Source organism: Aliiroseovarius conchicola (assembly GCF_041403445.1).
GTDB lineage: Bacteria > Pseudomonadota > Alphaproteobacteria > Rhodobacterales > Rhodobacteraceae > Aliiroseovarius > Aliiroseovarius conchicola.
Window position 1 is genome coordinate 56864 of the sequence record NZ_JBGEHL010000010.1, and the last position, 53206, is coordinate 110069.

Sequence of the window (53206 nt, forward strand, 5' to 3'; positions counted from 1 at the left end):
GCGTCTTCCTTGGAGCTTTTGTGGTCATCAAACGCATAGGCCCGCAAGACCGCGCCCAAAGCCAGTTCATCGGCATATTTGACCGGACCCGCCAGCACCAGAACATCCGTATCTGTCAGCGACTTCCCGATCGCGCCCCCAGCCTTGCGTGCGACTGTGACATCCGCACGCGGAGCCAACCGAACAACCTGAACTGCCTTGGCGTTCATGCCCGTTGGGTATGCCAGATCATGTGCATCGCCATCTTTCATTGCATCGAACGCGTCGCTTTCCGCGAAACGCAACAGCGCGCCCCGCATCAGCTTGTTCACCCGCCGGGCGGCGGGGTGAAGCTTGCCGGGCTCGGACAAAACGACGGCCACGCGGCCCTCATGTTCACCGATATCATCCAGAGTTACTTCGCTAAATTCAGGCATGGTCGGGGTCGTCATCGGACATTCCTTTCAGGCAATCTTTTGCCATTCCTAGCCAGACCTGCCACGAAAGGCCAGATAGCAGTTTTCCCCGGCGTTGGGATCGGCTAGAAATTGACCCACAATATGTGGGGTTCACCGAGGGAATAATGGCCAGATTCGACCGCTATATGCTGTCACAGCTTATTTTGCTATTTGGCTTTTACGGGCTGGTGCTTGTTTTGCTGTTCTGGGTGAACCGCGCCGTGCGGCTGTTTGATCAGCTGATCGCCAACGGGCAAACCGCATTGGTGTTTTTGGAATTCTCGGCGATGATCGTTCCCGGCGTCATCGTGTTCATCATACCGATTGCATCGTTTGCAGCATCAGTTTCCGTGACCAACCGGCTAAATTCGGAAAGCGAGCTTGTCGTCGCGCAGGCCGCTGGGTTCGGTCCTTTCCGTCTGGCCCGCCCCGTGCTTGTCTTTGGCATTTTCGCCGCGGTCTTCATGTTGATACAAACTCATGTTTTGGTTCCCATGAGCCAGCTGCGTTTCGCCGAACGGCAAGCAGAAGTGGCCGAGAACATCACGGCGCGCTTTTTGACCGAAGGAAGCTTCGTACACCCTGTGGATGGAATCACGCTCTATATTCGGGAAATCAGCCCAGCGGGTGAGCTGCAGGACGTCTTTCTTTCAGACGAACGCGCCCCGGACCAGCAATTTACCTATACCGCCCGCAAAGCGCTGATCCTGCGCACCGATGCGGGGCCACGGTTGATCATGTTCGATGGATTGGCGCAGGTGCTGGATACGGATAGCCAACGTCTGTCGACCACCGGGTTCAAGAACTTCACATATGACATCTCGGCCCTGCTGTCGGGGCCGGTGATTGGCAAACGCACCGTGTCACAGATTTACACGCCCGAGCTTTTGGATCCGCCCGATGCCACCTTGGCCGAAACAGGCGAAACCCGCTCTGCATTGCGCGCTGAAGGGCATTTCCGGAATGCGCAGGCGCTCTACGCTGTGGTGACGGCGATGGCCGGATTTTCGATGCTGATCGTTGCGGGCTTCAGCCGCTTCGGGCTGTGGCGTCAGATCGTATTTGCATTGGGTGCCGTGGCCCTGTTGCAGACCTTGGACAACACGATGCTAGATCTCGCGCGCCGATCCGAAAGCAATCTATGGCTTGTGTACGTTGCCACCCTCGTTGGGGCAGTCTTCAATATTGTGGTCCTGGTGATGGCCAGTCGCCCCTCGCCGCGTGATATGCGCCGGCGCAGACGAACCTTGCGCGAGATGCGTCAATTGCCGGTCGGAGGCGCCACATGAAGCTTCATTTCTACATCGCGCGCCGGTTCCTATTCGCGTTTCTGACGATGCTCTTTGTGCTTGGCATGATTTTTGTGCTGCTTGATATGGTCGAGAGCATGCGCAAATTCGATACTGCGGCGGTCGGGTTTCAGAATATCCTCGGATTGACTTTGTTGAATGCCCCAGTCTGGATGTATCGCATTCTTCCGCTGATCGTCATCCTCTCAACGCTTTGGATGTTCCTCAGCCTATCGCGCAGCTCCGAGATGGTGGTCACGCGCGCCGCAGGTCGGTCGGCGCTATCAACATTGGTATCCCCCGCGCTTACTGTTTTCATCTTTGGTATCATCGCTGTTGCAGTCGGAAATCCAATCGCCGCGGCGACATCCAAGAAATACGAACGCATTGCCGCGCAATATGAAGGAACCGGTGGGTCGGTTTTGTCGATCTCGACCAACGGGGTGTGGCTGCGTCAGGGCAACGAGGACGGCCAGACCGTGATCCGCGCCACACGCTCGGATCTTGAGGGTACCGAGTTGACCGGTGTTACCTTTTATTCCTTCGCGCCTGATGGTCCTCCGACCGAACGTATTGATGCGACCAGCGCCCGTCTGGTGCCCGGTCAGTGGGAATTAACGAACGCCAAAGTCTGGGACCTTGATAACAGCGACAACCCAGAGACCGAGGCTCAGGCTTTTCCCATCTATGTCGTGCCGTCTAATCTGACACAGGATCAGATCCGCGACAGCTTTGGTAAACCAAGCTCGATCTCGATCTGGGATATGCCTAGTTTTATCAGACAATTGGAAGCCGCAGGGTTTTCCGCACGCTCTCACCGCGTCTGGTTCCAGATGGAGCTGGCCATGCCGGTCTTTCTGGTCGCCATGGTGCTGATCGGCGCTGGGTTCACCATGCGGCACACCCGATTTGGCCGCACTGGCGTCATGGTCTTGATGGCGTTGATGATGGGGTTTGGCGCCTATTTCATTCGGAATTTTGCACAGATTCTGGGCGAGAATGGCCAGATCCCCATTATTCTGGCAGCTTGGGTGCCCCCCCTTGCGGCGATCATGATGCCCATGGGCATACTTTTACATCTTGAGGACGGTTAATGAGTTTTTCGCGCCATCTGCGATCCGGTGTCTCGGCCCTTTGGCTGGCTCTTGCTGTTGGGTCCGGGGTCACTATTGTGGGCAGCGCTCCGGCAATGGCCCAGCAGGCCAGCTTAATTGCAGATTCCGTTCGCGTAGAAGGTGGCGGCACGCTCGTTGCGCAAGGCAATGTCGTCGTGTTCTATCAGGGCACCCGCCTGACCGCCTCGCAGGTGCGGTTTGACAGATCAAGCGATCAACTCTTCATTGAGGGGCCGATTACCATCACCCAACCGGATGGCACTGTGCTGGTCGCTCAGGCTGCCGAGTTATCCGCAGACCTGCGCAACGGTATCCTGAAAAGCGCGCGCGTGGTTCTGGACGATCAGTTGCAGATCGCAGCAGCGCAAATCAATCGCATCGACGATCGCTATACACAGATGACCCGCGTGGCGGCCTCTTCCTGCCATGTATGTAAAACCAACCCAGTGCCCCTTTGGCAAATCCGGGCAAGCCGCGTCGTGCATGATGAAAAGGCACGCCAGCTATATTTCCACGATGCCCAGTTCCGGGTCGCGGACGTGCCCGTATTTTATTTGCCGAGGTTGCGCCTGCCCGACCCAACGCTCAAACGTGCCACCGGCTTTTTGACACCCAAGATCCGTACCAGCACGACGCTTGGCTTCGGCATATCGGCCCCGTTCTTCCTGCGTCTGGGTGATCACGCTGACCTTACCCTTGCACCGTTTATCGCTTCGCAAACCACAACATTGGAACTGCGTTATCGCCAGGCCTTCAAAAGCGGAGATATCGCGTTTGAAGGCGCGATCAGCCGCGACAGTATCGAACCCGGCAAAACCCGGTTCTATGTGTTCGGCGAAGGCCAATTCGCCCTGCCCCGCGACTATACGCTCAGCTTCGAACTGCAAGAGACTTCTGACGCCACCTATCTATTGGACTACGTCTATTCCGATCAGGACAGATTGCGAAACGCGGTGAACGTCATGCGCGCACGCCGGGACGAATTCGTGTTCGGCGGAATCACCCGTTATGATACGCTGCGCGAAAGCGAGCTTCCGATTTCGGACACGCTGCCGTTCGCCCAAATCGACACGTTCTACGAACGCAGATTTTTTCCAAGCTGGACCGATGGTGAGATTCGAACCCAACTTTCATGGCAAGCGTATTTTCGTGAAAGCGACGACAGCACATTAGGCCGCGGACGCGATGTGGCGCGGCTTGGAGCTGGGGCCAGCTGGCAGCAGGACTGGGTGGGGCCCTACGGTCTGATTTTGGAGGCCGAAGCCGGCGTCGAAGCTAACATTTATTGGATTCAGCAAGACGACCAATATGACGCGCTCCAGACCTTTTCCAGCCCATCAGCCAGCGTAACGCTGCGCTGGCCCCTCTCGCGTGTCAGCGGCGCAGGCACGGTCGACATATTGGAGCCCGTGGTACAATTGGCGTGGTCCCGGCAAGTTGGCGCAGACATTCCAAATGAAGACAGTTTTTTTGTCGAATTCGATGAAGCTAACCTTTTTGACCTTTCGCGGTTTCCCGGCAATGACCGACGCGAAGATGGGTTTCGGGCAGCCGCGGGTCTAAGTTGGACCCGCTATTCACCCGCAGGCTGGGCTTTTACCCTCGGCGCTGGCCGGGTATTTCGCGAGGACGGTTTTGACCAATTCACCAATGCATCCGGTCTTTCTGGCACCTCGTCTGACTGGCTCTTGGGCGCGCATGTAAACTTCGGCGGGCGCTTTGCCTTACAAGGGCGCGCACTGGTTGATGACGGGCTTGGGGTCACAAAATCCGAAACCCGCGCTGCGTATATGACCGAAGATTTCCAAATCAGCGCCGCCCATATTTGGGTGATCGAGGACGCGGCCGAAGACCGTCCGACCCCCACCCACGAACTGCGCCTGGACGGGGCCTATTCGTTCAGCGACTATTGGCGGCTTGAACTTGACGGTAGCTTCGATCTGGAAGCCGAACAGGCCACCCGCGCCGGATTGGGGCTTCGCTATCAAAATGAATGCGTTTTTGTCGATCTTTCCCTCTCGCGTCGTTTCACTTCCTCGACTAATGTGACGCCAACGACGGATTTCGGCTTTAAGGTCGAACTGACCGGGTTCGGTGGCGCACGCAGCAGAACCTCGCACCAATGCAACGGTTAGAAACAGTTGAACGACGGGGCTTGCTAGTCCCAATTGGCCAAAATTGAGTTTGAGATGACGAAGAGCAGAACGGACAATAAAATGGTGACACCCATGGCGGATATTCAAACCGGCACCGGCCCCAGATCGCACGGGTCTTTTCGGACATTGATGGCGGTCGTTGGCGCGCTCTTGATCACATTGTCTATGCTTGGATCACCAGCCACCGCGCAAAACCTTTTTGCTCCTGTGAAGAAGATCAATGACCGGGTGATTACAGCCTATGAACTGTCGCAGCGGATCGCATTTCTGACCATCCTGAAAGCCCCCGGCAACATTCAAGAGTTGGCTCTGGAGCAGCTGACAAACGAGGCGCTGCAGCGTCAGGCCGCCGAAATCGCCGAGATTGAATTGACCGCCGAAGACGTTCAAACGGGGATGGAAGAGTTTGCGGGGCGTTTTAATCTGGATGTGGCGCGGTTCAACCAGATCATCGCTCAAGCGGGTGTCGCGCCCGAAACTTTCCGGGATTTCGTCTCTGGCGGCTTGGCGTGGCGTCAGGTCGTGCGGACCCGCTGGGCGGGCCGCGTCAATGTGACAGAAGATGAAGTTCAACGCCAATTGTCACTAACGCGCCCAGGCGCAGGCGTGCGTGTTCTTCTGTCCGAGATCATCTTACCGGCCCGCAATCCGGCAGAGGCTCAAACAGCGAATGTCCGCGCCTCGGAGTTTAGCCAGATCAATACGATCGGGGCGTTTGCCAACGCCGCGCGTCAGTATTCCGTTGCGCCATCGCGTGGCCGTTCTGGTCGGATGAACTGGATCGACCTGTCCGACCTGCCACCAGCGGTCGCAGCGAATGTTCTGCCGCTAGAGCCCGGCAGCGTGACGCAACCAATACCGGTGCGGAACGGCGTTGCTGTCTTCCAGCTGCGCGCAATCGAAGAGGTCGACACACCCCAGGCCAAAGACGTCACCATTGACTATGCGACCCTGCTATTGCCAGGTGGTCGCAGCGGTGCTGCTTTGGCCGAGGCCGCAAAAATCCGCGCCAAGGCTGACACATGTGACGACCTTTACGGCATCTTGCCCGGCCTGCCGGAAGATCAACTGAAGCGCGTGTCTCAGCCGATATCGGACGTGCCAGCCGCCTATGCCGTCGAACTGGCCAAACTGGATGTGGGCGAGGTTTCGACCGCACTCACCACGCCGCAAGGCGGCAATCTGGTATTTTTGATGCTGTGCTCGCGCAATCGCGACCTGCCCGAAGAAGTCAGTCTCGAGGATCTCAAATTGCGGATGCAAAACCAACGTCTGCAAAGCTTCGCAAATGCCTATCTGGAAGAACTTCGCGCCGCTGCTTACATCGAGGATTACACCAACCAATGACCGGCCCGGATACGCGCAAAGCGGCCATTCCGCCCATTGCGCTGACCATCGGGGAACCAGCAGGTATCGGCCCCGACCTTGTCGGGCTTGCCTATGATGCCCTGCGTGGTGACGTACCATTCTTTGTGATTGGCGATCCTTCGCACATTCCAGCGAATGTCGCGTTCACCGAGATTTCCGCGCCGTCGCAGGCACATTCTGTCCCTGCGCTCCCGATCCTGCCTCATGATTTCGGGGCCGCCCGCCTACCCGGCAATGCGGTCTCGTCCCATGCCGCCCATGTGGTGGATGTGATCGAACGCGCCGTGTCGCTGACCCGGTCTGGCGATGCGCTGGCGGTTTGCACCAACCCGATCCATAAGAAAGCCCTAAAAGACGGTGCGGGCTTTGCCTTTCCGGGCCACACGGAGTTTCTGGCCCATCTCGCGGGAGGCGCCGATGTTGTTATGATGCTTGCTTGCGACGGGCTTCGTGTGGTCCCGGCAACCATCCATATTCCGCTCTCCGCCGTCGCAGGCGCCCTGACGCCTGAGTTGCTTGAACAAGTCATTCGGACAACACACACCGCCTTGATCAACGATTTCGCCATCCCCGCGCCACGCATCGCCGTCGCGGGTCTCAACCCACATGCAGGCGAAGGCGGCGCGATGGGAATGGACGAGATTGATATGATCTCTCCGCTGCTGGACAAGCTGCGCGCGGACAGCATCGACCTGTCCGGGCCACTCTCAGCCGATACGATGTTTCACGCCAAGGCCCGTACAAGCTACGATGCGGCCGTTTGCATGTATCACGATCAGGCGCTCATCCCGATCAAGACCATCGACTTCTCGGGTGGGGTCAACATCACGCTTGGCCTTCCCTTCATCCGCACCTCGCCCGATCATGGCACCGCGTTCGACATTGCAGGCACTGGACAGGCAGACCCCAGCTCGCTGATCGCCGCTCTTAGGGCCGCCCACCAAATGGGTCTGAGCAGATGGGAGAAAACCAAATGAGCCAAATCGACGGCCTGCCCCCCCTGCGTGACGTCATCACGACCCATGGCCTGACCGCCAAGAAATCTCTTGGCCAGAACTTCCTGCTCGACCTAAACCTGACCGCCAAAATCGCCCGTCAGGCCGGTGACCTTACCCAATGCGACGTGCTGGAAATCGGTCCCGGTCCGGGTGGACTGACCCGCGGATTGCTGGTCGAAGGCGCGCGCAAAGTGCTGGCGGTCGAAAAAGACAGCCGCGCCATGGCCCCGCTGGCCGATATCCAGAAGGCCTACCCGGATCGCCTGCAGGTGATCAATGCGGACGCGCTTGAGCTTGACCCGCTCGATCACCTTACACAGCCCATCCGGATTGTCGCCAACCTACCCTACAACGTGGGCACCGAACTTTTGGTGCGCTGGCTCACCCCGCCGACATGGCCACCGGTCTGGGAGAGCCTGACATTGATGTTCCAAAAGGAAGTCGTCGAGCGCATCGTGGCCAAGCCCGGCTCAAAGAAATATGGCCGCCTTGCGGTGCTGGCACAATGGCGCAGCACCCCGCGCGTTGTGATGGAATTGCCGCCAGAGGCGTTCACGCCACCGCCCAAAATTCACTCGGCTGTGGTTCATCTGGATGCGCTGCCGACCCCACGTTACGACGCGGACCCTGCCAAACTGCAGGCGCTCGTCGCCAAAGCTTTCGGCCAGCGCCGGAAGATGTTGCGCGCTTCGCTAAAAGGTCTGCATCCGAACATCGAAGACGTCCTGACCTCGGTCGGCATCAAGCCAACAGAACGCGCCGAACAGGTCGAGATCGAGGCTTTCTGCGCCCTCTCTCGCGCACTCTCTTCGTGACCCCAACCCTCATTTTCTTTCCATAAATATCCTGGGGTGAATGCGCGACAGCGCAGAAGGGCAACGCCCCTAAAAAGCTATCTCGGACCTAGCTATGCTCTTCCGCAGCGGTTTCGGCCAACGCCCGATTAAACGCCTTCAATGCATCCACCTGAAACGCAGCGCCCCAAAGCTCCGGCGGATCACCCTCGCCGCCCAAGGTCACCACCGGAATAAACCGCGCGCCGGATGTTTCAAACATCGGCATCAAGGCCTCCAAAGTGGCGTTGCCATCCACGTAAAGCCCCTGCTCGATCAGCTCCCAACACGCTTCCTCGGTGGCCGCACGCGGGTGGTCATCATCCCTCATGATCGAGGCAACACGCACCGTCGATAGCAGATAGGCCTGTGGGCCGGCGGCCAAATGAATGTTGCGACGCTCCAACTGCGTCAGGAAGAAACTGCGATCAACCCAGCGGCTCGCCAAGGCGGTCGACATGGATACCGCAGCCATCACGGCGATCCCGGTCTGCCAGTCACCGGTCAATTCAAACACGATCAACGTGGTGGATATGGGCGCGCCCAATACGGCCGCCGCCACGGCCCCCATACCCGCAAAGGCATAAAGCGTCTCGGATCCAGACACGTTCGGAAAAATCGCCGTGGCAATGATGCCAAAGGCCAAGCCGGTCAGGGCCCCAACCATCAACGACGGCGAGAACACGCCACCGCCCATGCGTCCAGCCATGGTGATCGCCACAGCAGCCACCTTTACGCCCACATAGACCATGGCCAGTTGCAACCCAAGCTGACCGGTCAGCGCCGCCGAGGTCGTCTCGTACCCCACCCCGATGATATGCGGATACCAGATTGCAATCGCGCCCAGCATAAGCCCCGCCAAAGCCGGGCGTAATATCCTTGGCAAGCGCAGCTTCGATTGCACGGAGTTGCCGAAGTCGTCCGCCCAGAAAATCGAACGCATCAGCACCACGGCGACAATCCCGCAGACCACCCCAAGGATCAGAAATGCGGGAAGCTCTACGTAGAACGCTAATGTGCCCTCGGCGGGCAGAACGAATTCGGTCACGCCGCCATATTCCAAACGGTTGATCACCGTTCCAGCAACCGACGCAATGGCAATCGGCGCAAAAGCATGGACCGCAAAATGGCGCAGCACCACCTCAAGCGCAAAAAGCGCCCCTGCGATGGGCGCATTGAAGCTTGCCGATACCGCAGCCGCCACCGCGCATCCCAACAGATCGCGCCCGGTCACGCCATTGGCGTTGATCCGCACCGATACCCAGCTTGAGATCACCGCCGCCATGTGAACCACCGGCCCTTCACGCCCCGACGATCCGCCGGTCGACAAGGTGATCAAAGACGCGAGCGCCGAACCAACCCCCGCGCGTTTCTCGACGCGGCCCTCCCACAAGGCGGCCCCCTCGATCACGTCAGCAACTGACCGCACCCGACCATCCGGGGTGAACCAGTTCAGGATAATCCCAACCACAAGCCCACCAAAGGCCGGCAACAGCAAAATCCAGTACCACGGCAGCATGCTGGCAAAGCTTTGCAAATGCGCAAGATCGTCGGTGCCGTAAAAACTGGCCTGCAACCCCTCAATCGCCTTACGAAACCCCAGTGCCGCAGTACCGGACGCCGTTCCGATCAACAGAGCAAGGATCCAGAACTGCAATTGACTGGGGCCATTGCGAACCAAAATTTCCCAACCGGATGAGCACCGGGCGCCAAAATCCCGCCAAGCGCGATCTATTAACAATTTTAGCCGATTAGGCATCTAACCCCGCCCGCGCAGCCCTTCCCAAGATCACGCATTTACCATAAGTTGTTCCGGCTTTGCTGGGGAGGATGGGATGACCATCAACACCGTTTTCACCGAGCTTTCGTCTTTTCTAGGCGATCGCATCAGTTGCTCCAAGTCCGATTTGCGACAGCATGGCGCATCTGAAAGCCATTTTGCGCCCGCGCCACCGGATGCCGTCGCATGGCCCGAAACCACGGACGAGGTCAGCCGCATCATGCAAATCTGCCACCGGGACCGTATTCCCGTGGTGCCCTTTGGCGCGGGTACGTCGCTTGAGGGTCATACCAGCGCGGTATCGGGCGGGCTGTCGCTGGACATGTCACGGATGAATGCCGTTGTGTCCGCCGACCCCGGCGACATGATCGCTGTGGTGGAATCGGGCCTTAGGCGCGAGGAACTTAACCATGAATTGCGTACATTAGGCGTGTTCTTTCCCGTTGATCCGGGGGCCAATGCCTCGATTGGTGGGATGGCGGCGACACGCGCGTCCGGCACCACCACGGTGCGGTATGGATCGATGCGGCAGAACGTCTTGGGACTGACGGTGGTTTTGGCCGACGGGCGGGTCATCAAGACCGGGTCGAAAGCTGCAAAATCCGCATCAGGCTATGACATGACGGCACTGTTTTTGGGATCCGAGGGGACGTTGGGTATCATCACCGAACTCACGCTTCGACTGCATGGCATCCCCGAAAACATCAGCGCTGGCATTTGTGCCTTTCCCGACATGCAGTCTGCTGTCGGGGCTGTGCAACAAGTGATCCAGATGGGCGTTCCGATGGCCCGAATCGAGTTCGTAGATGCCGCATCGGCGCGCGCGTTCAATGGGTATGCGGGGACGGATATGCCTGACTGCCCACATCTGTTGGTCGAATTCCACGGCAGCCCGACCGCCGTGACCGAAGCCAGCCAAAGCTTTGGCGAGATTGCCGAGGAGTTTGGCGCAACAGGATACGAGCACGCCACCCGCACCGAAGACCGGAACGCGTTGTGGAAGCTCCGTCACCACGCCTATTATGCCGTTCTGGCCTTGCGCCCGGGCGCACGCGCCGTGGTGACAGATATCTGCGTACCGATCTCAAAGCTTGCTCAAGCGGTCGAAGAGACACGCGCTGACATCGCGGCTTCGGGCCTGTTGGGACCAATCCTTGGCCATGTCGGGGACGGAAATTTCCACGCCACCTTGTTGATCGAACAGGGCAACGCATCGGAATTGGCCACGGCAAAAGAGTTGGCGCGACGCATGAGCGACCGGGCGCTGTCCATGGGCGGCACCATCACCGGAGAGCACGGGGTCGGCATGGGCAAGTTGAACTTGATGGAAGCCGAACATGGGGCCGCGTGGCAACTGATGGGGGATATCAAATCTGTGCTTGATCCGACTGGCATCCTGAACCCCGGCAAACTGGTGCCGCAGGACTGATCAGCAGGATAAGTCTAGCTGACCAACAGCTCTTTCGCCGCAGCCCGCCCGGCATCTGTGATCGTATCGCCCGATATCATACGCGCCACTTCGTCGACCCGGGCGTCTGGCCCCAATGGCACCACGGTCGATAAAGTCACGCCGTCTGCGACGTCTTTCTGAACGCGCCAGTGGTGATCGCCAAGGGCTGCGACCTGCGGGCTGTGGGTGACAACCAACACCTGCCCGCCAGACGACAAAGCGGCCAGCCTGCGCCCCACCGCATCCGCTGTTGCGCCGCCAACGCCCCGGTCGATCTCGTCAAAGATCATGGTCAGGCCCTCGGCCTCGCGTGTCAGGCAGACTTTCAGGGCCAAAAGGAACCGGCTCAGTTCGCCGCCCGAGGCGATTTTGTTCAACGGCCCCGATGGTGCACCGGGGTTTGTGGCCACTGTGAATGTCACCAGATCGCCGCCCTCAGGTCCAGCCTCGGTGGACGCAATAGCGGTTGTGAATACCGCACGTTCCATCTTTAGCGGGGCAAGCTCGTCCGACATGGCCGCGTCCAAAGCTTTTGCCGCTGCCTGTCGTGCTTGGCTCAACTTCTTTGCGGCATTGTCATAGGCCGATTGCGCGGCGGCGACATCCTGTTCCAAGCCTGCAATCGCTCCGACACCGGCATCAAGCGCTTCAAGGCGCCCGCGTAAATCCTTCGCGAAGCCGCCCAAATCGTCCGGGGCCACCTGATGCTTCCGCGCCAAGGCCCGAATCGCAAAAAGCCGCTCTTCAACAACCTCAAGGTCGTGTGGGTTGAAAGTCAGGCTGTCCAAAGCGGCCTCGACCCCCTGCACCGCATCGCCAAGTTCCGCCAAAGCGCGCCCAAGGGCTGCGATCGGAGGGTCCAACGTATCGCCCGCCTGATCAGCCACATCCTCCAGCCACCGCAGCGCATCACCGGTTCGGGCTTCCGCCCCCTCACCCGCGCTGAGCGCTTGATGCGCTTTGGTGATGTCCTCTCCGATCCGCTCGGCCGCCTGCATGAGCCGGCGCTGGCTGTCGAGCGTCGCATCCTCGCCTGTCTCGGGGGACAGATCATCAAGCTCGGCGACCGCGTGGCGCAGGAATTCTTCCTCTGCCTGAGCCGCTTCCAACGCCGAACGCGCATCGGCGAGCGCCGCACGGGCGCGGGCCAGATTACGCCACGCCGTGCGGGTTGATTTCACGCGGTCTTCCAACCCACCGAATTCATCCAACAATTGCCGATGCACGCGCGGGTTCAAAAGGCCCCGGTCATCCTGTTGACCGTGAAGTTCGACCAAGCTGTCCGACAGCGCCCGCAACACCTCGCCCGAGGTGCGGCGGTCATTAACCCACGCGGTCTTGCGCCCGTCCGCACGATTCACCCGCCGCAGCACCAGTTCATCTTCGGCTGGGATCCCGGCCTCTTCCAACACGGCACGAGCAGGGTGCGTTTTGGGCAGATCAAATACAGCGGTTACTTCGCCCTGTTCAGCCCCCGCACGCACCAAATCAGCACGCCCGCGCCATCCCAGCACAAAGCCCAAACTGTCCAGAAGGATCGACTTTCCAGCCCCGGTTTCACCGGTCAGCACGTTCAAACCAGGCTGGAACTCAAGTTCCAGCCTGTCGATGATCAAAAGGTCGCGTATATCAAGACCACGCAGCATGACGCCCCCGGTCGTGCGATGCTCTGCCCCACATCAGGGTCAGAGCCATTCGCCCTTCACCAACTGACGATACACACGGTTCAGCCAGTTATTGCCCTTAGCCTCGGGCTTCAACCCGGACTTGGTCAGCAACGCATAGCTTGAGGCGTACCACTCTGTCGACCGGAAGTTATAGCCCAGAATTGCACCGGCGGTCTGAGCTTCATCTGTCAGACCAAGCGATAGGTAGCTTTCCACAAGGCGGTGCAATGCCTCGGCCACATGGGTCGTTGTCTGGAACTGTTCGACCACCACACGGAAACGATTGATCGCAGCCGTATAGTGTTTGCGTTTCAGGTAATACCGCCCGATCTCCATTTCCTTGGCCGCAAGGTGATCAAAGGCGAGGTCAAATTTCAGGATCGCGGATTTCGCGTATTCGGTGTCCGGATAGCGTTCAATCACAGTGCGCAGGGATTGCAACGCCTGGAACGTCAGGCCCTGATCGCGCCCGATCTCGTCAATCTGGTCGTAGTAGCTGAGCGCCAGAAGATATTGCGCATAAGCGGCATCCTCATCTGCTGGGAAAAACTCGACATAGCGTTGCGCGGTGGCGCGCGACTGTTCGTAGTCGCGGTCCTGATGGAACGCAAACGCCTGCATGATCAGGCCGCGCTTGGCCCATTCGGAATAGGGATACAGGCGTTCAACCTCACCAAACCACTTGGCCGCTTCCGAGGGATCGCCCCGTTCAAGCTCATACTCGCCACGTTTGAAGATTTCCTCGGCGGTCCATTGATCAATCGGCTTCTTCTCGACCGACGAAGCCAGTGGCCCAAATATACCGCGCCCATTGCCGCCGCCAAGGCTTCCGATACCGCCGCTGCACGATGTCAGGACCATGCCCGAAACCAGCGTTATGCCAATTGCTTTGCCCAAATTCACGCGGATCATCACCGGTGCCACCCCAAAATATGTTATCCGACTAAAAGTCCGAACTGTTCACGCCTGTCCTAGCACAGAATTTTTCGAGGCAAAATGGTTTGCACAGCAATTTTCGCAGCTTCGGTCCACTTGCGGTGCGTTCCTGCCCAATAACAGCGCTAAGAATAAGAAAATGCCGCGAAATTCAAGCGCGGCATTTGCAAGGTTATTATCAGTTTCAAACGCTCTTAGGCCGTCATCGGCAGGTCAGAGCGACGCACGCCAACACCTGGCAAACGACGAGCAGTTTCCTTGTCGCATTCCACCAAACGCCAGCTGTCAGGCGCATCAAACAAAGCGCGCAAAAGCTTGTTGGTCATCGCATGCCCGGCGCGGTGTCCCACATAACGTGCCTTAAGCGGCGCCCCCGCCAATGCCAGATCACCAACGGCGTCGAGCATTTTGTGGCGCACAGCCTCGTTATCGCGACGCAAACCGCCCGGGGACAGAACGTCATCGCCATCCACCACGACAGCATTGTCGTAGGTGCCGCCAAGCGCCAGCCCTGCATCATGCATCGCGTCGACATCCGCGCGACGGCAGAATGTACGACAATCACTCAGTTCGCGCACAAAATTGCCGTTCGACATGTCCATATGCAGGTTCTGAGTGCCGATCGCAGCATCTGGGAACGAGATATGGAAGTCGATCTCAAACCCGTCTGACGGCTCAAGGCGCGCCCAGACGGCGTGCTCACCATCGTCTTCGCGGTACTCGACCGGCTCCAACACCTCGATCACACGTACGGGCGCGGACAATTCACGGATGCCGGTTTTTACCAAACCGTCGACAAAGCGCGACGCACTGCCATCCATGATCGGCACTTCGGGACCATCAAGTTCCACCAAAGCGTTGTGAATACCACAGCCAGCAAGGGCAGCCATGATGTGTTCGATGGTTTTAACCTCGACGCCTGCATCGTTCCGGATAAGCGTGCAAAGCGGCGATGGAACACCCGACGCCCAATGCGCAGGAACCAGATTGTCACGGTCCGACACATCCATGCGTTTGAACCAAATACCGTATTCCGCGGAAGCGGGGCGGACATACATGCGCGCCGGCCGACCGGAATGAAGTCCGGTGCCGGTAAATGTCACGGTGCTTGCAACAGTCGTTTGCACGTATCGCCTCTTAACTACTAACCAGCTTGGTCTGTCATAACCGTTTGTCACGGGACGTTGTCTGGTGTCATTCGATGAGCAAGAGGTAAATCCAGCACCGGTGAATAACAATTCAAACATCTGTAACGCTCTGTAACATCAACACACGCACAAGCGGCGTCCCGCCGACTCGTCGAGCTTTGCCCCGTAAGACATTCAAATAAATGGAAATATCCGAATTCACTGAACCGCAGAAACGACGCGCGCAGCATGCCATTTCGTCAAACAGGTGGTAAGAAATGTCACAGTGTGACAGGCCTGAAACAAAAAGGGCTGCGCGGGGTCACCGCACAGCCCGATTTCTTATGATTTGAACCGCTTTAGTTTGCCTGGCGACGCAGGAAAGCAGGGATTTCTACTTTGTCCTGTTCGGGATCTGCTGCCGGTGTTTGCGGTTGGGCAGGTTCTGCCGAATGTACCGGAGGTTGGCTGCGCGCATGCTCTTCCGCACCTGCGACACCCGATCCTGTCATCCGGTTGATCAAGGAATTGATCCCAAAGCGAGGCTTGTCATGACCAGCTTCGGTGGTCGGAGCACCATGATCGACAGGCGCTTGTTGCGCACGCGGCTGGTTGTGAACGGCTGCCTGCAAACGGGCCATCGCCTCGGGCGATGGTGTGCCTGGCGCGGGTGCTTTCGGTGCAACAAAGGTTGCCACTTCGGGCTCGGCCTGAACGGCTTCGCGCGGCTGATAGGCTGGGGGTGGAACATCACCACCAGCGGTGTCTGCCGGGAACACATTCTCGGCGACCTCTGGTGCGCGTTCTTCTGCGACGGCAGGCGTCTCCATCTCTTCAAACAGCGATGGCTCAGTCGGCGTATCTGCGACAGGTGCCTGAGGTGCCGTGCCAGCATCAATCGCAGCTGCTGCGGCAACAGCTTCTGGTGCTTCAGCTTCCATCTTGTGTTCAACATCAAGCGGCGCTTGCAAAGGCGTGGCCAGACTGCGACGCGGTACAGGGATATCGGTGTTCACATCCACAGCGTCGATACCAGTGGCGACAACGGAGACGCGCATTGCGCCTTCCATATCGGTGTCCAAGGTCGAACCAACAATGATGTTTGCGTCCTGATCGACTTCCTCGCGAATGCGGTTGGCTGCCTCGTCCAGTTCGAACAGTGTCAGGTCGTAGCCGCCAGTGATGTTGATCAACACACCTTTTGCGCCACGCAGGCTGATTTCGTCCAGAAGCGGGTTGGCAATCGCCTTCTCGGCGGCCTGAACTGCGCGATCTTCACCATCGCTTTCGCCGGTGCCCATCATCGCTTTGCCCATCTCGTCCATCACGGCGCGAACATCAGCAAAGTCGAGGTTGATAAGACCTGGGCGAACCATCAGGTCCGTCACACCCTTAACACCTTGATAAAGAACGTCATCTGCCATCGAGAACGCCTCGGTGAAGGTCGTTTTTTCGTTGGCAAGGCGGAACAGGTTTTGGTTCGGGATGATGATCAGCGTATCGACCATCTTTTGCAGTGCTTCAACGCCGTCTTCGGCCTGACGCATCCGCTTGGCGCCCTCGAACTGGAACGGTTTTGTAACAACACCGACGGTCAGAACACCAAGCTCGCGCGCGGCTTGTGCGATGATCGGCGCGGCTCCGGTTCCGGTGCCCCCGCCCATACCCGCTGTGATGAAGCACATGTGTGCGCCAGCAAGGTGATCAACGATCTGTTCGATCGATTCCTCAGCCGCTGCAGCCCCGACCGAGGCCCGCGCACCAGCGCCCAGCCCTTCGGTGACTTTCACGCCCATCTGGATGCGGTCTTTCGCGTTAGAATGCTGCAAAGCCTGCGCATCCGTGTTCGCCACTACAAATTCAACGCCCTCGAGCTCTTTCTCGATCATGTTGTTGACCGCGTTGCCACCGGCACCGCCCACGCCAAATACCGTGATACGAGGTTTCAACTCTTCCTGACCGGGCATGGTAAGGTTCAATGTCATGATATGTCCGCCTGTCTATATCCGCGCCGCACCGATGTCCCCCGGTTGCGACAAATACCGTCTATTAATTCCGACTGAATCGCCGGTTACTGCCTCGATTTTGACCATATTAACCCAATATACGGCCTTTCGTCACGCCCTAATGGTGTGAAAAGCCGCAAAATATTGAGGAATCTTGCCGGTGGTCAGCAGGATTTCGCCGAAGGCACCGTATCTTGGGGCAAATGCCGCGAATTCACCAATTGTCTTTGAACCACTTCATAGCACGGCGAAGGCTGCGCGCAGGATAGCTTGCGGCGGGGATGTCGAAATCCCACCACTCGTCCTGCGGATGGGCCGCGAACAGGCACAGCCCCACGGACGAGGCAAACCCTGCCCCGGTAGCCGCTTGCGGCAGCCCTTGCACCCGCAGCGGACGGCCGATCCGAACCTGTTGGCCGAGAATTTTCGGGGCCAGCCCGTCCAAACCGGGAATTTGGCTCCCCCCACCCGTCAGCACGATTTGCTGACTTGGCAGATGTTCAAAGCCAGAGGCATCGAGACAAGCACGAACCTCTTCCAGTATTTCCTCGACCCGCGGGCGCATAATGCCGATCAACTCGGCGCGGCTGACCGTGCGGCGATCATGTTCCCAGTCACCGGTGTCGCCGCCGATCTCGATCATCTCGCGGTCGTCCATGCCCGTGGCGACCACGCCGCCATAGAATGTCTTGATCCGCTCAGCGGTCGACAAAGGCACCTGCAGACCTTTTGAGATGTCTGACGTCACATGATCCCCGCCCAGCCGAACACTGTCCGAGTAAATCATGTGCTTTTTCATGAAGATAGACAGCCCAGTTGAACCACCACCTAAATCTATACAGGCCGCACCAAGTTCTTGCTCATCCTCGACCAATGCCGAAATGCCCGACACATAGGCCGAGCTTGCAAGCCCCGCGAGCTCCAGATCGCAGCGTTTGATGCAGTAGAGCAGGTTCTGGATTACCGCACTGTCGACGGTCATCACATGCATATCCACCGCCAATCGATTGCCGATCTGCCCGCGCGGGTCATTCAGACCCGACCGATGATCCAGTGCGAAATTGACAGGTTGCGCGTGCAAAACCTCGCGGCCCTCGCCGATCTCGGGCATATCGCAAGACGCAAGCACGCGGGCGACATCCTCTTCTGATACTGCATTTCCTGCCACATCTACCGCGCCGTCCAGACCATAGGACCGCGGATTGGCGCCCGAGAAACAGGCGATGACGTGATCTACCCGGATGTTGGCCATTTTCTGAGCGGCCTGGATGGCGGTGCGAATGGCGCGTTCAGTTTCCTGCATCGCGTCAATTTCGCCAAAGCGGACCCCGCGCGACCGGGTGGTGGCTGCGCCAATAACACGAAACGCACTCTGCCCGGCCATCGTGCCAACGCCGTCGCTGGCGCGAAATTCTTCAGGCCCGTCAAAGCGCAAGATCAGGCAGGCGATCTTTGAGCTGCCGATGTCCAGAATGGCAATAACACCCCTCTGCATCGCGGCTTCGCGCATCGACCGCATGGCGCGCTGCTGGCTATAGAGGTCAGTCATTCTCGGATACTCCAACTTCAATCCCCTGCATGCGACGCAGCTCATCAACGGCGTTTTCGGCCAGTCGAAGCGTCGGGCGCTGGGGGTTTCTCATGTCTACGACGATCAGGTCACGGGCCATGACCTCTTGCGCCTGATCAAGGGCAATCACTTGTTCCAGTGCGTCAACCGGGTTGTCGGTGGGCAGTAAAATGCGCTGTTTCGAAGCAAGGACGACATCCCAACGACGCTCGCCCACGCGGACCAGGCCACGGAATTCTTCGCCAAAAGGACGGGCCGTATCGATCAGATCGAGCGCCTCGCGCACCGCCTTGTCGGCCCCCGGACCTGCAATAAGTGGCAGGTCGGCGCGCCCGCTGCGTCCAAGCAGGCTGGCCACGCGGTGTCCTGTGCGGTCCAACAGGTCAAGAATGCCATCGTGACGCCAAATGATCGCCGGTTGACGTTCGGTGATCGCAACTTCCAGTACGCCACCGGGACGGATGCGTAGCGCGGCCTTTTCGACAACATCCAGCTTTGCAATCTCTTCGCGCATCGCTTCCAGATCTAGATCGAAGCTTGAGATCGGGAAATCGATCGGAAGCATCTGACGCACAGCTTCGTCGACAACTGGTGATGCACCCTCGACGGCCATCAGCTTCACCATGAATTCAGGCCGCTCCTGAACCGAGCGCTGTATCTGCGTGATCTTTTCGCCAATGGCGTTGCGGTTCGCTGGGTTGGAGAAGTACCACCCCACCAGCAACAGAACCAAAAACACTGGCAGGCCCACCCGCAGGAACCCACGAAACGAGGGCGTCAACCAAAGGCGATGAACTTTGTAAGCCAACCGCGATGGCGCGGGATCTCGACGTGGTTCGCCCTGCCCTTTGCCACCACTGGCACCCCCGCGGCGCGGTGCGGCGACCGAATGATACGGGCCGTTTGAAGGTGGCTTCACCGATCGCATGACGCGTCCTCCACCATCCAAGCACAGAACTGACCAAACTTGATCCCGTGATGCGCGGCTTGTTCGGGTGCAAGCGAGGTTGGGGTCATGCCGGGCTGTGTGTTGGTTTCCAGCAGGATCAATCCATCCAAGCCGCGCGCCTCGTCCCAACGGAAATCCGTGCGGCTGACACCGCGACAACCCAGCACTTTGTGGGCGCGCATAGCGTAATCCAGACAGGCGGCTTCAATGTCGGCCGAAATGTCGGCGGGCATCTCGTGGCGCGATCCACCTTCGGCGTATTTCGCGTCGTAATCGTACCACCCCTCGGTGATGATATCGGTGACGCCAAGCACGCGGTCGCCCATCACGGTGGTGGTCAGCTCGCGCCCCGGCGCATAGGTTTCGACCATCACGGTCTTGGGCATGGTTGCCGCGAGTTTGGGCGGAGAGTTCGCGCCCTCTTGCACGATATAAATCCCGACCGAGCTGCCTTCGTTATAGGGTTTCACCACGTAAGGCGGTTCCATCATATGGCGCGTGCGAACCTCGTCGGCGGACGCCAGAACACTGTCCACCACTGGAAGACCTGCGGATCGGAACACATCCTTCGTGCGCTCTTTGTCCATCGCCAAAGACGAGGCCAGAACGCCGGAGTGAGTATAGGGAATTTGCAGCCATTCAAGCAGGCCTTGCACGCAGCCATCTTCGCCCCAGCGACCGTGAAGCGCATTGAACACAACATCCGGGGCTTCAGCGCGCAAGCGCTCGGACAGATCGGCACCGGCGTCAATTTCGACCACGTCATAGCCTTCGCCGCGCAATGCCTGAGAGCATTCGCGTCCAGAACTGAGTGACACTTCCCGTTCTGCCGACGGACCACCCAGTAAAACCACAACTTTCGAGACTGCCTTGCCCGACATGCCTGCTTTGCCTTGTACCAGACCGCGTAAGCGATCAACTGCCCTGCCGTTTCCGGCCTTTTCCGCGCTGCCGCGGTTGTTTTTGAAGGCTGTACCGCCCCCGAAGCCGAATTTATTGCGCCTTTTGGCGTCTTGTTTCGGCTCTCTTAGGGCCTGCCCGACCCCTCAAATCTCCGGCCTATTTGGCCGATTACATCCGCGTTTTCGCCGGCTTATTTATCTGCCGGTTCGCCTACGCGCATGATTTCCCACTGTAGCTCTATGCCACTGTGTTCGTAAACCTTTTTTCTGACCTCTTCGCCAAGTCCTTCAAGGTCTTCGGCACTCGCTCCGCCGGTGTTGGTCAGGAAATTCGCGTGCATCGGGTTCATCTGCGCGCCACCGCGTGTTGCCCCGCGCATGCCCGCGTCTTCTATGACCTTCCACGCTTTCAGCTCGTGGCTGTCATCTGCCTTGCCTGTCGAGCTGAACCCCGCTGGGTTGCGGAATGTCGAACCAGCGGTGCGGTCCTTGGTCGGTTGAGTCTCGTCACGTTTGGCCAGTTGGGCGTCCATGCGGGCCGTTAAGTCCGCCGGATCACCAGTCGGACCTTCAAGAGTCGCGTTGATGATGATCCACCCGTCGGGCAGATCGGTTTGGCGATATTGGAAGTTCAATTCATCCGCTGTGAGGGTCACGCGCTCGCCCTCTCGCGTGATCGCTTCGGCCTCCACGAACACGTCCGCCACATATAATCCGTAGCAGCCAGCATTCATGCGAACAGCGCCCCCGATGGCTCCGGGAATAGTGCGCAGGAAGGTCAAATCCACACCCGCATCCGCCGCTTTACGTGCCACATGGGCGTCAAGGGCGGCGACGCCTGCGGTCACCTTCTGGTCTTCAATTTCAATACCATTAAACCCGCGACCCAGACGGATCACGACACCGCGAATGCCACCGTCACGCACGATCAGGTTGGAGCCGACACCCATCGGAAACACCGGAACATCTGGGTCAAGCGCGGCCAGAAACTGTGCCAGATCATCCGCATCGGCGGGCATAAAGAACCAGTCCGCGGGGCCGCCGACACGCAGCCAAGTGAAGCCCGCAAGCTCTTTTTGAGGAACCAGTGTTCCACGCACTTCGATCTGATCTGGTTGTGCCACGTTAACCCCTTGCCTGATTAAGCCAGCGAACCAGATAGATCACAGGCCAGCGCAGGATCGACATGCCCGCGAACATCACCAGCATCCCGATCAGCGGCCCGTTCTGCAACACGACATACCCCAACAAGGGAATTCCGATGGCAATCAAGCAATAAGCCACGCGCCAGTGATGGTCACGCGATGGAAACAGCGCGATCACCTGCGCAATCACGGCCCAAAAGCATGCGAGGATCAGAGAAAGCGTCATACTTTGCCCATTGCCTTTCGTGCGAAATACCAAAGCGGCCTGCGAAACATCGACAGAAACCCAGCCAACCCAAGGATGGCCCAAAGCCACCCATGCGTGGCACCGATCCAGATGATGATCACCGGGGCCGCAATCAACAGCGCCAGCCCCGGTGGGAACTGGCGGCGCATGGGCAGAAGTGCCACGATGGTCGCAGCAACGACCCAAAGGGCGGCGGTGATCAGGGCTGGGCTCATGTAACGTGCGCTCCTTAACCCAGTTTCGCCGGCAGGTTATTTGCCCAGGCCGAAATCGTACCCGCACCAAGACAGACAACCATATCACCGGGTTCTGCGTGTGTGCGAACCAGCTCTGTCAGGGCCTGCTCGTCGTCAACCGCCATTGCGTGGCGGTGCCCGTGGCGCACAAGACCCGCGACCAGATCGTCGCGGCTGGCGCCTTCGATCGGGTCTTCGCCCGCAGAATAAACATCCGCGATACCCACCACATCGGCTTCGTTAAAACAGGCGCAGAACTCTTCGAACAGATCATGCAGACGCGTAAATCGGTGCGGCTGGTGAACGGCGATAACCTTACCTTCGGTCGCTTGGCGCGCGGCTTTCAGAACCGCTGCAATCTCAACCGGGTGGTGGCCGTAGTCGTCGATGATGGTGACACCATTCACCTCGCCCACTTTCGTAAAGCGACGGTTCACGCCGCCGAAACTGGCAAGGGCGTCGCGGATTTCATCGCGTTTCATCCCAAGGTGACGCGACACTGCCACCGCCGACAACGCGTTTGAGACATTGTGGTCGCCCGGCATCGGCAGCGTGCAGCCTTCGATCCGAGTGTCTTCGCCATGAAGCTCGATATCGAAATGTGCGACGCCACCTTTGTAGGTCAGGTTCACAGCCCGCACATCCGCTTGCGCGTTGAAGCCATAAGTGACAACGCGACGGTCGGTGATTTTACCCACAAGCGCCTGCACTTCTGGATGATCGGTACAGCACACGGCAAGCCCGTAAAACGGGATGTTGGACACGAAATCAAGGAAGCCCTGACGCAGGGTGTCAAAGTCGCCCCAATGCTCCATATGCTCGGGGTCGATATTGGTCACGATGGCGATGGTCGCGGGCAAACGGTTGAAGGTGCCGTCGCTTTCGTCCGCCTCGACCACCATCCATTCGCCCTGCCCCATACGCGCGTTGGAGCCGTAGGCATGGATGATGCCGCCGTTGATCACAGTCGGGTCGATGCCGCCATGGACCAGAAGTTCCGCCACCATCGTGGTGGTTGTGGTTTTGCCGTGGGTGCCCGCCACCGCAATGTTGGACTTAAGGCGCATCAGCTCGGCCAACATCTCGGCCCGGCGCACCACGGGAAGACCTTGCGCACGGGCAGCGTCCAGCTCCGGATTACCCGGTTTGATGGCAGAGGAGATCACAACGACTTCAGCGTTTTCCAGATTCTCAGCGCGTTGGCCCACAAAAATCTCGACCCCAAGCTTGTTTAGCCGGTCGGTAATTTTTGAAGCCTTTAGGTCAGACCCCTGAACGCGGTAGCCATGGTTCAGCAGCACTTCGGCAATGCCGGACATCCCAATACCGCCGATGCCGACGAAATGGATCATCCCCATTTCAATGGGAAGCTTGGTGGCTGCTGCGTTCATACTTTAACCTTTCACTCGTCGTGACAACGGATCGCCCTAGGCGGTGTCGTCATTTAATCCTGTCAACCGCTCGACCATCTCGACCAAATTGTTGGTCGCATCCGGTTTTGCCTGTGCCAGCGCCGCATGCGCCATTTTCATCGCCCCCGCCGGGCTGTCCAATACGGTGCGGATTTGGTCGGACAATGTGTCCACATCCAGCAGGCTTTCTGGGATCAAGATCGACGCGCCTACGTCAACAAGACCGCGTGCATTTGCGGTTTGGTGATCATCTGTGGCGTAAGGGTACGGCACCAAGATCGAGGGGCGGCCAATGACCGAGATATCGGCAACGGACGACGCCCCGGCCCGGCTGATCACCAGCTGCGCCTCGGAAATGCGGCGCGGAATATCATTGAAGAACGGCTGCACATCGGCGCGAATGCCGTGTTCCGCGTAGTATGCGCTGACGCGCTCCATATCTTCGTCGCGCGCCTGATGGCTGACCGAGATATGATCCAGCAGTGGTTTGGGAAGTTTGGCAATGGCGGCCGGTACATTGTCGGACAAAGCGCGCGCGCCTTGGCTACCGCCCATCACAAGGATCGACATGGGGTAGTCACCGGGCTCAATATAACCCGCAGCTTCACGGGCCATCACTTCGCCACGCACCGGATTGCCGGTGTAGACGCCGTTGGCGCCCTCGGGCAAAGCTGTCGGCCATGTCCCACAAGCCACCATGTTGACGCGGGTGGCGAAAATCTTGTTCACGCGACCAAGCACGCCATTTTGTTCGTGGATCATGCGGGGCAGCGTTAGGACGCGAGCAGCGGACAGAGCCGGAATGGTTGGGTAGCCACCGAAACCGACGACGACCGCCGGGCGGTCGCGGTACATCTTCCAGATGGCACCTATTACGCCCAAACCCACACGAAACGGAACGAGGGCTTTAGACAGCAACCCACCACGCGCGAACGTGGCCGACGAGACCTCTTCGATTTCCACCGCATGTGAAAACCCGCTGGTGTATCTTGCTCCGCGCGCATCGGTGGACAGCTTGACGCGCCAGCCTTTGCGCAACATCGCCTCGGACAAAGCTTGGGCGGGGAACATATGACCGCCGGTGCCCCCGGCTGCGATAACAAGTAGAGGTGGTTTTGGGTTCATCGACCTTGCCTGTTTGCGAATACGTCTTGCATGCGGCCCTGCGGCCGGGTGCGGGTAAATGCCAAAAGCATACCGAGTGCAATACCCCCCGCGATCAAAGACGACCCACCATAGCTGACAAAGGGCAATGTCATCCCTTTTGCCGGCAAAAGACGCACGGCAACCCCCATATTGATCAGCGCTTGTATGCCGAACATGGCCGCCAGACCTGATCCGGCCAGACGAATGAACGTGTCACGTTCGCGGATCAAGCGCAGGAAACTGCGAACAACAATCGTCGCATAAAGCGCGATGATCACAAGGACTAAAACCAGCCCGTATTCTTCGGCGGCAACGGCGATGATGAAATCCGTATGTGCGTCTGGTAGCGACCACTTCACTTGGCCTTCGCCCACGCCCACACCAAAGAACCCGCCCTCGCGGATCGCGTTGGTCGCGTAGCCCATCTGAGTTGTTGGATCGACATCAGGATTTAGGAACCCATCGATCCGGCGCGCAAAGTGTTCCGAGTTGTTATAAGCAAACATGCCACCCAGCACGACGACACCTGCGGCTGCCGCAAGCAACAATATGGGTGCGCCTGCCAGAAAATACATGACACCCCAACCAAACAGGATCAGTGCTGCTTGGCCAAAGTCAGGCTGCATCGCCAGAAAGCCAACGATTACAAGCACCAGCGCCAATGACATCGAGCGTCCGGGCGGGCCGTTAATTTCTTGACTGGCGGCCAAAAGCCAGGCCGAGACAACCACGAAACCGGGTTTCAGAAATTCAGATGGCTGGATCGAGGCAAAGCCAAGCGAATACCAGCGCGTCGCCCCTTTGCCGAAATCCGTGCCCAGAACGGGTAGAAGGAATACGGCCACAAGCGCCACAAGGAAGCCCAGCACGCCAAGGCGGCGCACCATTTTCGGGCTCATCATGGTCATGGTGAAAAGCGTGATCAATGCGGTTACACCAAAGATCAACTGACGCTCGACATAATGGAAATGCCCAAGCCCGTTGCGCTCTGCCAAAGGGGGTGAGGCTGCGAGCCCAAGCAAAATGCCGACCCCAAACAGAATCAGGATGCAAGAGACCGACCACTTGTCGATCGTACGCCACCATCTGGGAAGAATAGGATCGCCATCGCGTGCGGGATGAACGCCGTATACCATCTCGGTCATGGGAAAATGCCTGCCACTTATCTGTACCGCTCGTATCATCGAGTGACAGGTCCCGTTTTCGGGTTATGGCTGCCGCTCGTCCTCATTCGCCCGTCTGATGCGGGTCGTTGGCGACAGGATAGCCATGTTTTCATCGCTTTTCCAGAGAATTCGCGCGTGAAATCAACGAGTGTGTTCTATCCGGTGGTCGGACCGGCGGCGCGTGATTTCGAATGATCTTTGCCCAAGCGCGCCTCGCGCCAGATGATGATCAATCCGGCGATCACGACAATCGAGGCACCAACCACAGTTTGGATGGTCGGAAGCTCGGAGAAAAAGAAGTATCCGAACGCCAGTGCGAAGATCATCGAGGAGTAATCGAAGGGCGCAATTGTTGAGGCTTCGGCGTGGGTATAGGCGGTTGTGAGCATGAGCTGCCCGACGCCCCCTGCCAGCCCTGCCCCCAATAAAAGCGCGAACTCCCATCCGGTGGGCCAAACCCAGCCGAACGGCGCGGACATCAGAGAAAGGCAAATCGCGGTGAGGGACGCATAGATCACCACGGTCGAGGGTGGGTCGATCCCAACCAGCTTTCGGACAAGGATCTTGGCCACCGCGATGCAGCATGCCGCGATGAAAGCGAGCATCGCCCCGAAGGCGCGCAAATCATTGGCGGCGCTTTCATGCTGCCCATCCAGCAGTTGCAGTTGGGGCCACATGATGATGAGCACGCCCACCAACCCTGACAGAACCGCGCCGATGCGGATCAGACGCACTTGTTCGCCCAAAAAGATCGCCGCAAGGGCGACAGTGATGATCGGGGCGGCATAGAAGATGGCGGTGACTTCCGGCAGCGGAAGATAACCGACGGCGGTGAAGCTGAGCCCCATAGCCGTGACACCTACGACGCCTCGGCTGATATGCGCAAAAGGCTGTGTGGTGCGCAGCGCAGAATGCAAACGGCCTTCATAGGCGAGCCAACCAAGGATGACAGGCAATGCGAAAAAGGATCGGAAGAAGACGATTTCGCCGGGCGGTACGTGGCCCGACGCGGCCTTCACCATGGCTTGCAAAGACATGAAGAAGGCGACCGAGCCGAGTTTGAGTAGGATACCGCGCGATGGGTTCATAGCTTCGTGTAGTCGCAATCGCACGCAAGGTGAACTGATTATCTAGACAAGCGGGGGCCAGCCCGCAGGATATAACCGGGCCCCCCGGGATATTTGTAGAAAGAAAATGCAGGCGGTCAGAAGTGGAGGAACCATCCGCGGAGAGTGTAGAGCTCCATGAAGAGCAGAATCGCGAAAGTGATGCGCCAGCCCCAATTGCGCAGACAGCGCCACAGGATGACGGTCAGGACAACGCAGAAGCCAGCGATCACAGGTCCGATCCAACCTGCGTGGTGGCTGCTGTCCCAGTAGCTGAAGGGACTTTCGAAAACCCAATCGGTGATGGGCCAGAAGTGGCGGCGACCATCGTCGTGGTGAAGCAGGAAATCAGCAGCGATGTGTAGAAGCCCCGAGCCGAAGAAGGCCGTCCAAACACGCGCTTTGAGCCAAAGCGCAATGCCAAGCCCTGCCCCCCAAAGAAGAAGTGAATTGTCGATGGCAAAGATGTTTTGCCAGAGGTCCGAGTAATAGAGCTCTCCGAACACCACTCGCTCTGGGATTTGCGCGATGAACAGTGCGTAGCTGGCCATCAGATACAGCGACAGGTCGGGTAGAAGCGCGCCAATCAAAGCGGCCCATGTGGTTTTGCGGTCGCGGCCGAAAACGGCGGCGCCGACGATAAGGTGGGCGGGTGTGTTCATGGGTCCCTCATTCGCGTGTCAGGCCAGCATGACAGAGACCAGCACCTTTCAAAAGCAAAACGCCCCCCGGCCGGGAGGCGTTTCACGAGATTTTGAGCGGGTCGACTTAGCTGATCATCGTCAGCAGAGTGTCCAGCGACTGTTTGGCGTCGCCATAGAACATGCGTGTGTTCTCTTTGAAGAACAGCGGGTTCTCGATGCCCGAGTAACCAGTGCCCTGACCACGTTTCGACACGAAGACCTGCTTGGCTTTCCAGCATTCCAGTACCGGCATACCGGCGATGGGGCTGTTGGGATCTTCTTGTGCGGCCGGGTTCACGATGTCGTTCGAGCCGATAACGATGGCGACATCCGTGTCTGGGAAGTCGTCATTGATCTCGTCCATCTCAAGCACGATGTCGTATGGCACTTTGGCCTCGGCCAGTAGCACGTTCATGTGACCGGGCAGACGCCCTGCGACCGGGTGGATCGCGAAGCGCACGTTTTTGCCTTTGGCCCGCAGACGGCGTGTCAGCTCGGCCACGTTTTGCTGGGCTTGCGCCACAGCCATGCCGTAACCGGGGATGATGACAACGCTGTCGGCATCTTCCAAAGCGGCAGCTACACCATCGGCGTCGATGGCGACCTGTTCGCCTTCGATTTCCATGGCAGGGCCGGTGGTGCCGCCAAAGCCACCCAGAATAACGCTGATGAACGAGCGGTTCATCGCCTTACACATAATGTAGCTAAGGATCGCACCGGACGAGCCAACCAGCGCACCAACAACGATCAAAAGGTCATTGCCAAGCGAGAAGCCGATGGCCGCCGCAGCCCAGCCTGAATAGCTGTTCAGCATCGACACAACGACGGGCATATCCGCCCCGCCAATGCCCATGATCAGGTGATAGCCAATGAAGAAAGCCGCCAGCGTCATCAGGAACAGCGGGAAGAACCCACCGGAATTGAAGTACCAGATCAGGCAGATCACTGACAGGATCGCAGCACCGGCATTCAGCATATGACCGCCCGGCAGCTTTTCAGCCGAAGACGTCACTTTGCCCGCCAGTTTGCCATAGGCCACAACCGAACCGGTAAAGGTCACCGCACCGATGAAGACACCCAAGAACAGCTCGACGCGCAGGATGTTCTGCTCGACCGGTGTTTTATGCGCCAGAAGGGCGGCAAATCCATCAAGGTGATGACGTGCTTCTTCGCCCATCGAAAGGACATTGTTCAGCTCGATATGGGCGTTGTAGCCCACGAACACAGCAGCCAGACCAACAAGCGAGTGCATGGCAGCGACAAGCTGCGGCATCTCGGTCATTTGAACTTTCTGCGCAACGTATGTGCCGATCAAACCGCCACCAGCGATCAAAAGCAGCGACAAAAGCCACAAGCCCGAACCGGGACCGACCAGTGTTGCAAACACCGCCAGCGCCATGCCAACAATGCCGTACCACACCGCACGTTTCGCGCTTTCCTGCCCAGACAGACCGCCAAGGGAGAGGATGAAAAGAACTGCCGCAACAACATATGCGGCTGTGGTGAAACCAAATTCCATGATCCCTACCCCCTTAAGATTTCTGGAACATGGCGAGCATGCGCCGTGTCACGAGGAAGCCACCGAAGATGTTGATCCCCGCCATGAAGATCGACAGAGCTGCCAGCAAGATCACGAGGAAAGACCCCGACCCGATCTGCATCAGCGCGCCCAGAATGATGATCGACGAAATGGCGTTGGTCACAGCCATCAAAGGCGTGTGCAGCGAATGCGATACGTTCCAGATCACCTGGAAGCCAACAAACACGGCCAGAACAAACACGATGAAGTGCTGCATGAAGCTGGCAGGCGCATAAAGCCCCAACAGCAACATCAGCGCACCACCGACACCCAGCATGGTAAACTGCTGTTTGGTTTGCGCTTTGAACGCGGCCGCCTCGGCGGCGCGTTTTTCTTCCGGGGTCAATTCCGGCACCACTTCTTTGGGTTTGGCGGCAATCGCCTGAACCTTTGGGGGCGGCGGCGGGAAGGTGATCTCGCCCTGATGGGTCACGGTCGCGCCGCGGATTACATCATCTTCCATGTCGTGGTTGACCTTGCCGTCCTTCTCGGGCGTCAGGTCTGACATCATGTGACGGATGTTATTGGCGTAAAGCGACGACGCCTGCGAGGCCATGCGCGACGGGAAATCGGTGTAGCCGATGATGGTCACACCATTGTCGGTCACGATCTTCTCATCCGCGACGGTGCCTTCGGCGTTGCCGCCACGCTCGGCGGCCAAGTCAACGATGACCGAGCCCGGCTTCATCGCCTTGATCATATCCTCAAGCCACAGCTTAGGGGCTGGGCGGTTGGGGATCAGGGCCGTTGTGATGACGATGTCAACCTCTGGTGCCAGTTCGCGGAACTTGGCCAGTTGGGCTTCGCGAAACTCTGGGCTGGACACGGAAGCGTAGCCACCTGTCGCCGCCCCGTCTTGCTGCTCTTCCTCAAAGTCGAGGTAAACGAACTCGGCGCCCATCGATTCAACTTGCTCTGCCACTTCAGGGCGTACGTCGAACGCATAGGTCACCGCGCCCAAGGATGTTGACGTCCCGATGGCGGCCAGACCAGCCACACCAGCACCAACGACCAGAACTTTCGCCGGGGGCACTTTGCCCGCTGCGGTGATCTGACCGGTGAAGAAACGACCGAAGTTGTTACCAGCCTCGATCACGGCGCGATAGCCCGCGATGTTCGCCATCGACGACAAAGCGTCCATCTTCTGCGCGCGCGAAATACGCGGCACCATTTCCATGGCGATGACATTCGCGCCAGAGGCTTTCGCCTTCTCCAGCCCGTCTTCGTTGCCGCCCGGATTAAAGAAGCTGATCAGCGTTTTGTCTGCCGACAACCGTTTCAGCTCTGTTGCATTGGGCTCGCGCACTTTGGCGATGATGTCAGCTGCCTTCCAAAGCGCGGCGGCGGTCTTTACGACCTCAACACCTGCGTCTTTGTATGATGCGTCCGAAAAACCCGCAGCCGCACCGGCCTTGGTTTCGATCACGCAATCATAGCCCAGCTTTTGCAGCATCTTGGCGCTTTCCGGGGTCATTGCGACCCGGTTCTCGCCCTCAAAACTTTCCTTGGGTACACCGATCTTCACAGTCTCTTCCTTCTCCCGTCGTGTGCCGAACGAGGGGGTACCCCTCAGCCCCGGCGGTTTCATGAGCAGCTATACGCGGGCCTCGCGCAAGATGCTATCGTTACGGAGCGTATTGCGACAATTTTATTTCAATACGCGAGTCCAAGTTGAAGGGCAATGCCGCCATGCAGCATACCCGCTAAATCCAACGCCTCACCTTCCCTGACCAATCGTCAAATGCTTGGCCAAACTGCGCGCGCAACCCTGCCTCCTCGGGCAGAATAAATCGGCTGGTGATGATCCAGACAAATACCGGGACCAGCACCAGTGCGGGCAACACGTCCCATCGCAGGACAAATCCAGTCAGCACCATAGCGTCCCCCAGATAAATCGGGTTGCGAGACAGCCGGTAGATACCCCGCGACAGAAACGCTGTGGGAACTTGGCGGGGAATGACCGAAGTGCGGGCCTTGGTAAACTCCCAGACGGCCAAACCCATAGCGCCAAGCCCGACGACAATAAGGACGTTACCCAGCCAGCGGGACCAACCCCACCCAAACCCAAGTCCGGGAAAAATGTGATCCAGCCCATAGGCGCCCACAATCATTCCAGCAAGCCAAACCGGAGGCAGATCAAGCCAACGTGTAAGCTGTGACATTGGGGCTCCGATTGAGGTTTTAGATAAGTCAGGCGATTTGTACCAATTCCGCAAGGATGCGCAATCGGTTTGCGCCAACATCCCACTTGCGACATGGATTGAAATCCCTAGTCTTTCGATTGACTGCGGCAGGAGGAACAATTGACCAATTTCAGCGCAACAAAGAAGCTTTTTTCCCTGCCTGACGGGATGACCTATTTGGACGGCAACTCGCTTGGTCCCCTGCCCATCGCGGCGCAAGACCGTATTGCAGCCTGTGTTCGCGACGAATGGGGCGAAATGCTGATCACCGGGTGGAACAAGGCAGGCTGGATGGTACAGCCGCGTGCCCTTGGTGATCGCATCGGGCGATTGATCGGGGCCGAACCGGGCCACGTGGTGATCGGCGACACGCTCTCGATCAAGGTCTATCAGGCGCTGGCGTCAGCGTTGGAATTGCGGCCCGGGCGCAAAGTTATCCTGTCTGATAACGGCAACTTTCCGACCGACCTTTATATGGCGGACGGACTGGCCCGGTCGCTTGGGCAAGACCACCGCGTCGTCACTCCCGCCCCCGAAGACGTCGCCGACCAAATTGCGGCCATAGGCGAGGATCTTGCGGTTCTGATGCTGACCGAAGTGGATTACCGCACCGGTCGTCGCCACGACATGCCCGCCCTGATCCGCGCAGCGCACGATGTTGGAGCATTGGTTGTCTGGGACTTGGCGCACTCGGCCGGGGCTTTGCCAGTTGACCTGTCCGGTGCAAACGCAGATTTCGCAGTCGGGTGCACCTATAAATACCTGAACGCAGGCCCCGGCGCGCCCGCCTTTATCTATGTCGCCCCCCGCCATTCCGCGGCCGTCCGCCCCGCCCTATCAGGTTGGCTGGGTCACGACGCGCCCTTTGCTTTCGATCTTGACTACCGTCCCGGCGATGGGATCGACCGCATGAGGGTTGGCACGCCGCCTGTGTTGCAAATGGCTGCCTTGGACGCAGCTTTGGACATCTGGGATCAGATCGACATGAAGGACATCCGCACCCGGTCCATCGAGTTGTGTGAACGCTTCATCGCTGGGGTCGAGGCCGCCTGCCCTGACCTGCGCTTGGCCTCCCCGCGCAATCCAGAGACGCGCGGCAGTCAGGTCAGTTTTCATTTTGAAAACGGCTATCCCGCCATGCAGGCTCTGATCGCGCGCGGCGTGATCGGAGATTTTCGCGCGCCCGATATCATGCGCTTTGGGTTCACCCCGCTTTACATTGACGAGGGCGATGTCAACAGGGCCATCGAGACCGTGACCGACATTATGACGAACCGCCTGTGGGACCGGCCCGAGTATCATACCCGGGCCGCCGTGACGTGATCGGATTTAGTGTGCGGGCTGGATGAAGGTCCCGTTGCGCAGGTCGGCCATCGCCTGACGCAACTCGTCCTTGGTGTTCATCACAATTGGCCCGTGCCACGCAACGGGTTCGCGGATCGGTGCGCCTGCCACCAACAGAAAGCGCACGCCCTCAGTCCCGGCCTGCACCCGGACATCATCGCCTGCCCCGAACCGAACAACCGTGCGATTGCCGGACAGGTCGCGGATGTTGACCTCCTGCCCCATCACCTCTTTTTCAAGCAGGATACCTTCGGGCGCGGCGGCGTCGGTGAAGGCGCCTGCCCCTTCGAAAACATAGGCAAAGGCCTGACGACGAGTGTCCACTGGAAACGTCTTTGTGACACCAGCAGGCACGCTGATATCCAGATACAGCGGATCAGCGGCGATCCCATCGACTGGGCCGGACTGCCCCCAGAAGTCACCGACAACGACGCGCACCTTGGTTCCATCGTCTTCCTCGATCACCGGGATTTCGACCGATGGCACGTCCTGATAATTCGGCGCGGTCATCTTCAGATCACGCGGTAGGTTGGCCCAAAGTTGGAACCCGTGCATCTGTCCGCGCGCATTCGCGTGCGGCATTTCTTGGTGCATGATACCTGATCCGGCGGTCATCCACTGGATGTCACCCGTCCCGAGCCGGCCCTGATTGCCAAGACTGTCCTCATGCTCGACCTCTCCGGCCAGCACATAGGTGATCGTCTCGATCCCGCGATGCGGATGCCAAGGGAAGCCTTTCTCGGACAAGCGCGGATCGTCGTTGCGAAAATCGTCAAACAACAGAAACGGGTCATAGGCCTCGGGTTCGTGGAACCCGAAGGCCCGATGCAGATGGACGCCTGCGCCCTCCATTGTGGGTTTGGCTTGCGAGGCAGATAAAACAGGGCGAATGGACATGTGATACCCCTTTCCAAAGGTAAGTTCGCGTTGCCTTCAAGTTAGGGAACCCATCAACCTTCTGCAATTGCGCACAACCCAACAGCTCGCCTGCAAATTCGCACACTATCTTGATGTTCCCGCAATCTCTTCGATTTCGTGCTATGTTTGCATAATAGATTTACCAATTTGAGGCATAAATGGCCCAGCAATTTACCGAAACAGAATGGCGCCAGATCGAGGCGCATCTGGACGCGGCCTTGGCGCAAGACCCCGAGGCCTATGGCCTTCCCGCGCGGCGCGACGGATCGGTTGTCTTGATGTCCTGGAACATCCGTAAATTCGGAGCTTTGATCGACGCAGATGGCCCAAAGAAAAGTCCGGGTGCAACGCGGATGATTGAACGGATCGCGGCGCAAGCTGATCTTCTGTCCATTCAAGAACAGCAAGACGACACTGGCGCGCTTGATGCTTTGGTTGCATCCCTGCGCGGAGCGGGGCAACCCGTTGACGTGATCTTTAGCGACGTAACGGGTCGCAGCCCCGGCCACAAAGGCATGTCGGAGCGGTTCGTATTTATTTATCGTTCTGACCGTGTGCGGCTCGGCCGCTTGGCATCGGACCTGTCCTATGATCGCACCGCGATTGCCGCGAACATGAACGCGGCGCTGCAGGCCTCTTTTGACACGTCAGTTCCGGGTCAAGACGACCCCGGCTTTATGGATCGCCTGATAAGCTGGGCGCAGGACAGCATGCGCATGGTTGGTGCGCAGTTCACAAGTTTTGTGCAATTCATTCGCAGCCCATATTTGGTTGAATTCATCATCGACGGACCAGACGGACGATACGAGATCTATGCCGTCAACGCGCATCTGGTCTCGGGCAAGAAAAACGAGCGGGAGCGGGAGTTCTTTGCCCTTCTGGAATGGCTTTTGCTCGACAGTCGCAAGACTGTGAGCGAACGCGGAAAGATCATCATGATCATGGGCGATCTCAACCTTGATTTTGAAAGCAGCAACGACCGGCGGCGCATCGGGATCGAGAATTATGTCACAGGCATCAACGCGCAGCGCCGTGTGAAGGCGAAGGTTAACTTTCCGTTCTTGGACAGCGACCTGCGCACCAATGCGCGTCGTACCCAGACCTATGACCACATCGCTTGGCTGGCGGAAGATACCCGCCTGCCACGTGGACGCCATAACGGGCTAGCCGGAACGCTCGGACCAGATCAGTTTGATTTTGGTATGTTCGACTTTACGCAACTTTTCGTCGACGCAGGCCCCGGCCGTCTTCCCGATGGCACCCCGGACTACGCCCGGTTCGCACATGACTTTTCAGATCACATGCCGATTTGGGTAAGGCTGCCGGTGCCGTCGGATGGACAGGAGAGGTTTGAAATCTAGCGACGTATCACACACCGGCTGGTGCAGGGCAATCACCAGTGCTTTCCTCATAACAGAGGTCGTCGTATTCACGCGTTCCTGTTACAACAATGTGCTCAAAATCACGCGAATATATCCCGGTCCAACGCCCGGGGAACAAAGGTTTGTACTTCGCGACTGATTCAACAATAAACAACTTTTCCCCGACATACATCTTTGGAATGTGCGGTCCAAGAAATTCGCGCATTGTTGTTACAGAGTGTTCAACAATTCCTGTGGCGGTCCCTGATGTTTGGTTGCCCCATAACTCCAGTTGACGCGGCTCTGCATCATTACATTGCGCCAATGTTTTGTCAGTAGGACATTCGACGATTGTCACCCTCACCCAGCTCGAGTCACCTGTCTTGGACATATACTGAAAAAGATCATCCAAGCCCGCCAGCGTGGTCGGCGTAAACTTATAGTTACGCGACAAAAAATCGGCGACGGCGTAGTTGGCTTTTAATGCCAGGCTTTGTTTTCTGTAGGCATCAAAATAACCAAACGTGGCCATCACCCCAAAAAACAAAAGTGGAAGTATCATCACGCTTTCGACCGTTACAGTCCCGGTTTCCGCGCCCGAAAACATCCGAATCCGTTGCTTCAGCTTCTCGCCAAAGCGTGAGACCATTGAAGCCCGTGTGATCGAGTAGTTTGACATTTTCACACCCTCCTCAAGGCTCATTTACATATGTTGAGACGGCGACAACAGCCACACCACCAGACTCATCACGCGGAAGCCCCATGACCAATGGAGTTGTCGCGAAGAAGGGGTCGGTCACCATACAAGCACGGATAATCAACAAGTCTCCTCCGCCACCCGGCCCGTAAACCACGTCATCTGGTTCTTTGTAGTCGTCGCCTCGATCAACACATGGAAGCGGACCAGTTGGAAGATTCCAAGAAACCGTATCGACCAATCGGACATCGACAGTCAGTTCTTTCATGCAATCTTTGAATAGCAATGTATCGTTGCAGATATTCTCTTTTAGCTCTGTGATGTTGTCTGGCCGCTTGGTCCCCAGCCTCATGCCGCGCACATTCATTTCAACGGCGCGTTCAAGCAACACGGACCGCATTCCGTAGAAAGTTAGCTCGAACGATGTAAAGAACAACGTCATGAACAAGGGGAACCAAATCACAAACTCAATGGTAGAGCTGCCGTCATTGGACCGCCAGAGGCGCAGACAGCGTTGCCAAAGGCCGCTGCCCTGTCGACCACCTGTCAAATTTCGCTTTACACACATGTCACCGCTCATCTCAACTGTATCCTATCCTAGTGAGTGAGCCGGAGCTTGTTGATGTCAGCTGCGATCTTTGAAAACACCGAAGATATGTCCACACTCGAGACCTTATGGTGGAGCCGTTTCCCATCTTTCACCGAAGCACAGGATTGCATCGCATCAGACGTATTAGACGGCGCATCCATCTCAATAGTATAGATGGTGATCCCCGCATTCTTGGCCGCATCACACTGTTCAAGAAGGCGTTTGTCAATCTGGCCAACGCTATGGGACACATTGTTGTTGTCGATGTACTGAACACTGTTAGCATTCGCCAGCAAGCGGCCGGGCGCAGAGTCTAGTTCGGGGTCGGTTGGTAGCAACCAGTCAAACCGCTCCACGAAGCCCCAAGTGTATTTCAACCGCCAGAAAGTTTCATAGTCTAGGTGTGTTGTGTAGCTATTTTGTTTAGGTACGTCTGGAGTACACCTGCTGCCATAATAGGAACTAAAGCAATCGCGGTTTCCTTCATATCCATAAGGCTCTTCGTTCCAATTTTTCGGATTTGAGTTTATTGACGGCTGATACTCTCCGGTTGAAGGATAAAACCAAAGATATCTAGGTTCGATCACTTCTTCACCATCCTTGATGACGACAACATTTCTCCGAATGGAGACAATATTTCGGCCGTTGTAGGTGTTAAGCCAAAATGGTGACGGTCCGGTGCGGTAGCCATCATATAAATGGTGGTGATTGGTATTCTGACCATCTGTCATCAGAACCAAAAACTTAGACGACGCAGTCCGGCCCGGATCATAGGGACGACCGAGGAAATCACCACTAACCTTTCCCTCACCAATAAGAGACCTAACCACTGGTTCGGTTTCATGGTGCAGGAATGCCGCCCCCCACTTCATGCCGATATCGATCGCCGTATCGCCACTTGCCTGCAGGGCATTGATCTTAGTTTCCATTTGAGTGGGGGAGTCTTCAAACACCACCATTTCACGCCAGTTATCGGTGTGGCACGATAAATATGCATCGCTGTTGTTTGAGCGATAGTTGCCCCCATAGCGATAAAACCTTGCCGCTTGACGGATGATTTTGTCTTTTTCAGTGATCGGATCTGGCTTCGGCTTCACACGAACCGTCTTGAAATCCTCGTCACGGAAAGTCGCACAATAGGCATCCGTTTGTGCATCTTGTCGATCAAACCTGCTCAGAATTGTCTGCCCAACATTCACTTGCGTTGAATAAGGGACCAAGCTCAGCGATGTCTTTCGCTTGGTAATCGTGCAATCAGTCGACTTCGAGGCGTCGTTGGGGTTGCAAAGAAGCAGATTAGAGAACTCCAGCGCAGCTCGACGCAAGGCCTCTATCCTTGTCAGCTTAGCACCAGAATCCGGATCGCGGGCGTTCGACGTCGAGTTCATCGACCCCGAAACATCCACGACTAAAGAAATCTCTGTCAGTTGGTTGATTTTTGCGGCACCGCCAGACGCAGGCGCGCCAAGGTAGTCGACACCTGACCAACTCAGAAAAGGTGTGCCAACATTCATGGTGGCCGAGGCTTCCACGATTGTCCCGTCGGGCCCAACGATCACCTTTACATTTTCTTCCTTAACAATACTTTCCAAGCCTGCGCGCTCAAAGTAATCAAGCACAACACCCTTGCGATCATTTTCCTGATCCGGGTGTGCTGCTGCCAGAAGTGCTCGGTCCAGGGTCGATTGCAGGCGGGTCCGTTGCAATTCGTACCGCATCAAATCAATCGATAGACCAGAGAAGATGAGCAACGTCGCGAACAAAAACAATGCCAGTATGAACATGGCACCACCTTCGTCACGTGCGAACGTGCGAAAACTACCGATACGACCCCCTTCGGTCCTATCAATCAACAACTTCCCCAAACGGCTTTTTCCCAGAGCCATGTCGAACTCCCTTCCCGCGCCTTCAACGCGGCAAAATTCAGCACCACCAACACACTATTAATCTTTGCTTAATTTATAGATGGCTGTGGCGAAACTAAGGCAACAACGGATCAATTGCGAGTTTAGGGTGCAGAAACGGGCCCATTGTCATTCATCCGAGAACAAATCGCACTTTGGCAGCGCTTTGATATCAGGCGGTTATCAATACGAAACCGAAATCATGGTGGATTTGACAGGAATTCGTCCTAACCTGTGTGCGGTATTGTCGCAGATTTTGATTCTGCCGCACCGCAGAAATAGTACACAGAGGTACAATATGGCGAATATAAACGAGCCGAGTTTCCGTGAATCCGTTGATTTGATGTTTAACAGGGCCGTCGCTCTGATGGATCTCCCCTCAGGGCTGGAAGAGAAAATTCGCGTATGTAACGCGACCTATACCGTACGTTTCGGTGTACGATTACGTGGGGAAATTAAAACCTTTACCGGCTACAGGTCCGTCCATTCGGAACATATGGAGCCCGTTAAAGGCGGCATTCGATACGCCTTGGGTGTGAACCAAGACGAGGTTGAAGCACTTGCCGCATTGATGACCTTCAAGTGCGCATTGGTGGAAACACCGTTCGGTGGCTCAAAGGGTGGTCTTTGCATTGACCCGCGCGAATATGAGGAACACGAACTTGAGCTGATCACGCGCCGGTTCGCCTATGAGCTGGCGAAGCGCGACCTGATCAACCCGTCACAAAACGTCCCTGCCCCCGATATGGGTACCGGCGAGCGTGAAATGTCATGGATTGCTGATCAGTATGCGCGCATGAATACGACGGACATCAACGCCAAAGCATGTGTGACCGGCAAACCACCCCATGCGGGCGGGATCGCGGGCCGCGTCGAGGCGACGGGCCGAGGCGTACAATACGCCTTGCGCGAATTTTTCCGTCACCCCGAGGACATAGCAAAGGCTGGACTGTCCGGCACACTGGACGGCAAGCGGATCATCGTTCAAGGGCTGGGCAATGTCGGCTACCACGCAGCGAAGTTCCTGTCCGAACAAGATGGCTCTAAAGTCACTGGGATTATTGAACGTGACGGCGCGCTCACCGACCCCAATGGCATCGACGTGGAGGCCGTGCACAAATGGATCGGCCAGCACGGCGGCGTTAAGGGCTATGCCGATGCGACCTACCACGAGGACGGCTCGAAAGTGCTGGAAGAAGAGTGCGACATTCTGATCCCGGCAGCCCTTGAAGGTGTGATCAATCTGACCAACGCGGACCAGATCAAAGCACCGTTGATTATCGAAGCTGCAAACGGCCCGATCACGTCGGGAGCCGACAAAGTCCTGCGCGAGAAAGGCACAGTGGTCATCCCAGACCTCTATGCCAACGCTGGCGGTGTGACCGTTAGCTATTTCGAATGGGTCAAAAACCTGAGCCATATCCGTTTTGGCCGCATGCAGCGCCGTCAGGAAGAAGCGCGCCACCAACTGGTGGTCGACGAACTTGAGCGGCTTGATCGATACCTTGGCGACGCGTGGTCGATGACCCCGCAGTTCAAGGATCAGTATCTGCGCGGTGCCGACGAGTTGGAGCTGGTACGCTCGGGCTTGGATGACACGATGCGCACGGCTTATCAGGCGATGCGCGAGATTTGGCACAGCCGCGATGAGGTCGAGGATTTACGGATGGCCGGCTATATCGTGGCGATCACCCGCGTGTCTGCAAGTTACCGCGCCAAAGGACTATAGTACGACACCGCGCCCCTCCTGATTACATGAGGGGCGCGGCTCAAGCCATTGTTTAAATTTCGATAAATTAATTTATGATCCAACTATGACAATCGCGCTCCGTGCTTTTCTAAGGCTCGCCCCACGCACGATTTTCGCCGTCACCAACAGCCACCAATCAAGCCCAAGCTTCGCGGAGTGTGAACCGTTAACTCGCAGGCGCGCGCGCCTATTGCCTCAGTCGTTCAACCTTCGCCGCGTCCTGAAGAGACCAGTATTGAAGCGCATCCCGAACGCCTTCGGCCGCCCGCAATCGCCATGCTTTGTCTTGCAAAAGTTTTCGATCTCGAGGGGATGACAGGAACCCAAGTTCGATCAAAGCCGACGGGATGTCGGGGGCTTTCAGCACTGAAAATCCAGCTTGCATACGTGGCGTCTTATAGGTCGATCCGGTCGCGGAATAGATGCCTTCCACCAGAATTTCTGCCAACGCCTCGGATCGCGGGGTTGTTTCGGTCCTCGCAAGATCCATCAAGACCAAGGCTACTTCGTCAGAATGACGGGTCAGGTCGACACCGGCCAGCAAGTCCTCGCGGTCATGACGCTCGGCCAGCGATTTTGAGGCCGCATCAGTCGCCTCGTCAGATAGGGTATAGACCGTTGCCCCCGTCGCGCGCCCCTGCGCCAAAGCATCCGCGTGCAACGACAAGAACACATCCGCACCGGCGCGGCGGGCAATGGTTACACGCTCCTCCAGCGGGACAAAAACATCGCGATCACGGGTCATCACCACCTCGAACCCGCCAGACCGCAACAACACCTCTTTCAGTTCACGCGCGAAGGTCAGCATCAGATCTGCTTCGACCACCCCTTCCCGCTCGGCCCCCGGATCAATACCACCATGGCCGGGATCAAGTACCACCACGACGTCGCCGACACCGTTCTGCCGGGTTTTTGGTGATGGCATCGGGCGTGCTTGCGCACCCGTAAATACCGCGCTGTCGGGCGCGCCAGACGCCGCCGAAAACGCAGCGGTCGACGCCTGCGACAGCTCAAGCCGCATGACAGCAGTATCGCCGCCGCCGCCCTCGCCTGCATTCATCCAGGCCTTGTCGACAATCATCGGCGTGCTTAGCGTTAGTACAAGACGCGTCCAACCGGGGCGAAACAACCCGGCCCGGATATCCAAGAACTGATCTGAACCCGCCAAAAGTTCAGCGACATCAATGCCTTCCCAGTCGAGTTCCGAGAAATCCACAACAACGCGCTGCGGATCATTCAACGTGAACACCCGCCACGGAACCGTTCGGGTCATGGCAATATCAATGGACACGCCCCGCCAGCGATCTTTGATCGTCACACCGTCCGCGGCAAGCCGTGCCAACCCGTTAAGGGCGTGTGGACTGGCGAACGGGCGCGTCGCTGGGCTGGCCGCCACCGAGGCAGCCGTGGTGGACGTTTCCGACGGGTTTAACCCCGCGTTGGCAGCCTGAGGTTCACGAGGGTTGGGCTTGGGCACGGGCGACGTCTCTGGCGCCGCCGTTTGGGCCGCGGCCGCCACTGCCAGAAACCCCGACAGGGTCGTCGCCAATATGGACGCCCCCACCCTGCGCAAATCTAGAGATATCATATGCCCGAACCTGCCTGTGCCTGCATTTGGCCAAAGCTTAACAAGCCCCGCCCCGAACGTCAGCCGTTAATACAGCTGATTGCGCGCTGATCGTTAGCTCTCGTTCCGTTTGGCCGCGATGATCTGCTCCATCTGCTCAAGCGGCATGTAGCCGCGCGCCATGTCGTCATGCATGACGAAAGCTGGTGTGCCCGAAATTTGCAACCGCTGCCCAAGTGTGCGGTTGTCGGCCAAAATGGCATCAACAACGGTGGCATCCATGCCGTCCGCGATGGCTTGACCATCCAGTCCCAGCTCGTTGCCCATCTCGATCAGGCTGTCGACGGTGACGGCACCTCGTTTGGTGATCAACGCGTCGTGCAAGGTTGCATATGCCTCTTCTCCGAACAGCTGCTGGCCCGAGATGGCAAACCGCGCCGACAACATGCTCGCATCGCTCAGGATCGGAAATTCCTTCAATATCAATTTGATATTGCCATCTTTTTCGAGCAGTTCTTGAACCACATCATAGGATTTTCGGCAGTAGCCGCACTGATAGTCAACGAATTCGACAATCGTGATATCCCCATCTGGATTTCCGGCAACATGAGAGTACCCGTCTTCGAACAACGCTTTCGCGTTGACCTTCACAAGGTCTTGATCCAACGCAACCTGTTGCTGCGCCTGACGTTCTTCAAGCACGCCGATAGCTTCCATCAACACCTCGGGATTATCCAAAAGATAGGCGCGGATTTCATCGCGGAACGCGTTGCGCTCATCCTCGGTCAAGTTGGACAGGTCCAGCGCCTGTCCGGCGCCAGCTGCGCCAAATGTCAGTGCAGTGCTGAGCATCAGAGCCAAGGTCAGTGTCTTTTTCATGTCGTTCGTCCGTTCCCTGTCATAACGCCCATAATACGGGCACAACGATAATAGCAGCCCTGTTTGTTTAGGGACTGCACATTTTTGCGATCTCACCTGCATTTACGGCATGTCAGACGCGCTGCCAAGCACAGTGGCTGCGACGTAAGCGGCAATCCACTGCATTGACTTCGTGCAAGCTCGGGTGCACCCAAGCCAAAGAGTATCACAATGAGGTTCCAATGAAACATTCCAACCGCGGTATAGTCGACCCGTTCATCGTCATGGATGTTATGGAAGCCGCTCGCGCCGCCGAAGCCTCGGGTCGCCATATCATTCATATGGAGGTGGGCCAGCCATCGACGGCGGCACCCATTGCTGCCCAAGCTGCTTTGGCACGCGCGATGGAGACGGACGCCTTGGGATACACTGTCTCGCTTGGTATTCCCGCTCTGCGCGAGGGGATCGCGGCACTGTACAAAGATTGGTACGGGTTGGTGATTGATCCGGGTCGTGTTGTGGTCACATCGGGCAGTTCCGGGGCTTTCATTTTGGCTTTCACCGCCTTGTTCGACGCTGGCGATAAGGTCGGATTGGGTGAGCCCGGATATCCTTCTTACCGGCAGATCTTAAAGGCACTGAACCTGACACCCGTTGGCATTCCCACCCGCCAATCCAACCGCCTGCAACCTGTCCCTTCAGAGCTGCCCAGCGATCTGGATGGGTTGATCACGGCCTCTCCTGCCAACCCGTCGGGCACGATGCTGGACCATGCGGCACTGGAAGCACTGATCGGCACATGTCACGACCAAGACACCAGTTTTATCGCAGATGAAATCTATCACGGGCTTCAGTATGAAAGCCGCGCAGTGTCGGCGCTTGAAGTGTCGGACGACATTTACGTCATCAACAGCTTCTCCAAGTACTTCTCGATGACCGGTTGGCGCGTGGGGTGGATGATCGTCCCCGAGGATCATGTCCGTTTGATCGAGCGTCTGGCACAAAACATGTTCATCTGCGCACCACATGCCAGCCAAGTCGCCGCACTGGCCGCCCTTGGAGCGCGCGACGCGCTGGATGCCAATCTTGCGACCTACGCCACCAATCGAGCGTTGATGTTAGATGAGCTTCCCAAAGCTGGGTTCACCAAAATCGCACCACCGGATGGCGCGTTCTACATCTATGCCGATGTCAGCGATCTAACCGATGACAGCCGCGCTTTCGCCGCCGACCTGCTGGAGCACGCAGGCGTTGCCGTGACGCCGGGACTGGATTTTGACCCCATTCGTGGTCATCAGACGTTGCGCTTCTCCTATGCGCGCTCGACCGATGATATACGCGAGGGCCTGTCGCGCATTTCAGCTTTTATGGCAGCGCGCTAGAATCACGTTCCGCGCAGGCGATCATTTTTCCATAGAATGGAGAGTGCGGATTTTGACATTCTCCACATAGTTTTAATCCCCGGATGGAAACGATGAGTTTCCGTTTAAACCCCCATATTTTCACATCAATTTGATGTTCCAGCCTTGATTCAAACACATTCGACGCGCAATTAAATCAGAGCCGCAGCAGGGTGTAGTGGAGTTTGCGGCTATTTAACGATTGTAGGGGTAAAACGGCAGACGACCTTTCCTGACACGACCAAGATTTGGTGAAGCACGCGCGGGCTTCGCAGGATGACGTTTGCTGTGGACCACTGATTGAGGGGAAATACGATGGCGGTATTAGACAATGCCATTTGGTTGACTGGTTCGGGTGGCGAAGCAGTCAGCGGTAGTACAGTGGTTACGGATGGTGCCAATAGCACAACTGTAACGGCAAGCTTCATCGGCGATTGGGATGCAACGCAAGGCGGCCAAAATGTGGCCGATTTCGGTGCGTTTGGCATTTCAGCCCCAATCGTGGCCGACTATGAATTTTCGAACCCTGTTGAAAACTTGTCCTTCGACTTCCAGCATGTGAATGACGATGGCGGATCGACATTTGACGACGCCTGGACGATTTACGCCTATGACGCCAGCGGTGGGCTGATCGACAGCGCGGATGTTATCGCCGGTCTTAGCGGGTTGGTGGATGAAACCGTCACTGTAAACGCCGATGGATCCGTAACGGTCGAGGCCAACGGCACCAACAGCAACGATGTCTCAATGAACCTTCCAGGCCCGCTGTCAGAACTGAAATTGCAGTTCGAGCCCGGCTCGGGCGGAACTGTAACTGGTGGGTCTGGCATCAGCGATCTGTCATTTGATGTGCCCGCGCCCATTGACACAGACGGCGACGGCATCGACGACATTGAAGATCTGGATATCGACAATGATGGTATTCTGAACGACGACGAATACGACACAGTTACACCCACAACGATCACGATCACGTTCGATGGTGACAATTTCGCTGGCGGCGAAACGACCTGGCAATTGATCGGGCCCGACGGAACGGTTGTTGCAGATAGTAATGGGTTTGTGTCGACCGGAGAAACCTCGGTCGATTATACGATCCCGGCTGGCGCGCTGGGTGACTATCAGTTTGTGGTCAACGATACATTTGGAGACGGTATCAGCGAGACTGGGCCCGCAGGGTATTCGGTCTCGGTTGACGGAGATGTGGTTGTCACCTCTCCTAGTGATTTGAATTTCGGCACGTCGATCAGTCATGACTTTTCGGTCGAAGAAACATTAGTCCCCCGTGATACCGATGGGGACGGGATCTACGACCACCTTGATCTGGACAGCGACAATGACGGGATCACTGATAACGTCGAGGCACAGACGTCGGATGGTTATATCGCACCTTCCGGAGTGGACGACAACGACGACGGTGTGGACGATGCATATGCAGGCGGATTGACCCCGGCTGACACCGACAATGACGGAACCGCCGACTACATCGACACCGACAGCGACAATGACGGCGTCGCCGATGTGACCGAGGCCGGGCATGGCGTGGACCAGGCCACGATTGACGCTTCTGGTGATGCTGATGGCGACGGGATTGCTGATGCCGTCGACAATGTTTCGGGCTGGGACGTTAACGATGATGATGTCGATGCGTCGGGCGACTTTAATCTGGCTGACACCGATGGGGACGCTGCTGCAGATGGTACGGGCAACACGCCCGAAACCGCCGATTTCGACTATAGAGATTCCACAGGGAACAACTTTGTCGTCGAAGGCACCGCGAGCGATGATATCATCGACGCAAGCTATTCGGACGACCCTGATGGTGACTTCATCGACAATAACGATGCGGCCGACGGCTCGAATGACGACATCATTGTCGCTGGCGATGGGAACGACACTGTCTACGCTGGTGACGGGACTGACAATGCTGATGGCGGCGACGGAAACGATACCATCTATGGTCAGGACGGTGACGACACTCTGACAGGTGGGTCAGGTGCCGACACGTTGGACGGCGGCGAAGGCGCTGATACGATCAATGCTGGTGCTGGTGATGTCATCACCGGTGGTTTTGGCTCTGACAGCATCATTTTGGACACCACGGATGCGTTGGACGGGTCTGGTGCCACGATCACCATTGATGCGGGCGAAGACGCAGACGATGGCGACACGGACACACTTGATCTAAGTGGCCTGGTCGATAGCTATGCTGACGTCGTCTTCGACAGTGGCAACGCTGAAAACGGCACCGCCACCCTGACTGATGGTACCATCGTCACTTTCACAAATGTCGAAAATGTCATCATCTGCTTCACGCGGGACACGATGATCCTGACGGATCGCGGCGAACGTCGCATTCAGGACTTGAAGATCGGCGACCTTGTGGTCACCCGAGACAATGGCCTGCAACCGATCCGCTGGTTGGGCCACAAGACCGTGGACGGACGCGGCAAGCTTGCCCCTGTTCGGATCAACGCCGGAGCCTTTGGCAATGACCGTCCCCTGCTCGTCTCGCCACAACACCGGATGGTGTATGAAGGCCATGATGCAACGCTTCTGTTCACACAAAGTGAAGTAATGGTGCCCGCCAAGCACCTGATTGGCGGCGCAGGTGCATGCATTCAGAAAATGGAGCAGGTGACCTATTACCACATGCTGTTTGACCAGCACGAGGTTGTATATTCAAACGGGGCTGCGAGCGAAAGCTTCCATCCCGACCATGAAGGTTTGGGGGCAATAGATGCCAAAGCCCGCGACGAGTTGTTCAACATCTTCCCGGAGCTACGCGCCGATCCGCGTCATTACGGGGACACAGCCCGGATCGTTTTGCGCAAGTTTGAAGCCAATGCGCTTCACATCGCGGCGTAAAACAGCAAGCAGACAAACATGGAAAAGGCCCGGTAAATTGCCGGGCCTTTTTCGTTAAGGACGCGTTCAGAATATCCCGTTTTCGCGCTGCACGAGCCGCAGATAGGCAATGATGCTCGCGATCTCTGCACGCGTGATACCTTCCACCGGGGGCATGTCTCCAAACCGCCAATGATGCGCACGCACCCCCTGCTCTGCCGCACGGTAGAAGGCAAAATCAGCATGGTGGGACGGCTCATAGATCTTATGGATCAAAGGCGGCCCGACCCCGTCCAGCCCCCCTGCATTTGGCCCATGGCACGCCGCGCATTTGGCTTCAAAGGCACGTGCACCAACCACGGCGTCGTCCCCAAGCGCTGGCATTTTCACAGCAACCATTTCAAGAGTTTCGGGTTGCGCTTGCTCAGAGCTGTCCACCGCGACGCCCTCTGGTTGACCCGTCATTGCAAACCAAACAAAAAGCCCGAGGCCCAACGCCCCAGCACATCCTACAATCACACCTTTGTTCATCGCACAAACCTTCCGAGTCGTTGTCTTAGCGACAGGTTTGCGTGTTCCAGCAGGGGGAAGGTCAAGTCAGAATGCTTGACGGGAGGGGATTAACGTCGACGGCTAGGATCTGTCGCGTGCAACCCAAGCACGCGCTGCATCACCAAAGGCCGAGAACAAGACCCGAGACACCGGATCTTCCGCTGCATTGTATTCCGGGTGCCACTGGACCGACAGGGTAAAGCCGGGCGCATCTTTGATCACAATCGCTTCGGGCGTGCCGTCATCTGCGTGGCCTTCAATCACAATCCGGTCGCCCGCCGTCTTGATCCCCTGCCCGTGCAGAGTGTTCGTGCGCACACATGTGGCCCCCAGCAGGTCGTGAAACGCGCCGCCTTCGTCCAGATGGACATCGTGCCGAATGGCAAACTTCTCTTCCAACGTCCCGTCAGGTGGCATCCGGTGATTCATCCGGCCAGGTAGATCGCGAATTTCAGGATATAGTGTACCACCCATGGCGACATTCACCTCTTGAAACCCGCGGCAGATGCCAAAGAAAGGTTGCCCGCGGTCGACACAGGCACGGATCAAGGGCAGCGCGATCGCGTCCCGGCAGCGATCAAACTCGCCATGTGCCTCGGTCTCGTCTTCACCATATTCGATCGGGTGAACATTTGGCCGCGCGCCGGTAAACAAGAAACCGTCGCAGGTCTCTAACAACTCATCCACGGTTACAAAACGTGGGTCGGACGGCACGATCAGTGGCAGACAGCCCGCCACAACCGAGATCGCCTCGGAGTTCATCGTCCCGCCCGCATGGGTCGGGTACTGGTCGTTGACCAGATAGGAATTGCCTATGATGCCGATGATCGGTCGTCGCATGAGTGTACCGGAATTGTGGTTCTGTTGCAGCGTGATAGCAGAGGGCGCAGAGGATGAAAATCCCATGCGCCCCTTGAAGCTTTATCCTGTCCGTGCGGTTTCTGCTTTATCCAGCAGCCTCAGCCTTTTTGGCTAAGCGGCGTGCGTGAAGAACCGGTTCTGTATAGCCAGAAGGCTGGACACGGCCCTTGAACACAAGATCGCAGGCCGCTTGGAAAGCCTGACCAGCGTAACCCGGTGCCATCGGTTCATAACTGGGGTCATCCGCGTTCTGCGCATCAACCTTAACAGCCATCTTGCGCATGGCGGCCATAACCTCGGCCTCGGATACGACACCATGGTGCAGCCAGTTCGCCAGTGCTTGGGATGAAATGCGGCAGGTTGCACGATCTTCCATAAGGCCAACGTCGTGAATATCCGGCACCTTCGAGCAGCCCACGCCGACATCGACCCAGCGCACCACATAGCCAAGGATACCTTGCGCATTGTTTTCAACTTCGTCGCGGATGTCATCCTCGGACCAGTTTACGCCCTGCGCGACTGGATAAGTCAGAAGGTCTTTCAACGTGCCGCGCGGCCCGCCCGCGGTCAATTCGTCCTGACGGGCCATCACGTCAACGCTGTGATAATGGGTCGCGTGCAATGTCGCGGCCGTTGGGCTTGGCACCCAAGCGCAGTTTGCCCCCGATTTCGGGTGCCCGATCTTTTGATCCAGCATATCCGCCATCCGATCAGGCATGGCCCACATACCTTTACCGATCTGCGCGCGCCCATGCAGGCCGCAGGCCAGACCGATATCAACATTGCGATCCTCGTAGGAACTGATCCAAGCCGAGTTCTTCATCTCTCCTTTACGGATCATCGGCCCGGCTTCCATCGCCGAGTGGATTTCGTCACCCGTCCGGTCAAGGAACCCTGTGTTGATGAAGGCCACGCGATGTTTTGCGGCGCGGATGCATTCCTTCAGGTTCACGGATGTGCGACGTTCTTCGTCCATGATGCCCAGCTTCACGGTGTATTGCGGCAAACCCAGCAACGCCTCGACACGGGTGAAAAGCTCGTCCGAGAAGGCGACCTCTTCGGGCCCGTGCATCTTGGGTTTCACAACATAGACCGAGCCAGTGACAGAGTTTCCGCTTTCCCGGCGAAGATCATGCATACCACACAAGGTGGTCATCAAAGCGTCCATCAGCCCCTCGAACACCTCGTTCCCATCGCTGTCGCGAATGGCCGGATTGGTCATCAGATGGCCCACATTACGGACCAGCATCAGCGCGCGCCCCTTATGGGTAATAGGCGTGCCGTCGGGGGCGGTGAAATGCAGATCGTCGGCCAGTTTGCGGGTGACGGTCTTGCCGCCTTTCGTAAGATCTTCGGTCAAGGTGCCGTCCATTAAGCCCAACCAATTGGAATAGGCCAAAAGCTTATCTTCGCCATCCACGGCCGCCACGCTATCCTCGCAATCCATAATCGCAGACATGGCACTTTCCAGACGGATATCCGAGATACCGGCCCGATCTTGCCCACCCACGGGGGTTGATGGGTCAATATTAACTTCGATCAACAACCCATTGTTAGAAAAGTACACTTTCCCAACTGAATGACCGCTGAACTGGGAGGGATCGGCCAGCGCAGGCGTAACCACCCCATCTTCGACCGAGAGCGCATCGATATCGGCCCATGCGCCATGTGCCAAAGGCACGGCCCCGTCCAAAAACGCGCGTCCCCACGCGATCACGCGCGCGCCGCGTTCCGCGTCATATTCCTTGCCCGTGGGCAGATCACCCAGTGCGTCCGTTCCATAAAGCGCGTCATACAAGCTGCCCCACCGGGCGTTGGCTGCGTTAAGGGCGTAGCGCGCGTTCATAATAGGAACCACCAGTTGGGGCCCTGGAACATGCGCGATCTCGGGGTCGACATTTGTGGTTTCGATGGAGAAATCCGGGCCTTCGGGCACCAGATATCCAATCTCTTCCAGAAATGCGCGATGGGCGTCGACGTCTTGTGGTTTGCCCGCATGCGCCTTGTGCCACGCATCCAATTGCCCCTGAATTTCCGTGCGCTTTTCAAGAAGGGCGCGGTTTTTCGGGGTCAGGTCAGAAAGGATCGCCGCAAAGCCTTGCCAGAAGTCATCGGGCGCAATGCCCGTGCCTGCCAGCGCGCGCGTGTCTACAAAGTCTGCTAGTCCGGGATATACGTTCAGCCCTGCCCGTTCGACAAAGTCGCTCATGTCTTCATTCCAGTATACGATTGCACATTTTGGCATAGAGTTTCCGATGCGAAACAAATACGCAAGCAAGTTTTCTTTCGCCACCAGACAAGTAGAGCTTGCCCGGCCTGGTCATCCGTCTCTCGGCTTGCAGCCGGTTTGCAGCAGGTCTACCCTGCCAGTCTGCATCTGCGCAAAAGGACCAAAGATGACCGAGACAGCCCCCCAACCGATCTTTCTTGCCGACTACACGCCGCCCAACTGGCTGATCGAGGACGTGTCGTTGACATTTTACCTGAACCCGACCGCGACGCGCGTCCGTTCGGCAATTCGGTTTGTGCCCAATCCCAAGGCAACCTCGCGGGACTTCTTTTTGCACGGGGATGGATTGACCCTGATCCGTGCGGCCATCGACGGAACGGACATCACACCCGAGTTTGTCGACGGTGGTTTGATTGCGGATGTGCCCGATCGCGCCTTCACATGGGAGGCCGAGGTCGAGATCAATCCCGAGGCCAACACCGCACTGGAAGGGCTTTATATGTCGAACGGCATGTATTGCACCCAGTGCGAAGCTGAAGGCTTTCGCCGCATCACCTATTATCCCGACCGCCCCGATGTGATGGCCCCGTTCAAAGTGCGCATCGAAGGCGACATGCCGGTGATGTTGTCCAACGGCAACCCAACGGATGCGGGCGAAGGTTGGGCTGAATGGAATGATCCGTGGCCCAAGCCCGCCTATCTGTTTGCGCTGGTGGCTGGCGAGTTGGTGGCGCGCGACGACAGCTTCACCACGATGTCGGGCAAGGACGTGGATCTGAAACTGTGGGTGCGACCCGGTGACGAAGGCAAGACAGCCTTTGGAATGGAGGCGCTGAAAGCCTCGATGAAGTGGGACGAAGAGGTTTACGGCCGCGAGTATGACCTAGATATTTTCCAGATCGTTGCGGTGTCCGACTTCAACATGGGCGCGATGGAAAACAAGGGGCTGAACATCTTCAACACGTCCGCTGTCTTGGCCTCGCCCGAAACATCAACCGACGCAAATTTTGAACGCATCGAAGCGATCATCGCGCATGAGTATTTCCACAACTGGACCGGCAACCGGATCACCTGCCGCGACTGGTTCCAGCTGTCGCTGAAAGAGGGGCTGACGGTCTTCCGCGATCAGCAATTTTCGGGCGATATGCGATCAAAAGCCGTGTGCCGGATCAATGACGTGTCCGCCCTGCGCGGACGTCAGTTCCGCGAAGACAACGGCCCGCTGGCGCACCAGGTTCAACCCGACAGCTTTGTCGAGATCAACAATTTCTACACCGCGACCATCTATGAAAAAGGTGCTGAACTGATCGGCATGATGAAAACGCTGGTGGGGCACGACGCGTATTACAAGGCGCTTGATCTGTATTTCACTCGCCATGACGGGGAAGCCGCGACAATCGAAGATTGGGTCACGGTCTTTGAAGACAGCACCGGTCGCGATCTGAGCCAGTTCCGCCGCTGGTACAAACAGGCGGGAACGCCGCGTCTGAAGGTATCGGATGACTTTAGCGATGGCACCTACACCCTTCATTTCGAACAGGAAACGCCAGCCACGCCCGGTCAAGACAAGAAGCTGCCCCAACATATCCCAATTGCCGTGGGGTTGATTGGACCAAATCGTGACGAGGTGCTGAGCACGCAAGTGCTTGAAATGACCGAGGCCAAACAGAGCTTCACCTTCGGCGGGTTGGGCGCAAAACCAACGCCGTCGATCCTGCGTAACTTCTCGGCCCCAGTGATCTTGCAGCGTGACAGCACCCCGACCGAGCGTGCTTTCTTGCTGGCCCATGACACCGACCCGTTCAACAAGTGGGAATCCGGTCGGACTTTGGCGAAAGAGGTGCTTGTCGCCTTGGCCACAGGCGAAGATGGGCCAATGGAAGCCTATCTTGATGCCATCGCGATTATGTTGCGTGACGAAAACCTTGATCCCGCCTTCCGCGCACTGACGTTGGGCCTGCCCAGTCAGGATGATCTGGCGCAAACGATCTTCGATGCAGGCGTCACACCGGACCCGCAGAAAATCTACCACGCCCAGCAAACGCTTTGGCAAGCAATGGCCGAGCACTTGCAAGATCACCTGCCTCGCATGATGGCCGAGATGGAGGTCACTGAGCCGTATAACCCTGGCGCAGAGCAAGCCGGAAAACGCGCGCTTGGCCTTGGATTGTTGAACCTTCTGAACCGGTTGGACGGCGGCGCTGCGGCGCAGTCGCTCTATGATCGGGCCGACAATATGACCTTAAAGTTGGGTGCGTTGGGGTATCTGTTGCAGGTCCAAAAAGGCGACGCGGCACTTGCTGATTTCCGTGAGCAGTTTGAAGAAGACGAACTGGTTATGGACAAGTGGTTCTCGCTTCAAGTCGTTCACGCGACGCCCGACATGGCCGCAGACGTGACCGAGAAGCTGACCAAAGATCCGGCGTTCAATTGGAAGAACCCCAACCGTTTCCGTGCCCTATTCGGCGCGCTGGCAATGAACCCCGCCGGGTTCCACCATGCCTCGGGTAAGGCTTATGAACTGAGTGCGGACTGGTTGATTAAACTTGACCCGGTGAACCACCAGATCGCCGCGCGCATGACCACGGCGTTTGAGACATGGCGCCGCTATGATGCAGACCGTCAGGACATGATGAAATCCGCGCTGCAACGTATCCTTGCTACCGACGGTCTGAGCCGCGACAGCCAAGAGATGGTTGGTCGCATGTTGGGTGACCAGTGAACTAGGGCCTGTTAACACTATTACTTAGTGCTATTTGATGCTAGGTATCTGTTATGAATGAGATAACAGAAAATCAATACGCGCTGATCCAGCCCTACTTGCCAGTCCAGCGCGGGAATG

The 53206-nt window shown here is 57.5% G+C and carries 42 protein-coding genes (1 of these 42 only partly in view); 13 read left to right on the forward strand and 29 right to left on the reverse strand.

The features are described from left to right. Positions 1 to 431, reverse strand: partial view of a leucyl aminopeptidase gene (locus tag V6N04_RS15015; protein ID WP_371171006.1) — the beginning only. Its footprint begins 1042 nt before the window's first position; the window shows 431 of its 1473 coding nt (coding positions 1–431); it begins with the start codon at positions 429 to 431; its stop codon lies beyond the left edge, outside the window. Positions 432 to 562: 131 nt separating this feature from the next. Here V6N04_RS15015 and lptF point away from each other — a divergent pair, with 131 nt between their 5' ends. From lptF to rsmA, 6 genes are all read left to right on the forward strand, one after another. Beyond that, the gene (gene lptF / locus V6N04_RS15020; RefSeq protein WP_371171007.1) at positions 563 to 1726 is read left to right on the forward strand and encodes an LPS export ABC transporter permease LptF; all 1164 of its coding nucleotides are present in this window, start codon (positions 563 to 565) and stop codon (positions 1724 to 1726) included. Then, the gene (gene lptG, locus V6N04_RS15025) at positions 1723 to 2820 is read left to right on the forward strand and encodes an LPS export ABC transporter permease LptG (protein ID WP_371171008.1); all 1098 of its coding nucleotides are present in this window, start codon (positions 1723 to 1725) and stop codon (positions 2818 to 2820) included. The genes lptF and lptG overlap by 4 nt, the downstream gene beginning before the upstream one ends. Next, positions 2820 to 4976, forward strand: a complete 2157-nt coding sequence (locus V6N04_RS15030) for an LPS-assembly protein LptD (RefSeq protein WP_371171009.1) — start codon at positions 2820 to 2822, stop codon at positions 4974 to 4976. Before lptG ends, V6N04_RS15030 begins: the two co-directional genes overlap by 1 nt. Before the next feature lie 93 nt (positions 4977 to 5069). Continuing rightward, positions 5070 to 6344, forward strand: coding sequence for a peptidylprolyl isomerase (locus V6N04_RS15035; protein WP_371171010.1), 1275 nt, complete (start codon positions 5070 to 5072; stop codon positions 6342 to 6344). Further along, the gene (gene pdxA / locus V6N04_RS15040; RefSeq protein WP_371171011.1) at positions 6341 to 7342 is read left to right on the forward strand and encodes a 4-hydroxythreonine-4-phosphate dehydrogenase PdxA; all 1002 of its coding nucleotides are present in this window, start codon (positions 6341 to 6343) and stop codon (positions 7340 to 7342) included. The genes V6N04_RS15035 and pdxA overlap by 4 nt, the downstream gene beginning before the upstream one ends. Further along, positions 7339 to 8178 (forward strand): 16S rRNA (adenine(1518)-N(6)/adenine(1519)-N(6))-dimethyltransferase RsmA, encoded by an 840-nt coding sequence (gene rsmA / locus V6N04_RS15045; protein ID WP_371171012.1) that lies wholly within the window; start codon positions 7339 to 7341, stop codon positions 8176 to 8178. Before pdxA ends, rsmA begins: the two co-directional genes overlap by 4 nt. A gap of 88 nt (positions 8179 to 8266) precedes the next feature. Here the strand turns inward: rsmA and V6N04_RS15050 are convergent, their stop codons facing one another. After that, positions 8267 to 9955 carry a chloride channel protein gene (locus V6N04_RS15050; RefSeq protein WP_371171013.1) on the reverse strand — a complete coding sequence of 563 codons (1689 nt, stop codon included), beginning with the start codon at positions 9953 to 9955 and terminating at the stop codon, positions 8267 to 8269. A gap of 76 nt (positions 9956 to 10031) precedes the next feature. Between V6N04_RS15050 and V6N04_RS15055 the strand changes: the two genes are divergently transcribed. Further along, the gene (locus V6N04_RS15055; protein WP_371171014.1) at positions 10032 to 11405 is read left to right on the forward strand and encodes an FAD-binding oxidoreductase; all 1374 of its coding nucleotides are present in this window, start codon (positions 10032 to 10034) and stop codon (positions 11403 to 11405) included. A gap of 14 nt (positions 11406 to 11419) precedes the next feature. Here the strand turns inward: V6N04_RS15055 and recN are convergent, their stop codons facing one another. The 18 genes from recN to V6N04_RS15145 all read right to left on the reverse strand — a co-directional run bounded on the left by recN (position 11420) and on the right by V6N04_RS15145 (position 31465). After that, positions 11420 to 13072, reverse strand: a complete 1653-nt coding sequence (gene recN / locus V6N04_RS15060) for a DNA repair protein RecN (RefSeq protein WP_371171015.1) — start codon at positions 13070 to 13072, stop codon at positions 11420 to 11422. Positions 13073 to 13111: 39 nt separating this feature from the next. Then, positions 13112 to 14005 (reverse strand): outer membrane protein assembly factor BamD, encoded by an 894-nt coding sequence (locus V6N04_RS15065; protein WP_371171016.1) that lies wholly within the window; start codon positions 14003 to 14005, stop codon positions 13112 to 13114. Positions 14006 to 14223: 218 nt separating this feature from the next. Beyond that, entirely contained in the window at positions 14224 to 15156 is a 933-nt protein-coding gene (gene lpxC / locus V6N04_RS15070) for a UDP-3-O-acyl-N-acetylglucosamine deacetylase (RefSeq protein ID WP_371171017.1), read from the reverse strand. 359 nt (positions 15157 to 15515) lie between these two features. Beyond that, the gene (gene ftsZ, locus V6N04_RS15075) at positions 15516 to 17141 is read right to left on the reverse strand and encodes a cell division protein FtsZ (protein WP_371171018.1); all 1626 of its coding nucleotides are present in this window, start codon (positions 17139 to 17141) and stop codon (positions 15516 to 15518) included. A gap of 235 nt (positions 17142 to 17376) precedes the next feature. Beyond that, the gene (gene ftsA / locus V6N04_RS15080; protein WP_371171019.1) at positions 17377 to 18711 is read right to left on the reverse strand and encodes a cell division protein FtsA; all 1335 of its coding nucleotides are present in this window, start codon (positions 18709 to 18711) and stop codon (positions 17377 to 17379) included. Further along, entirely contained in the window at positions 18704 to 19660 is a 957-nt protein-coding gene (locus V6N04_RS15085) for a cell division protein FtsQ/DivIB (protein WP_371171020.1), read from the reverse strand. Before V6N04_RS15085 ends, ftsA begins: the two co-directional genes overlap by 8 nt. After that, positions 19648 to 20562: a D-alanine--D-alanine ligase gene (locus V6N04_RS15090; protein ID WP_371171021.1), complete on the reverse strand. Its 915-nt coding sequence runs from the start codon at positions 20560 to 20562 to the stop codon at positions 19648 to 19650. The genes V6N04_RS15085 and V6N04_RS15090 overlap by 13 nt, the downstream gene beginning before the upstream one ends. A gap of 212 nt (positions 20563 to 20774) precedes the next feature. After that, complete coding sequence (gene murB, locus V6N04_RS15095) at positions 20775 to 21707, reverse strand: UDP-N-acetylmuramate dehydrogenase (RefSeq protein ID WP_371171022.1); 933 nt, start codon at positions 21705 to 21707, stop codon at positions 20775 to 20777. Position 21708: 1 nt separating this feature from the next. Then, on the reverse strand, positions 21709 to 21954 hold the full coding sequence (locus V6N04_RS15100; protein ID WP_371171023.1) for a DUF2484 family protein: 246 nt from the start codon (positions 21952 to 21954) through the stop codon (positions 21709 to 21711). Next, positions 21951 to 22190 (reverse strand): DUF2484 family protein, encoded by a 240-nt coding sequence (locus tag V6N04_RS15105; protein ID WP_371171024.1) that lies wholly within the window; start codon positions 22188 to 22190, stop codon positions 21951 to 21953. Before V6N04_RS15105 ends, V6N04_RS15100 begins: the two co-directional genes overlap by 4 nt. A gap of 14 nt (positions 22191 to 22204) precedes the next feature. After that, positions 22205 to 23602, reverse strand: coding sequence for a UDP-N-acetylmuramate--L-alanine ligase (gene murC / locus V6N04_RS15110; RefSeq protein WP_371171025.1), 1398 nt, complete (start codon positions 23600 to 23602; stop codon positions 22205 to 22207). Between the two features lie 36 nt (positions 23603 to 23638). Further along, positions 23639 to 24748, reverse strand: a complete 1110-nt coding sequence (locus tag V6N04_RS15115) for a UDP-N-acetylglucosamine--N-acetylmuramyl-(pentapeptide) pyrophosphoryl-undecaprenol N-acetylglucosamine transferase (protein WP_371171026.1) — start codon at positions 24746 to 24748, stop codon at positions 23639 to 23641. Beyond that, positions 24745 to 25914, reverse strand: coding sequence for a putative lipid II flippase FtsW (ftsW, locus tag V6N04_RS15120; protein ID WP_371171027.1), 1170 nt, complete (start codon positions 25912 to 25914; stop codon positions 24745 to 24747). Before ftsW ends, V6N04_RS15115 begins: the two co-directional genes overlap by 4 nt. A gap of 176 nt (positions 25915 to 26090) precedes the next feature. Then, positions 26091 to 27023, reverse strand: a complete 933-nt coding sequence (locus tag V6N04_RS15125; protein WP_371171048.1) for a DMT family transporter — start codon at positions 27021 to 27023, stop codon at positions 26091 to 26093. A gap of 116 nt (positions 27024 to 27139) precedes the next feature. After that, entirely contained in the window at positions 27140 to 27703 is a 564-nt protein-coding gene (locus V6N04_RS15130; protein ID WP_371171028.1) for a cobalamin biosynthesis protein CobQ, read from the reverse strand. Positions 27704 to 27809: 106 nt separating this feature from the next. Beyond that, complete coding sequence (locus V6N04_RS15135; RefSeq protein ID WP_371171029.1) at positions 27810 to 29243, reverse strand: NAD(P)(+) transhydrogenase (Re/Si-specific) subunit beta; 1434 nt, start codon at positions 29241 to 29243, stop codon at positions 27810 to 27812. A gap of 13 nt (positions 29244 to 29256) precedes the next feature. Then, positions 29257 to 30828 (reverse strand): Re/Si-specific NAD(P)(+) transhydrogenase subunit alpha, encoded by a 1572-nt coding sequence (locus V6N04_RS15140; protein ID WP_371171030.1) that lies wholly within the window; start codon positions 30826 to 30828, stop codon positions 29257 to 29259. Between the two features lie 178 nt (positions 30829 to 31006). Next, positions 31007 to 31465 (reverse strand): methyltransferase family protein, encoded by a 459-nt coding sequence (locus V6N04_RS15145; RefSeq protein WP_371171031.1) that lies wholly within the window; start codon positions 31463 to 31465, stop codon positions 31007 to 31009. 141 nt (positions 31466 to 31606) lie between these two features. Here V6N04_RS15145 and kynU point away from each other — a divergent pair, with 141 nt between their 5' ends. Then, positions 31607 to 32809 (forward strand): kynureninase, encoded by a 1203-nt coding sequence (gene kynU / locus V6N04_RS15150; protein WP_371171032.1) that lies wholly within the window; start codon positions 31607 to 31609, stop codon positions 32807 to 32809. 6 nt (positions 32810 to 32815) lie between these two features. Here the strand turns inward: kynU and V6N04_RS15155 are convergent, their stop codons facing one another. Beyond that, the gene (locus V6N04_RS15155; protein ID WP_371171033.1) at positions 32816 to 33727 is read right to left on the reverse strand and encodes a pirin family protein; all 912 of its coding nucleotides are present in this window, start codon (positions 33725 to 33727) and stop codon (positions 32816 to 32818) included. 179 nt (positions 33728 to 33906) lie between these two features. On the opposite strand from V6N04_RS15155, the gene V6N04_RS15160 reads away from it, so the two are divergent. After that, complete coding sequence (locus tag V6N04_RS15160; RefSeq protein ID WP_371171034.1) at positions 33907 to 35109, forward strand: exonuclease/endonuclease/phosphatase family protein; 1203 nt, start codon at positions 33907 to 33909, stop codon at positions 35107 to 35109. Between the two features lie 7 nt (positions 35110 to 35116). Here the strand turns inward: V6N04_RS15160 and V6N04_RS15165 are convergent, their stop codons facing one another. The 3 genes from V6N04_RS15165 to V6N04_RS15175 are packed head-to-tail and all read right to left on the reverse strand — an operon-like array spanning position 35117 to position 38179. Further along, entirely contained in the window at positions 35117 to 35788 is a 672-nt protein-coding gene (locus V6N04_RS15165) for a TadE/TadG family type IV pilus assembly protein (RefSeq protein ID WP_371171035.1), read from the reverse strand. A gap of 13 nt (positions 35789 to 35801) precedes the next feature. Continuing rightward, on the reverse strand, positions 35802 to 36386 hold the full coding sequence (locus V6N04_RS15170; protein ID WP_371171036.1) for a TadE/TadG family type IV pilus assembly protein: 585 nt from the start codon (positions 36384 to 36386) through the stop codon (positions 35802 to 35804). Positions 36387 to 36403: 17 nt separating this feature from the next. Further along, positions 36404 to 38179 (reverse strand): pilus assembly protein TadG-related protein, encoded by a 1776-nt coding sequence (locus tag V6N04_RS15175; RefSeq protein WP_371171037.1) that lies wholly within the window; start codon positions 38177 to 38179, stop codon positions 36404 to 36406. A 418-nt stretch (positions 38180 to 38597) separates the two neighbouring features. Between V6N04_RS15175 and V6N04_RS15180 the strand changes: the two genes are divergently transcribed. Then, positions 38598 to 40028: a Glu/Leu/Phe/Val family dehydrogenase gene (locus V6N04_RS15180; RefSeq protein ID WP_371171038.1), complete on the forward strand. Its 1431-nt coding sequence runs from the start codon at positions 38598 to 38600 to the stop codon at positions 40026 to 40028. 208 nt (positions 40029 to 40236) lie between these two features. Here the strand turns inward: V6N04_RS15180 and V6N04_RS15185 are convergent, their stop codons facing one another. Continuing rightward, positions 40237 to 41637: an N-acetylmuramoyl-L-alanine amidase gene (locus V6N04_RS15185; protein ID WP_371171039.1), complete on the reverse strand. Its 1401-nt coding sequence runs from the start codon at positions 41635 to 41637 to the stop codon at positions 40237 to 40239. Positions 41638 to 41730: 93 nt separating this feature from the next. After that, positions 41731 to 42495, reverse strand: a complete 765-nt coding sequence (locus V6N04_RS15190; protein ID WP_371171040.1) for a DsbA family protein — start codon at positions 42493 to 42495, stop codon at positions 41731 to 41733. Positions 42496 to 42716: 221 nt separating this feature from the next. Between V6N04_RS15190 and V6N04_RS15195 the strand changes: the two genes are divergently transcribed. Together V6N04_RS15195 and V6N04_RS15200 are read left to right on the forward strand one after the other, a co-directional pair. After that, entirely contained in the window at positions 42717 to 43856 is a 1140-nt protein-coding gene (locus V6N04_RS15195) for a pyridoxal phosphate-dependent aminotransferase (protein ID WP_371171041.1), read from the forward strand. A 333-nt stretch (positions 43857 to 44189) separates the two neighbouring features. Beyond that, positions 44190 to 46742 carry a Hint domain-containing protein gene (locus V6N04_RS15200; RefSeq protein ID WP_371171042.1) on the forward strand — a complete coding sequence of 851 codons (2553 nt, stop codon included), beginning with the start codon at positions 44190 to 44192 and terminating at the stop codon, positions 46740 to 46742. A 66-nt stretch (positions 46743 to 46808) separates the two neighbouring features. On the opposite strand, the gene V6N04_RS15205 is transcribed toward V6N04_RS15200, so the two are convergent. The 3 genes from V6N04_RS15205 to V6N04_RS15215 all read right to left on the reverse strand — a co-directional run bounded on the left by V6N04_RS15205 (position 46809) and on the right by V6N04_RS15215 (position 50343). Then, entirely contained in the window at positions 46809 to 47252 is a 444-nt protein-coding gene (locus tag V6N04_RS15205) for a c-type cytochrome (RefSeq protein ID WP_371171043.1), read from the reverse strand. A gap of 102 nt (positions 47253 to 47354) precedes the next feature. Beyond that, complete coding sequence (locus V6N04_RS15210; protein WP_371171049.1) at positions 47355 to 48113, reverse strand: gamma-glutamyl-gamma-aminobutyrate hydrolase family protein; 759 nt, start codon at positions 48111 to 48113, stop codon at positions 47355 to 47357. 106 nt (positions 48114 to 48219) lie between these two features. Further along, entirely contained in the window at positions 48220 to 50343 is a 2124-nt protein-coding gene (locus tag V6N04_RS15215) for a malate synthase G (RefSeq protein ID WP_371171044.1), read from the reverse strand. Between the two features lie 187 nt (positions 50344 to 50530). Here V6N04_RS15215 and pepN point away from each other — a divergent pair, with 187 nt between their 5' ends. Further along, positions 50531 to 53086 carry an aminopeptidase N gene (pepN, locus tag V6N04_RS15220; RefSeq protein WP_371171045.1) on the forward strand — a complete coding sequence of 852 codons (2556 nt, stop codon included), beginning with the start codon at positions 50531 to 50533 and terminating at the stop codon, positions 53084 to 53086. Positions 53087 to 53206: the final 120 nt, after the last annotated feature.

What these genes read in the sequence shown, in the direction of transcription:
- V6N04_RS15205 (WP_371171043.1), bottom strand. Translation starts at nt 47,252, where the DNA reads ATGAACAAAGGTGTGATTGTAGGATGTGCTGGGGCGTTGGGCCTCGGG.
- V6N04_RS15050 (WP_371171013.1), bottom strand. Translation starts at nt 9,955, where the DNA reads ATGCCTAATCGGCTAAAATTGTTAATAGATCGCGCTTGGCGGGATTTT.
- lptF (WP_371171007.1), top strand. Translation starts at nt 563, where the DNA reads ATGGCCAGATTCGACCGCTATATGCTGTCACAGCTTATTTTGCTATTT.
- V6N04_RS15035 (WP_371171010.1), top strand. Translation starts at nt 5,070, where the DNA reads ATGGCGGATATTCAAACCGGCACCGGCCCCAGATCGCACGGGTCTTTT.
- V6N04_RS15195 (WP_371171041.1), top strand. Translation starts at nt 42,717, where the DNA reads ATGAAACATTCCAACCGCGGTATAGTCGACCCGTTCATCGTCATGGAT.
- ftsZ (WP_371171018.1), bottom strand. Translation starts at nt 17,141, where the DNA reads ATGACATTGAACCTTACCATGCCCGGTCAGGAAGAGTTGAAACCTCGT.
- rsmA (WP_371171012.1), top strand. Translation starts at nt 7,339, where the DNA reads ATGAGCCAAATCGACGGCCTGCCCCCCCTGCGTGACGTCATCACGACC.
- V6N04_RS15125 (WP_371171048.1), bottom strand. Translation starts at nt 27,023, where the DNA reads ATGAACCCATCGCGCGGTATCCTACTCAAACTCGGCTCGGTCGCCTTC.
- V6N04_RS15185 (WP_371171039.1), bottom strand. Translation starts at nt 41,637, where the DNA reads ATGATATCTCTAGATTTGCGCAGGGTGGGGGCGTCCATATTGGCGACG.
- V6N04_RS15090 (WP_371171021.1), bottom strand. Translation starts at nt 20,562, where the DNA reads ATGTCGGGCAAGGCAGTCTCGAAAGTTGTGGTTTTACTGGGTGGTCCG.
- lptG (WP_371171008.1), top strand. Translation starts at nt 1,723, where the DNA reads ATGAAGCTTCATTTCTACATCGCGCGCCGGTTCCTATTCGCGTTTCTG.
- recN (WP_371171015.1), bottom strand. Translation starts at nt 13,072, where the DNA reads ATGCTGCGTGGTCTTGATATACGCGACCTTTTGATCATCGACAGGCTG.
- V6N04_RS15135 (WP_371171029.1), bottom strand. Translation starts at nt 29,243, where the DNA reads ATGGAATTTGGTTTCACCACAGCCGCATATGTTGTTGCGGCAGTTCTT.
- ftsW (WP_371171027.1), bottom strand. Translation starts at nt 25,914, where the DNA reads ATGACCGAGATGGTATACGGCGTTCATCCCGCACGCGATGGCGATCCT.
- V6N04_RS15145 (WP_371171031.1), bottom strand. Translation starts at nt 31,465, where the DNA reads ATGTCACAGCTTACACGTTGGCTTGATCTGCCTCCGGTTTGGCTTGCT.
- V6N04_RS15065 (WP_371171016.1), bottom strand. Translation starts at nt 14,005, where the DNA reads ATGATCCGCGTGAATTTGGGCAAAGCAATTGGCATAACGCTGGTTTCG.
- V6N04_RS15155 (WP_371171033.1), bottom strand. Translation starts at nt 33,727, where the DNA reads ATGTCCATTCGCCCTGTTTTATCTGCCTCGCAAGCCAAACCCACAATG.
- V6N04_RS15105 (WP_371171024.1), bottom strand. Translation starts at nt 22,190, where the DNA reads ATGAGCCCAGCCCTGATCACCGCCGCCCTTTGGGTCGTTGCTGCGACC.
- V6N04_RS15100 (WP_371171023.1), bottom strand. Translation starts at nt 21,954, where the DNA reads ATGACGCTTTCTCTGATCCTCGCATGCTTTTGGGCCGTGATTGCGCAG.
- V6N04_RS15130 (WP_371171028.1), bottom strand. Translation starts at nt 27,703, where the DNA reads ATGAACACACCCGCCCACCTTATCGTCGGCGCCGCCGTTTTCGGCCGC.
- pdxA (WP_371171011.1), top strand. Translation starts at nt 6,341, where the DNA reads ATGACCGGCCCGGATACGCGCAAAGCGGCCATTCCGCCCATTGCGCTG.
- V6N04_RS15085 (WP_371171020.1), bottom strand. Translation starts at nt 19,660, where the DNA reads ATGCGATCGGTGAAGCCACCTTCAAACGGCCCGTATCATTCGGTCGCC.
- V6N04_RS15175 (WP_371171037.1), bottom strand. Translation starts at nt 38,179, where the DNA reads ATGTTCATACTGGCATTGTTTTTGTTCGCGACGTTGCTCATCTTCTCT.
- V6N04_RS15210 (WP_371171049.1), bottom strand. Translation starts at nt 48,113, where the DNA reads ATGCGACGACCGATCATCGGCATCATAGGCAATTCCTATCTGGTCAAC.
- ftsA (WP_371171019.1), bottom strand. Translation starts at nt 18,711, where the DNA reads ATGACTGACCTCTATAGCCAGCAGCGCGCCATGCGGTCGATGCGCGAA.
- V6N04_RS15115 (WP_371171026.1), bottom strand. Translation starts at nt 24,748, where the DNA reads ATGAACCCAAAACCACCTCTACTTGTTATCGCAGCCGGGGGCACCGGC.
- V6N04_RS15055 (WP_371171014.1), top strand. Translation starts at nt 10,032, where the DNA reads ATGACCATCAACACCGTTTTCACCGAGCTTTCGTCTTTTCTAGGCGAT.
- V6N04_RS15200 (WP_371171042.1), top strand. Translation starts at nt 44,190, where the DNA reads ATGGCGGTATTAGACAATGCCATTTGGTTGACTGGTTCGGGTGGCGAA.
- V6N04_RS15215 (WP_371171044.1), bottom strand. Translation starts at nt 50,343, where the DNA reads ATGAGCGACTTTGTCGAACGGGCAGGGCTGAACGTATATCCCGGACTA.
- murC (WP_371171025.1), bottom strand. Translation starts at nt 23,602, where the DNA reads ATGAACGCAGCAGCCACCAAGCTTCCCATTGAAATGGGGATGATCCAT.
- V6N04_RS15170 (WP_371171036.1), bottom strand. Translation starts at nt 36,386, where the DNA reads ATGAGCGGTGACATGTGTGTAAAGCGAAATTTGACAGGTGGTCGACAG.
- V6N04_RS15180 (WP_371171038.1), top strand. Translation starts at nt 38,598, where the DNA reads ATGGCGAATATAAACGAGCCGAGTTTCCGTGAATCCGTTGATTTGATG.
- V6N04_RS15030 (WP_371171009.1), top strand. Translation starts at nt 2,820, where the DNA reads ATGAGTTTTTCGCGCCATCTGCGATCCGGTGTCTCGGCCCTTTGGCTG.
- V6N04_RS15165 (WP_371171035.1), bottom strand. Translation starts at nt 35,788, where the DNA reads ATGTCAAACTACTCGATCACACGGGCTTCAATGGTCTCACGCTTTGGC.
- pepN (WP_371171045.1), top strand. Translation starts at nt 50,531, where the DNA reads ATGACCGAGACAGCCCCCCAACCGATCTTTCTTGCCGACTACACGCCG.
- V6N04_RS15160 (WP_371171034.1), top strand. Translation starts at nt 33,907, where the DNA reads ATGGCCCAGCAATTTACCGAAACAGAATGGCGCCAGATCGAGGCGCAT.
- V6N04_RS15190 (WP_371171040.1), bottom strand. Translation starts at nt 42,495, where the DNA reads ATGAAAAAGACACTGACCTTGGCTCTGATGCTCAGCACTGCACTGACA.